We start from the raw sequence: 57671 nt of genomic DNA on the forward strand, positions 1-57671 counted from the left end.
CCCAGACTTCCCTCGACCATCGAGCGCACCGGCAACCCGGCCGGTCACTCCCACACGCCCTGACCCGCGTCCAAGATCATCGGGCTGGACCGGCCGGGCACCGAGACCTCGTCGGTGGATCAGGGCTTAGTGAAATAGGAGGGTCAAATGGCGGGTCGCCACAGTCATGCCGTCGGCGTCGACTTCGGGACGTCGACATCGCTCGTCGCCGAGCGCAAGGGCCGGCTGCCGGCGACCATCGTTCCGCTCGGCGTAGGTACGCAGTGGTTTCCCTCCATCGCCGGATACGACGATGAGGATCTCCTGGTCGGCGAGGACGCCGACGAGCTGCCGAGCGACCAGGTCATCCGCTCGGTGAAGCGAGCGATCACCCGGCACGAGGATGCCGTCGTCGTCGCCGGTGCATCGGGGCCGCAGCGGGTCGCCGCTGACGACGTCATTATCGCGATCCTCGCCGAGATCGGCCGGCGGGCCGAGGCGGCCGGACGACCGATCACCGGCGGCCACGATCTGCGGTTGGGATGCCCGGCGATGTGGGACGGTCAGCAGCGCAGCCGGCTGCTCTCGCTTGCCACGAAGGCCGGTCTCCCGGTGGACAGTTCGACGCTCATCGACGAGCCGATCGCTGCCGGCGTGGCATGGGTGACGCACCGGTTCATGCAGTACGGCGAACGCCCGAAAGGACGCCTGCTGGTCTTCGACATGGGCGGGGGCACGCTGGACATCGCGGTGCTCGACATCGTCGGCGGCGAGCAGCCCGAGATCTCCGTGCTGTCCGCACTCGGCGTCGACCAGGCGGGTGACGCACTGGACCGTGCTGTCGCAAACCAGCTCACCAGGATGTACGCAAAATGCGGGGTCAACGTCTGGGATCGCGCACCTGAAGAGTACGTGGACGCAGTGCTGCTGCGAGCTGCCAAGACTGCGAAAGAGCGCCTGACTCAAGTCGCTGAGCAGCAGATTCTCCTTCCGCGTCGCCCGATGGGAGACGTGCCCGTCCTCACGTACCACAAGGAGCAGTTGGAAGAGGCATTCAGACCCCAGATGGACCGCGCGCTTGCGATGATCTGGGCCGCGGTTCGGGCGGCCCGGCTCACCGAACGCGGCGGGCGGTCCCCGGAACAGCTACGAGCGATCAGTCCTGCCGAACTGGCCCAGGACGTCGACTACATCCTGCTAGCGGGCGGCATGAGCCGCATTCCGTACGTCGAGCGGCGAATCGGCCGAGCGTTTCCACGGGCGCAGGTGTTTGACAACGCCGGGGTGGCCGCCGATGAGGCGATCGTGGCAGGGCTCGCGGACACCGGCAGTTACGAACGGCTGAACCTGCACCGCCCTGGCTTCGACTTCGTGGTCGAGTGGGAGGAGCGTGGCGAACGCCGCCAGGAGGTGCTGTATGAGGCCTACACGCCGCTGTACACCGCACAGCAAGTCCTGAACGGTATGTTCGACCTCGGTTACGCTCGGCACGGCCGGGAGTTCCCGGGACCCTCGCAGGGCACTGGTGTCCTGCGTGTCCGGTCCATCTCCGGCGAATACCTGAGTCTCGCCTACGTCGACGGTCGCGGAATGGACGATCGCCGAGCGATGGACGGTATCACGCTCAAGTTTGGTTCGAGCAGGATGGCGTTCAAGCTCTACTGCGACGGGCGCGTGCATATCCGCGACGCGACCGGCTGGGACCTGCAGATGCGGGTGGAACGGTGGCCCGTCATCCGCGGCCGCGACCATGCCCAGCTTGTGCTGCGCAGTGTTGAAGGAGACAGCACGGTCGCGCCGACGGCCTGGTATCTCAGCAAGGACTGGGCGCCGCCGCACTCGCGATGACGACGGCGACAGAGGTGAGCGACAAGCTCAACTCCTTGCTACCAATCAGCCTGTCCCTCACGTCGCGCCGGTTCTCACGGAGCCGCCGCAGCCATCCGTCGTTCAACCGGATGATGCTGCGGCTGCGATGCTGCGCCTGCAGCTGTCCGATGAGCTCGATGGTCTTGCGGATCTGCAGATCCAGGGAGCTTTCCCGGGCCCGGATTCGGCCCTCCACCAGGGCCGCGTTCTCCTGAGCACGAAGCCGTTCGGTCTTTCGCCGCCGTGCGGAGAGCTCGTCCTTGGCAAGCCGCAGCAGGTGTTCCGTGTCGGTGGGTGCGAATGAGGGCCCGTCGCCGAGGTCGCCTTCGGCCAGAGATTGCAGTAACGCCTCACCGACTCCGGCAGACACCTGGCGGGTGTCGACGTCAATCGCCGTAGCCCACAGCTCGCACAGCGGACGCAGCCCCGTAGTGACCGCAAGGTCAAGACTGACGAGGTACCGTCGACCACTCGGCAGGCCCTTTACACAGACCGATCCGAATCGTGGGAGCGACAGCGTCTCCGCGTCCAGCACCTCCAACGCGATCCGCACCAGCGGGTGCCGCGCCGATACCAGCTCGACGTTGTACCTGCTCGCCACCTCGGGCTTGAAGGTGCAGTCCAGCGGGGTGCCGTCCTGCATGAGCGCGGCAAGCTTGGAACGGCTGTACCGACTGCCGTCGTCTGTCGACCGGTGCAGACGTAACTTCGTCGCCAGCCCAGGCGATCCGACGATCCGGAACACCCCGTTGGCATCCACGTCTTCCCGACGGCCCCCGACGCGAACGAGGAGTTCGTCGATCATCCTGCAGATCTCGGCGGGACCGATGAACCGCCCGTTGCCCGGTCCGTCCGCGGTCATGCCTTCAACGAGCAGGTCGTCGAGGCCGGAGAGATACGCCCGCGAGTTCTTCAGATCGTCGGCATCATGCCGGCGCTGCTCCAGTGCCACGACGATTCGATCGACTTCGTGCTGCCGTCCGGCGGCATCGAGCTTCGGGTCGAGCACCCGTTTTGAGATGTCGCCGATCTTGTCCCGCAGGATTGGTTCGAGCTCGCCGATCGAGTTCTGGAACACGCCGATGCGGTCGTAGAGGCGTTGGAAGATGTCTGTCTCGATGGTGCCGGGCACGTGCATGTTGTAGATGAAGATCTTCTCGTGCTGCTGCCCGAACCGGTCGAGGCGGCCGATGCGCTGTTCTACTCGCATCGGGTTCCAGGGAAGGTCGTAGTTGACCAGCACGTTACAGAACTCGAAGTCCAGGCCCTCGGAGCCGACTTCGCTCAGCAGCAGGATCTCGAACCGGCCCTCACGAAACTCGCGCATGATCTGCTCGCGATGCGGCAGCGGTACGCCACCGTCCATGACCGCAACGGTGAAGTGTTGCTTGAGCTGTTCAGCAAGGTAGGCGAGCGTGCCACGGAAGAAGGAGAAGATCATCATCTGTCGCAGGCCGGCCTGCCGGATACGTAGCAGTTCCTCCTGTAGCTTTTCGTACTTACTGTCGACCGGTATCGGCCTGCGCAGGATTTCAGAGTTTGGGATTTGGGTCGGTGTCTCGTCCGGTTCCTCGTCGAAGTCGTCGAACGACTCCGCGAACAGGTGTGGCTCGCGTCGTTGTATGAGCCGCTGCGACGCGGGAATGCAGCTGGCCGCCTGCCGCAGCGGCATCTGCATCACGAAGCCCGGGGGACTGCCGGACTCGAGCGCCCGGGCCATGCACCATGCCATCACGGCCTCGTAGTACCGCCGCTCGGCATCGGTCCACTCGACGTCAATGCTGCGCGCCTCCCGGGCCGCCTTCGCGTCCGGAACCTCAGCCTTTCGCGTCCTGGTCAGGACACCGCCAAGGACGTTCAGATCGGCCAGCAGTCGGCGCGCTCGGGCGATCTCGTCAGGCCGCAGCGGGCGTTCCACGTCAAGCAGATCACGAAGAATCGCAAAGTCTGGCCGGTCCGTCACCGATGCGCCGAACTCCAGACCGGCGAGGCGGTCCAGTTCCGCGACGAGCTTTCGTGGCGAGTGCCGTCCTTCCCGCAGCAATGATCTCGCCACACTGTTCAACAGTTCGTTGGGCCACAGTTGGGCGTCGAAGACGGCCTTGTCGCCGAAGTTGTCCGCATCGAGAAGATGCATCAGATTGAACAGGTCGTCTGTGCCGAGGTTCAGCGGCGTGGCTGACAGGAACACGAGGTAGTCGGCCAACGACGCGAGCAACCGGCCGAGTGCATGCGTCTTGCTCTCCCGGTTGCGCAGATAGTGCGCCTCGTCCACGATGATCAGGTCGAACCGGGGCTGAAGCTCCTCCAGAACCTCCAGTACGTCGGCAGTCCGCAACGACTCCAGGGACATCACCCCCCGGATCTCCGGTTCAGCGCCGTCTCGCAGTCGGTCGAGCAGTTCCGCGAGATCCCGCGGTTTGAGCGCCGGCAGGCTCCGGTCGAACCTCCGCTCCATTTCGGTCTTCCACTTAAGCGTCAACGCCGCCGGCGCCACCACAAGCACCCGCTCGAGCCGAGAGCGTTGCTCGAGCTCGCTCCAGATCAGTCCCGCCTCGATCGTCTTGCCGAGGCCGACCTCGTCGGCGATGAGGATCCGACCGGAGGACCCGGTCAACATCTTGAGCACCGGCTTGAACTGGTACGGCCGGAAGACCGTCTTGCTTGATGCGAACGAGTACAGGACATCAGTCAACGGATGGTGCAGCTTCGTCCAGGTGAGCGTCAGCGAGATGTCGGCAGCGTTCGCCGGCGGCTGCTGCAGCCAGAACGCGGGATCACGCGGGTCGCCGGCAACCGGGACCAGCGCTTCCTCGCTGTAGGAGCTGACGGTTCCCTGAATGTCGACCTCGTACTCGTATCCGCCCGGTACGGCGATCACACGTCTGATCCGACCAACCGAGTCAGTGCCTTTCGGGCGGACCACCGCGCCGGCGCTCAGGCCCGGCCTACCGGCGAACGGAGCAGCGTTGTCCCAACTGTCCTCATAGAAGATACGCGCGAAGCTAAGGTGACCGTCCTCGACGTAGCGTGACCGTCCGCCGTCGGGCGACCGCGGTTCGAGGCCGGCGGCGACGAGCACGATGTGCCATACCCCTCCCACCTCGAACGCATACGTGCCCTGATGCAGCAGGCGTCTGGCGATCCCGGACGGGGCGGCGGCACGCACGCTAGGGGCGATTTGCAGGACAGTGTCGCGCTCATGCTCCGGTACGTCGCCCATCACCAGGCACGACGCTGGCTGAAGTGGATTCAGCCAGCCCAGGTCACCGTGTGGCGGTTTGTAGCGGAGGTCATCGTCTGCCATGTCGTTCCCATCCCCAGCGGTCTGCCGAGCATATTGACGGCATCAGCAACAGCAGTACGGCCGATCGGCCACCTTGTTCCGGCCGCAGCCGCGCAAAGATTGGCAAACGAGTCGCTATTCACCCATCTCGTTCACAGGACCTCGCCGTAGCCCGTACTCAATGACATGCCGCATACCTGGCGCGCTCATTCGAATCGGGGCGCCTCGCCGATCCGCCGAGTTGCTTCGTGGCGTGTCGTCTCGCAGTGCGGCGAGGCTTCAAGCGGCCGTCGGCATCGAGACGGCCCCGCTCCGGACGCGCGCGTCGCGATCGTCATCTCGCGCGCCGTGGAACGGCTGACGGTGCAGTGCTTCACGCTGCGCGACCGCCGTCGGTGGGGTCTCGGTGCTGGCGGCCACAACGCCGAGAGCCACGGCGGTCTCCGTGACGAGGATGCTGCGCTGCCGATTGAGAGTTACCTCAGCTCTTGCCACCTTGTATCGGACCATCGTCGTCTACTACCGGGGGAACCGTGCCACCTGAGAAGTCGTTCATCGCCGACCCATGGCGCAATCTGAGGCGCTCGGGCGCATGGGTCGCCGTCACCGCCACCGTGATCTCCGCGGGGCCGTTGGCCTACAGCATCTATCGCAACGCGACCGGGCACGGCGACCACGCGCTTCTCGTGTGGACTATCGGCATCGCGCTCGCGCTCGCGGGCTCCTGCGTGCTCGCCTGGCGTATCTGGCGGACCGACGACCACACGACGCAATGGCAGCTCACCGCCTTGTGCTGGATCACCGTGATCGGCGTCGTCGCCAGCACCGGCATCGTCAACGGGTCGGGCCGATGACGGCCTTCCGCCGCGAGCCACGAGCCGGATGCCGCTCGTGGCAGATCAGGCACCGGACGGTGCCGGGCTCCTTGCGGTGGTAGCGGCGCAGGTCGACCGCCTCCGACAGCTCCACGTCTCGCCCCTCCGGATAGGTGGGCACGCCGGCCACGGTTCGCAGCGTCCAGCAACCGGCGCACCCCGCTACGGAACGCACGACCGCCAAGTGATCGTCGTGCGTTGATCCGAAGCCTCCCCGGTGCGGGGTGTGACGAGGGGTATGGTTTGAACCCCAAAACCGGCAGGCCGAGCCTGCTCGCCAGATCTCTGGCGGTGGGCCAGACGTCAGGCCCGCCTTCGAGCAGGTCGAGCGTCATCCGGCAGGCGTATCCGTTGAAGCGCACGGTCTCTGGCGCGGCAGCGTAGCCCGCTGTCAGGGTGTCGGCGGTGGCGGCCTGGTCGTGCCGGAGATGGTGGCCGCGGGCAACCTCGACAAGATGCCGTGCCCGGCGCGGCCGGGACGGGATTGCCGCGGCCGCGGTCCGCCGGGCCGCGCGCAGCGCCTCACCAGGCTGGCGCAGTTCGACGGCGACGGTGACGGCGTGGGCGTCCATGATGATCCGGGAGAACGAGGTTTACGGCTGGTAATGCGACTCCGGCAGCCGGTCGGCGACACGTCCGGCCTCATCGAGGTTAGCGCAGCGCGGTCAACGCCTCCCCGATCCTGGCCGCGGTGAACGCGGCCCCGAACTGCAGCGCGCCGTGCAGCGACGCCAGCCAGCCGGTTGAGCATCGGCAGCCGGGGCGGCAGGAGGCGGCCGTTCTCCACGGCCTTGACCCATTCGGCGGACCGGCCGATGGGCCCGGCGACCACCGCGCGGGAGTCACCGGACCGCTGCCGGTAGAACTTGATCTTCTCGCCGACGGTGAGATCCGGCTGCGCCTGCATGGTCCCCCCGGGAGTGGGCCGTATTGACACGCGACGTGACGACCGTATCTCCAGGCTGGGACGTCAGCACCAGCCGGTCGGCCAGGGGTAACCAAAGCCGCATGGCGCGAGGGCCGGCCGTCGGTGTCGTGCAATCAGCGCGAGTCCTGGCGCGGCCCTTCGAACTCGATGCCATCCTCGTCGAATCGCCGCGGGTCGGCTCCCAACTTGTTCGGCGCCTCCCACGTACCGTTCGCGGCCAGAGTCGCCGCGCGTACGTCGGCAAGGAAGGCATTGAGGCGCCGCCCGTTGCGTTCGGCGAGGAGCCGGTTGTCGATCCGGACGGGCTGCCGGCGCGTGTCCGGAGGATTCCACGGGAAGAAGATGTCCGTCCAAAGCCCGATGTCGACGATGATGCGGCGCGGGTCGGTGTCCTCCTCGACGTCGGCGTAGATCGTGATTGGCGGCGAGGTCTGGTCCGTCGGAATCTTGGCGCGATCGCTGAGGTCGTAGATGGACGAGAACCACTCTTCTTCGATGCGGTCGCCCGGCTGGTACCAGTCGTCGCCGACGACGAACGCGAGTCGGGTCGCGAGGGTGAGCCGCTCCCAGCCGGCGCCGAGGATGAACCCGGCCGGGAACACGTAGAACTCTGGCGGCAGGTCGGGGTGCGCGGCGGCGAAGTCGCCGATGTAGCCGTCCCGCGCCCGGTCGTACCCGATGTCGTCGAACCGCTCGACCCGCAGCACGCCATACCGCTCCCCAGCGGCGAACAACTGCTGCTCCCAGGCGTGCAGGACCGCCGCGTCGGCCGGGACCGCGAACGATGGGCTCCAGACGATCAGCGAGGAGGATTCGAGAATGTTCCAGTGATTGGCGTGCCGGTCAGGGGCAGGCGTCGGCGATGTCATGAAATTGGTCCTTTGTCCAGCGGTGCACGCCGGTGCGATTCACGATGATGAGTTCGTCGACAGCGGGCACGGCCGCCTGGGCATAGGGCGCTCAGGCTCTGCCGCTGGCGTGGGTGCCTGAAATAGGCGGCGAGTCCTGACGGTCGAGCACATGCCGGATGCTGGCCGGTTCTAATTAGATACAGCACTGCGACCTTCGCATATCCGGGCGGCGCCTGCTGCCGCACCCCTGTCTGCCCGTCGACGCCCCTTGGCCATTGAGTTGCTTGATCGCCACGTTCAGCTCGCCGCCGAGAAGGTCCGACGTGATCGACTTCAGCTGGTACGACCGTGGTTGGTGACGTCGAGGACCTCGGAGTCAAGTTTTCTCAGCAGGCTGGGGGCCAGGTACCCAGCCGTCGAGTCGGACGTGGACGTTCGGATCTTCGCGCAGCAGGTGCACGGCGAACTCGGTTTCACGCCGCTTGCCGAGGTTCGGCGGCAGCCCGACAGCCGGGTTCGGTGACAACGTCGGGTCGGCGTCGAGCGGGCCCGTCGCCTTGTGCGGCTGGTCGGCGAGTTCCTCGGGATTGTCGAGACGGCCCGAGGAGACGAGAGCCTGCAGCTATGGGATGAGCTGCGCGGTGACAACGTTCTCCAGCGCCGTTCCGATGAGCTGCCGTTCGTCGGAGGTGAGGGTGGTCCGGCCGCGGGTCATCAGGTCGGCGGCGTTGAGCATCAGCGCCTGTAGCGACGGGTCGAGCCCGCTGATGAGGGTCCGGGCTCGGTCCCGCGGGCCGAAGACCTTCCCGGCCGGCCGAAGCTTGACCAGTACCTGACTGCCGCCGGTATCGCGCTCGAATGGCGGCGCGACCGCTACACAACACCAACCAGACCGGGCAGTGACCTGTTCGCGAGCCGTACTCGCGGTACTCGAACTGGGCCGCTGTTGCCCGCCGGACCGGACGCCGTCTCAGAGGCTGACGCCCGGCTCGGCGCCGTGCTGGACCGCGGCGGCTTTCTGGCGGTGCTGGTGAACCCGCGGCCTTCGGCGGTGCCCGCAAGGCGCTGCTCGACCGGTTCGGGCTTACCGAACTGAACGTCACCGCCGTCCTGGTCGAGACGCCGCGCACCCTTGGCGTGTCGTGGGAGCTGGTGCTGGAGTCTGATGCTCGCGAAGCCGCCCACCCGGACCACCGCAACCTGGAGAGCGTCGTCCGGGCTGAGGTGGTGCCGCGCCTCACCGCCGCGCTCGCCACAGCCGCAGCTCGTCGCCCGACGACGCTCCGCAGTGGCTTAGCGTGGGTTATCGAGGTCCTCCCTGCAACGGGATTCGGGCGATGGGCTCATGCCACCGGTACTGGCTGCGCCCGGCGTCCTGGATCACATCGAGGAGCCAGACCGCGCCGACGGTCAACGGCGCGCGGTTTGGCCGTACCGCACGCCGCAGTTGACTCTGGACGACGCCAGAGTCTTCCGGGCCGGCCGCGTACGCCAGGCTTATGTGTGGGACGCCAGGGTCGTAGCGCAGCGCGTCGGCACCGAACACGCCGCGGATGGCGGTCCCGACCCGTTCGCTGAGCATCGCGAACGGCTCACCGGGCAGGTCCAGATCGAGATCCACAAGGATCCCGGCTGCGCTCGCGAGCTGTGGGCACCGAACCGGCGGTGGCAGTGAACGGCGCGAGCGGTCCGACCTGTTCGTGTAAGCCGGCGATCAGCGCCGCCCGCTGCGCCGCCGTCACGGCGGCCCCGGCGCGCCCGGTGATCACCTGCACCGTCGCGTGGAGCCAGGCGTCCGGCACCACGGACAGCGCCCGATGCCGCGCCATTACGGTGCGGCTCTGCTCCACCAACCGCCGGAACTCGGCGTCGATGCCGAGGTCTGGCAGCACGTACACATGCCAGCGCGTCGCTTCCGCCCACATGCGGTCGGTGGTGATGAACCGATCCACAGCTTCCCTCCATGAGACGGCATGGGCAGTTGGGGAATTAGGCGTCAGCGTAGATTTGCGAGCTGAACTCCTGACCCGCATTCTCACAGGCCCGTCGCTCCCGGCCCCCTCAGCCGGTTCCGAAGATCCGGGCCAGGACGGCGTCGTGTTCCTGGTAGATGGCAGTAGCGCGCTCAGGCAGGGAATCGGCTGGGTCGATCGTGACCGACGGGCTGATGGCCGCCGCAATGGTCGTCGCATCCATGGCCAGCAGTTCCGCGCGGTAGAGCTGCGCAACCGTTTCCGCGATCTGCACGCCGTAGCTGTCGATGTCGCCGGCGTATCGCAGCGGTACGCCACAGCGGTTGGCCAGTTGCAGGAGCACGTGGTCGACCGCCCGCAGTTGGCCGCTGGTACACGCCAGCGGGATCCGGCTCCCCCGGACGAGGGCGACTTCGATGACGGACGGGTTCTCTACGACGGTCAGCGGCACCGGAGCGAGGATCGGTGGCGTGGCGATGAGGTCGAGCAGAGTAAGCGCGACGGGCAGGGCGGAGGCACGTAGCCGCTGGTCGATCGGGCCATCGCCGATGGCGTCGACGTTGTACAGAAGCACAGTTGCGGATAGGCGGTCCGCGAGGATGCCGACGTCAGCGAGGAGTTCGCGAACCAGGTCGGGCCGAGCGGGCTCAGGCCGGTCGGTGAGTTCCGCGACAGCGGCGACGAAGCGTGTTCCGGTGGTGGTTCCGAGGTCGAAGAAGTGGGGATTGCCTGTCGTGTCATGGGCGAGCTTCGCCAATGGAATGGGCGGCTTTGCCGGTATCAGGGCTAGGGCATCGGCCAGTGCGTCGATGGTGCTGCGCGTCTCCGTGTCGTCGTCGCCGAGGCCGGCGGCGCGGAGGCGGGCGACGAGACGCGGAACTTGTGGAAGCCGTTGTGCCGCGTATTCCCAGAGCTTCTCGCGCCGGGCGAGAGCGACCCGGTTGGCGAGGCTTCGATTGACGATTTGTTGGCCGGTGGCGCGTTCGACGAGCTCAGGCAGCAACTGACCGTCGATGTGCAATACCCGCAGAAGTTCGCGTAGCGGCACGGTAGTCGTGGTAGCGGTGACGGTCACGGCGGACCTGTGGCGGCGGGCTGTGGTGGTGTCCAGCCAGGTTCGCAGCACCGAGATGCCGGTGCGGGACAGCTGAGCGACTCGCACCATGTTGATGGCTTCCGGAGGCTCGCCGGCACATAGGCGCCGGTGGACGGCTTGCCACAGTGGGGCGAGGTCGGGATCGTCGGCAAGACTGCGGACGTCGGTTGCCATGCGATCAACTGTCCTGCGGGTCGTCCGCGGCCGGCGAGAAGTCGAAGGTGAGCGGTTGTGGCTCTCCATGGCCGCGCCAGAGCCAGGGCACTGTGACTCGGCTTCGGCCCGTGGTAACGAGTTGGTGGACGACGACCTGCCGAACTTCACGTTTGATCATGGGTGTCATGGTCGGTGTGGTGGCGAGAACGTCGAAATTCCAGCCGCGCAGGAGGGCGAAGATCTGACGGAGGTTGGGCTCGTCGAAGGCGGCGTCGATCTCGTCGATGGACAGCAGGCGCGGGCCGTTGTAGCGCTGGTCGGAGTACATGGACCATGCGGCGGCCAGCAGCGGCAGCATCGTGGCGAGCCGGGATTCGCCGGTGCTGAGCGCTTTCAGCGGGTTGGATCGCGCGTTGACCGGCCGGAATACCTCTGAGCCGTCGGTGCTGAAGCTGCGGTGAGTGATGTTGATGTGCCATTCGTGCCAGGAGCGGTAGTCGAAGGTGTGGGCGACGCGGTCGGCCCACGCCTCGGTGGCTGCGTCGTCCATCCGCTTTCGGAGGACCTCGTACATCTGGTTGAACGTGTCGTCCGATGGTGGCGCGGTGAGCAGTTCGATCATGCGTTGGGCGTCAGGGTCTTGGCGAACGGTCCAGTCGACTTCGACGCCGACTCGTTCCACGCCGGTACGTACGCCGGCAAGCGTTGCGCGGATTTGCCGGACCAGCTCCTGGGCCAGTTCGCGGCGGTCTTGGATATCGCGGCGCAGCTCAGTGAACATCGACGTCTTCAGGGTTGCCTTGACGTCCTCTCGCAGGTCGGCTTCCAGCCGGCTGGTCGTGGCGCGCAGTGTGGCGACCGCCTGCAGCAGGTCCTCACCGACGGCGGCGTTGGTGGCAACGAGCGTGACCCGGCGCCAGTCGGTACCGTCCAGGGTCGCGATGTCGACCTGCTGACGGAATTTCATCAGCGCCTGGTTCGCTGTCCGTACGGTGCCTTCGAGGGTCTGCAGCGCCCGATCACGGGACTCGGTGAGCGCGCCGAGGCGGTCTCCAGAGGTTTCCTCGGCCAGGATGCGCCGTGACCAGGCGATGGCGGCGGTTACGTGGGCGGGGTGCCCATCCACGTCGGTGGGGAGGTCGTCGGGCACGGTGGCGAGTTTGTGGGTGACCAGCAGCCCGATGCGGCGTGCGCAGAGGTCGCGTTGCCGTTCGGCTTGCTGCCGTTGGGGTACGAGTGCGTCCAGGGTGGCTTTGGCCTGGGCGGCACGATTGCTGGCCTCCTCGCGATTGAGCAGTACCCGTTCGTCTTCCTCATGGTTGGCGGTGCGCTGCTGGTCGAGGGTGTTGCGGGTGGTTCGCAGGTGTTCGTAGTCGGCTCCGTGCAACTGGCGGATCTCGTCGACTTGGGCCTGTACCTTGGCGACGGCCAGCCGGGCTGTTTCAGCTTCGGCCTCACCCGTCGTGGCGTCGCCAAGAGCGGCTTCTGCGGCTTCGTCGGTGTTGTGCCACCGTAGCAGTAGGTCGATGGTTCGAGCCGCGGCATTCTGCCAGGACTGGACTTGCTGGCCGAGGGCCGCAACGGCGTCGCGCAGGGTGTACAGCGGATCGGCGGCAGTGGGCAGCATCATGCCGTCGGGCAATGTCGCTGCAGCGTTGAGCTCGCGCACTGCGCTGCGGACCTGGCCCGAGGCGTCCGCGTGACGGGCCGTGGCTTCCTGGACGGCAACCTCCGCATTGGCGAGGTCGTGTGTCGCCAGGTCTTCGTCATGTTGCGCCGTGCGCACCGGGCCGAGATCAGGGAAGTCTGCCCGTTCACCCTCGGCCTGCCGCTGCGCCGCCTCTGCCTGTTCCAGGTTTGCGGTGGCGACGGCGAGCTGCTCCATGGCTGTCGCGTGCTCAGCATCAGCCTGCTCACGGGCTGTCCGGCGCCCGACCGCAATCTCGGTCTTGTCGTTGGCCACCCTTTGTGCCTCGGCCAGCCGTGCTGCGGTAGCCGTTTCGGCCGCATCGATTTCGGCCAGCCGGCGCTGCAGGGCGAGCTGGGCAGCGGCGAGTTGCTCGGCGGTCTCCCGCTGCGCAACCCCGAACGCGAGGCGAAGTTCAATCACCCGCTCGCGGGCGCCGTACAGCCCAGCGGTAGCGGGGAATCGGTCGCGTTCCGCGCTGGCCGCCGCCAGATCCTGGTCGAGCACGGCGCGGACCCGCTGCGCTTCCCGCAGAGCGGCTTCAGCTTGGTCGAGGCTTGCTTGCAGGGCGGCGACGTGAGCCAGACGAGCGCGTTCCCGTGCGGTACGGCCGATGAAGCGGGCCTGGTAGTCGGGTGGGGCGAGTGCGGTGAGCGAGCCCACCTGCAGCCGGCCGCTCGCGATGTCGCTGTCCGGATCATCGACGGCGACCGCTCGCAGCAGAGTCGTGATTCGGTCGGCTGGCACGCTCGGATCGGCTTCGACGACGAGGAAGTCGGCCAGACACCGCCCGCTGGCAGGGACCTCCGCCGTGATCGTCACGTCGCCTGCCGTGACTGTGCCGTTCTGATTGACGAGTGCGTCGAGCAGCCCCGCGACGAGTAGAGCCCCTTCGAGCCTGTCGGCCTGCTGAGGCGTGACCTGTGGGGCGAAGTCCACCAGCGACCAGAACGGCGCCGCCCGGGAGTCGATGCGTGCCGGTCGCCACGGCGGGGCAGACGGTACCGGCGCCTCTCGCTGAGCCTCGGCAAGCTTCGCCGCCACGTCGCCGACAGATTGTTCGCTGTCCTTGACCAGCCGGTTGGCGTCGGTGATGCGTACCCGTAGATCGGCGGCCGCTGCGGCGTGGGCGCGTTCGACAGCCAACGCCACGACCGGCAGGTCGATGAGGTCGGGGTCGTCGGGCAGCGGTACCGCATCCGGGGAGAGGTGCACGAGTCCGGTGCGCCAGGCGGCCACCTCGCCGGCCCATTCCGTGGCGACCTCGGTAGCCGTGGCCGTGGCCGTGTGGAGCGCCCGCTGCGCCGCGGTGGTGATCTGGTGAGCCGCTGCGACTGCCTGGTCGTGGGTGGCGGCGGCGTCTGCACGCGCCGTTGCTGCGGCAGCCTGGTCCGCTTGGGCGGCTGTTTCGGCCTGCTTGAGCGCGTCGCCCGCCGCGATGGCTTCTGCTTCAGCCGCTTCCTGTGCAGCTGTCGCCCTTCGCAGGGCACCGCTGGCTGCCTGCTCGGCCGCTCCGGCCGCCGCGACTGCCTGCTGGTGCCCGCCGACATCGATACGTCGTGTGGTCGCCTGCGCGGCGACGGAGAGCCAACGGGCCAGCCGATCCAGGTCGGTGCGTTCGGTGTGGTCGACCAGGGTGGGAGGCAGTTCGGGCAGCTCGACACGGCCGCGCTCCCAGTGCGCCAGGCTGGCGCGAAGCTCGTGCTCGCGGCCCTGTCGGTCGGTGGCTGCCTGCGCGCAGCGACGTTCTCGACCGTCCTGTTCGTCTTCCGCCCGGCGCAGTTCAGCTGCCGCGGCCAGTTGCTGTTCTTGCGCACCCGAGTGCTGACGCAGGGCGTCGTCGACCCGCCGGATCTGCTGGCCTCGCAGGTCAGTCCATCCGCTTGGCGTGCTGGCCAGCTGCGAAGTGTTGAGCTGGCTCGTCTCTGTGTCGGGTCCGGCCTCCGCCAGCAGCGCCGTAGCTTGAAGTAGCCGATCGAGGACCGGGTCGGCGCCGATACGGGTTCCCGCGGCCTGCAGTTCCGTCGTAAGGCCGGAGAGATGGCGCTGGGCAGCTTGCGCATCCTGGGCCGCCTCGGTGTTCTGGCTCGTGGCCCGGTCAGCGTTTTGGCGCAGCTTGGCAGATCGGGCGGCTTCGCGCCGGTGTTGTTCTTCGAGGTCGGTCAGCCGTTGCTCCAGATGGGGCAAGTCGGCGCCGGCGTGGTTACGCAGTTCCGCGTCCGCGGCGGCGAGTCGTCCCTCGATCTTCGTGAGGGCTTCGCGGAGTTGTCGCCGGCGATTGTTGGCAGCCTCCACCGCCGAGGTGGCGGTGGCGAGATCGGTGTCGGCCTTGCGCGTCTTCCGGGTCTGATCGTCCAGCCGGGTGACCGCAGCGAGCAGACTCGCGGCTTCCGCCTGCGTCAGGGCCGTGACGTAGCGACGGTAGGCATGTTCAGCGCGGTCCAGCAGCCGTACCTCCTCGCGACCGCGGCTGAGCTGCTGCTCAAGGTCCGCGATGCGTTCCATGGCCTCCGCGATGACTGCCAGCCGTACCGGGTCGAGGGCCGGCAACGCCTCGGTCAGCACCCTGCGCATCTCATTCGGGGAGATGGCCTCCGCCGTTCGTACGCTGCGCAGGCTGCGCAGTACACCGAGCAGGGCATCGAACTGCACGTCATCCAGCGGTGCGAACAGGGCGGTGCGAACCTCGGACTTGTAGCCGTCCTCCTTGCCCACAGTCAGGTGGTGACCCGCCGCCCGGGCGAGCCGCTGCGAGTCGGTGAACAGCCGCCCACCGCTCGCGGCGAGTTGCGCCGCGAGGTCTTCTATGGACACCGGTTCCCGATCGGTCTGCAGCGACAGCTCGACACCGATTCGGGCTGGGACCACGAAGAATGCCCGGTGCAGGTCCCCGCCTGCCGAACGCAGCCACACTCCGGTCGTGAGGTACTCGACCGTGTCGTCGTCGGCGGCGCGGCGGCCATACTCCAACCACCACGCACCAGTGCGGTCCTCGCGTGGGTTGCGGTTGGTGTGCCGGTCGGCCAGGGTCCCGGCTGACTCACCGGACACCGACAGCGCCTTCGGCGCCCAGTCGGCATCCAACAGTAGGGTCACGAGCATTGAGGCGGTCAAGGACTTGCCCGAACCGTTGGGGCCTGCCAGGGCAAGCCACCCGTCGGCGAACAGCAGCGTCTCGTCAGCCCATGCCCATGAGTTGACCGCGCCTGCACGGGTCGGTTGCCACCGGCCCACCGCAGCGGGAAGGCCGACAGCGGAGAGGTCCGGCTCCCCGGTCGGTGCGGTCGCACCATGGGCCCGTGTGAGCTGGTGGGGCAGGACCGTCACGATGGCTCCTCGAGTTCGCCGGGCCCGGTCAGATCAAGAGTGTCGGCGACCCATGCGGGACTGCCTGAGTCCCGTTCAGCGGTTCGAGTCGGCGGCTCGCCGCGGCGCACCTGAATCCGCCACAAATGGATGCCCGGTGTCGGCCGCCAGCAGTTGGGTGCGTCCGCGCGGGTGAGCAGTCCTGCCGCGACCAAGTCTGCGGCTGCCGCTTGCGCGAGCACGGTCAGCTTGCCTGCATACGACGAGCCCCACCGAGGCAAATCCTCCCGTACCGCGGTGATCAGCGCCTCGATCTCGGCCAGCGGCAGTTCGGCTTCCGGCTGCGGCCGCCGGGTAAGCTCGGCAAGCAGCGCGAGGGCGGCCTGCCGGGCGGTACGCCGGCCCAGTGGGAAGTCCATGCTGGTGGCGCCGCTGCCTGGGTTGGTGACCTCCCACCAGTCGCGGCGCACGGTGGCAACCAGCCCTAGCTGCGACGCGACGGTGAGTGCCCGTTCCCGGCCCGACAAGGTCAGCAGGTATCCCACTGGTGCCGGGTCGTCGGTGGGATCGACGCCGGGGTCGTCGACCACTCGCCGCAACGCCGCCAGGCGGCGCCCGTCCACGCTGGCGCGGTGGTCCACTGCGGCGGCTTGAGTCGCGTCGGGAAGGGACGTGGCGGTCAACGCGGCGGCGTGCTCATGTGTGGGCCGGCCGCTGAGCCCGAGCAGGGTCGGCGACAGCGACGCGAACTTGGTCGCCAAGCTGTCGCGGTTGGCGGTGATGACACAATCCGCCGCGTCGTCGGCCAGGGCTCGGTCCAGATCGGTGTCGATCGCGATCTCGCCCTCGGCGACGAGCAGCTTCAGCGCATCGGACAAGTCCTGGCGGGCGGTCTGCGCCTGGCGTTTGCTGACTCCGTCGGTGGCCACGATCCGGAACGGGGGCAGCCGACCCTCTGCCGTCTCCGCGGCGCACACCTGCGCGATCGCCTGCACGAGCTCGCGCAGTGAGATGCGCGGGCGCCGCCACAGCTGTTCGCACACCAGCGCCACCAGCACCAGTACGCCGATTCCGGCCAGCGGGCCTGGCCGGTTGTCGCGCGTGACGAAAGGTCCACGATCGGCCGGCGGGTCATCGCGGCGTTTGTGCAGACGAATGACTCCAGCGACCTCATGTACCACGAGCGTCCAGCCGAGTTCGTCGCGGAAGAACGCGGCGAGCTCACGCTGGCCGCGCAGCAGCGTCCGATATCGGGCCGGGTCATCGATGACGCTGATCCGGCACACGGCGGTCAGGTGCCGGGCCGCCTCGGCTACCTCCGGGTCGAGGGTGCTGTTGCTCATGCCGCTGTCTCCCCAACGGTCACGGGATCATCCACGATGGTCTCGTCGGCCTGACCGGTTGGTGTCACGGTCACGCGGAGATCCGGTCCGGTCAACTTACCCTCGGCAAGCGCCACGGTCACCCGCACGCCGGGCTCACCCAGTCGCACCCGCACCACCACATCGGCACCTTCGGCCTGAGCGTGCCCGAAGCCGGCGGCCGCGTCGAAGTGTTCCAACGCGACCTCGATCGCCGCGAACAGGATTGCAGCTGCCGCGCTGTCCAAGCCATTGAAATGAGCCAAGGTGACTTCGCCATCGGTGCGCAGCAACGTCGCGAACCGGCGACGACGAGCGGCCGCTGCTGCGGCTTCGGCCATTGCCGTGGCGCGGGCTTCGCTAGTGTCGGGTACCTTGCGGGGCCGGCCCGACTGCTGTCCGGACCGCTCGTGTTCGCGCAGGGTCACCTCGACGTGGTGACGCGTGCGACCCGCAGCTGCGACGCTGGCGTACGAGACATCCTCGTGCATCGTGCTGACCATGGCGTGCCAGGATGGCCAACTGCCGAACGCCGCCGCATACACGCGCCGGGCGTCCTCGTCGCTGGCCTGCGCGTGCAGGCTGTACGCCAGCTCACGGAAGTCCGCGCTCAGGTCGCTGCCCCGCCGAAGCGCCGTGTAGCGGCGGTCGATGGCCACCAGGAGCGTGTGCACCGCACCGGTCGCCGACGCGATCAGCCGCTGTACCGAGCCGTCCGGCGCGAACCACGCCGCCAGGTCGCCCAGTCGGCGGACCCTTTCATCGATCCAGTGCTGCTGATCCCGGGCATCGACAAGCCCAGCGTGCATCGCCGCCGCCTCCACCAGCGGTCGGTGTCCGGCAAGCGCCAGATCAACCAGTGCTTCGTCGACGCGCCGCAGCGCCCGCCCGTACTCGCGGGGGAACTGCCGCAGCGCCTCGACCACCCGGTCCCTGTTGTCGCCGAACAACGCGTCGTCCGTCACGTCAGACTGCACCATCTGCGCCAAGGCCGCGTAGAAGTCGGCCGTCACGTGGTGCATCTCCTCGATGCGTGTCCCGACGTCGTTGAGGTCTCCGGGCAGCAGGCCCCGATCGTGGCTGAGGTGCTCGAGTAGCGCCCGGATGGTCCGCTCCACATTGTCGAGCAGACGGGTCGGCAACTGCAGCGCCCGATGCGCGTCCAGCACCGCCGAACGCACCGCCGCCACCACCACACGCCCAACCCGAGTGAGCGCCCATGCCTCCTGCCGGCGTACGACCGCGTCCAATCCCGCGCTGAGCGCGGCGTAATCACGAAACGGCTCGACCAACCGTGCCCTCGTCAACTGGTCGAGCGTGTCCCGAACCTCCAGATCGGTCAGCTTGTCGCGGTATCCCACTTCGCGTACCTGAGCCACGATGTCGGCCAGCGTGGACATCGGCGCCCGCGTCGACAACTCCTCCAACGCGGCGAGCAATGCGGTATTGCGCTCCCGAGCCAGGTCTTCGGGCTGTCCGAAGCACCTCCACACCACCGGGTCGATGTCCTGCCACCACAACCGAGGCTGGCTCGGCACCCGTCACCTCCACATCGGTTGCCTTCGAGGACGAGGATAAAGAGCAGGTACGACAATCCGACGTGCCCGAGTTGGATGTTGAGCGATATGCGCATCATGTCGGTTCTTGCGAGCGGCACCGTTCGGTTCGCCGCACCACCGAAGGTCGATGAACGCATTAGCGAGCCGCAGGGCGGGTTCGATCAGAGCATGTCTATCAATTGACTCTCAAGAATCACCGCCGGACAACGCCCGGCATGCGGACAGTCCGCCTGTCCGCATGCCGGCCCAGTGCTGCCCCAAACCTTGATAGCGCTACGCAGATGAACAGCGATTGCTACAGAGCCACTGGCCAGAGCGCGACGAGACGCAGCGGGCAAGCAGCATTGTGCACGTCGATGTTCGTTACTATGGTGGCGCACGAACTCTGACCGGCCGGCTACTCCGCCGGCGTGGACGGGAGGTTGCAATGGGACAGCGGCCCCGGCAGCTGACCCCGCACCTCTCTGGGTTGGACCGATTCGGTAGCGAGCTACGGTCTTGGCGCGTTCAGCGGGGTCTGTCGCAGGATGCTTTGGGTCGGGTGGTGCACGTCAGCGGCGACCTGATCGGCAAGATCGAGAAGGCGGTCCGCCGTCCCACCCGGATGTTGGTCGAGTCCTGCGATACCGCCCTCCAGGCGCAAGGCGCCCTGCTGGCTGCCCTGGCATCGGTCGACGAGTCCGTGGCGCCGGCGCAAGTGGACGTCGGCGAGCCGACGGACCCGCTGGCCGTGAGCGCCTCGCTGAGCGACGCCGTGCTCTCGTGGCGGCAGATGCTGGCGATGCTGACCGCCGACGCCGACAAGCTTGGGCTCGCCCGAGCGGAGCCGATCGTGCGGGGCCAGCTGCAGGTCATGGCTCGGCTGCGCACAGCCGGACTGAGCCGTCCGGCGCCCGACCTGATGGTGGTCGAGTCGTTGTGGGCAGAGTTTCTGAGCTGGATTCACGACAATACCCGTCCACTCGGCGGTGGCGCCCGATGGCTCGAACTCGCCGAGTGGCTCGCCGGCGGCGCTGGTGCGCTCCAAGTGGCGGGCTACCTGCTGATGCGGCGCAGTCAGCAGGCCATCGAGGGCGGCGACCCTGCTTCCGCGATCACCTTGGCCCGTCGGGCGCAGGCGCAATCGGCCTTGCCGCCAGGGACGCATGCTTTGAGCGTGATTCGCGAGGCCCAGGGTCTCGCCCACGCCGGTGACGAATCCGGCAGCCGTGGAAAGATCCAGCAGGCGTATCGTCTGGTCGGCAAGAGCGCCGTCTTCACGGACGATCTGAACCTGACCGGCCACTGCACCCTCGGCTACGTCGCTGCCCACGAGGCATATTGCAGGCTGGTGCTCGGCGATCCGGCCGGTGCCGCCGCCCAATACGAGCACGCCTTGGCGGCCCTGCCGATTGGTTCGGCCCTCGACGAAGGGCTGTGGCGCGGCTACCTCGCACAGGCATATGCCGCCACTGATCGGCTCGACCAGGCGGCCAGCCAAGCGTCCGACGCCCTTGCCGTCGCCCGCGCGACCGAATCGACCCGAACCATGCGTCCGCTCAACGATGTCGCGGTGGCCCTCCGCCGGTCGAAGAGCGACGCAACCGCCGAATTCCTAGCCACCTACCGCGCCGCCGTGCACGCACCGTGAAACCATGAGTGCCGTGGAATTGATCACTACTGCCACCAGCGTGGATGAGCGCCATCGAGCGGCCGCCGTCGCCGTGTTGCCGGTCGGCAGTTTCGAACAGCACGGTGAGCATCTCCCTCTCACTACAGACACTGTCGTCGCTTGCGCCATCGCCGCCGCCATCGCCGAGCGTTACCAACTCCTCCTGCTGCCGCCAGTGACTATCGCTTGCTCGCACGAGCATGCCGCATGGCCCGGCACGGTCAGCATCAGCGCCACCACGCTGAGCGCAGTCGTGCGCGACATCGCCGCTTCCCTCGAACGGTCCGGCATCCACCAGCTGGCGATCGTCAACGGCCATGGCGGCAACTATGTCCTGAGCAACATTGTCCAGGAGGCAAACGTCGGCGCACGGCGGATGACCTTGTATCCGACCCGAACGGAGTGGGATGCTGCCCGATCGGCGGCCAAGCTGACCAGCAGCGGTCACGACGATATGCATGCCGGAGAGCTCGAAGTGTCAATGCTGCTACACGTCGCCCCTCACCTTGTACGCGACGGTTTCGTGAGTGGTGACCATGCGGCGCCGGACCGCACCCATCTCCTGCTGCACGGCATGGCGGCCTACACAGCCAGTGGTGTGATCGGGTACCCGTCCGCCGGATCAGCAGCCAAGGGCGCTGCACTGATGGAATCGCTGACAGAGTCTTTCGCCGGCCATCTCGCCGAGCTCGGCAAAGTCGTGACCGGTGACGCGGGCGCGGACTGACCGGCACGGAAGGCCGGCGCGCGGCCGACGTGGGCGATGGTGCGTAGTTTCTCCGCGACTTCCATGGAAGGCAGGTGACCCGTAGTGGCCCGCAGGGACTTCTACCGTGATCCGGAGGCACCGAAGGCGAACAGCGTAGTGCCGTCGGTTGTCGCCGCTGTCCGCAACGCCGCGGGTGAGCTGTTGATGATCCATCGGACCGACAACGACAAGTGGGCGCTGCCGGGTGGCGGGCACGACATCGGGGAATCCATAGCGCAGACCGTCGTGCGGGAAGTCTTCGAAGAGACCGGGATCGTGGTTGAGGTCACCGGGATCGTCGGCGTCTACACCGACCCGTGCCACGTGATGGCCTACGACGATGGGGAGGTGCGGCAGCAGTTCTCGATCTGTTTCACCGCGGAGCCGGTCGGCGGTACGCCGACCCCGTCAAGCGAGTCCCGTGAGGTGCTCTGGGTCAGCCCCGAGAACCTCGGCGCGCTCGACATCCATCCGACGATGCGGCTGCGTATCGAGCATGCCTTGGCGGGCCTGCGGCAACCCCACATCGGTTAAGCGGAGCGATAGCACACCGGCCGTCCGCACATCCGGCCACGACAAGGCTCCTTGTCGATGCCTGCTCGCCGAGGAAGGCGGGCGCCGCGACCCTCGGACTAATGCCGTCCACTGCATGGGTGGCCGCGGTCTCAGGCCACGGGTCTGACCGGCGTGGCCGGTTCGTTACACCGGCGAGGGCGGGCCAATGTCCGTTAGCGATGGTCGATGCCGCTCGTGGCTTCGTTCCACGTGGCGTCGAACCACGACTGGGCGGATGCTACGAACTGGGTGGCGTGGGAGGCGACATCGCTATCGGCGATGTAGTGGAACAGCGGGATGCTGCCGCCCGTCGAGACAGTGTCGTCACGCCGCTCAGGGTCGCCCGGTCCGGCCTGCGGCCGGGCCGGGTTGAACCCGAACATCGCCTCCTGGCGATTCAGGATGTAGAGGTCGGACATCGGCGCAGTATTGAGCGCCTGGACTTGCACGGCCACCGACATCGCCGGCTCAAGGTCAGACAGCCGCCGTATCAACTCCACGCCGTGCCGCGTCGCGCCGTCGCTGGGCAGCATGGCCGCCGGCCGCGGCGCGGCGGTGTCGGTCGGCCTGGGCTCTGCAGGCAGCGCCAGCCGCATGGTGATGCTTTTCGGCCGGTGGTTACCACCATGGGCGGCATCGAGCACGTGAACGAGCGCATCGCGTAGCTTCTCGGCTGAGACGCCGGCAAAGTCGATGGTCACGTGCGGGCGAGTGAGGGCAGCCGCGATCGCCGGTTCTAGGATGTCTGGAGGTTGACGCCGTAGGCGAACGAATGAGCCACTGCCCTGGCGCGTGACGATGAGACGCTCGCTGCGCAGGACTTCGAGTGCCCGCTTGACCGTCTCCCGGGCCACACCGTAGTGGGTCGCGAGCTGCGGCTGTGACGGCAGCTGGACACCCGGCGCGAGCTCACCGGTCAGGATCGCCGCGCGCAAGACGTTGGCGATCTGCTGCGAGACGTGCTCCGAGCTGTCCGGATCCAGCGCTGTCAGAGGTATCGCGCCCTCAATGGTGGGTGCCATCCGTTCAATCGCCTGTTCTGCCTTGCCGTGTCGTTGCTCGCGGCGCGAGTTCGAAAGAGTGTTGCCCAGGGTGGTCGAGATAGAGCAGGCACAGCAACGGGTCGCCGAAACTGTCCACCGCCGTTGGCGCGAGCGCTGGACAGCCCGCCATGACGACGATCTCGGACGCCGATAGTGTCCATCGGACCCACCATTCGGCTTCTTTGCTCTGCTGCGCCATGGCCGCATGGGCGTCGAGGTGTCCCATTTCAAGGTGGCAGCACTGCTCCGCTGGGACTTCATGCGCTCCATGCGGCCGGTTCGTCAGCCATTCGGTCTCCTCGGCGGAGAGTTGCAGTCGCGCAAGGCACCTGCTCGGCACGTCGTTCCCCTGGTCCATGCGTAAAGTCCATCCGTGATCCGTCGCACTGTCAACAGCCATCGCGCCCGGCCAATCGTGGCGCGCAGGGGACGATACGACGACTTATCAAATGCGGTCTGGTGCGCCAGTCACCTGCCAGTTCAGGCCAGCGACACGGTGGCATCGTGGGCAGGAGTCGCCAATTGGTACAACCGTCTCGGGTCAGAGCTTCTCGAACGTCGCGTTCAACGGGCTTTCGATGTCGACGCGGCAGATTTTCCAGCCGCCGGCAAGGGCGCGTTCCGCGCTCACCTTCCATCGTTCTTCGGCCTTGTCGACGTGTATTCTGTACGGTTCCTCCTCGCCGGGATGGAACGCGGCTCGAAGTCGCATGACGACCGTCAGCGTTGCCGGGTCGTTCCTCATGTCGCTGTACCGCTCGATCGTGAAACCGAGGCTGAAATCGAGCTGATATTCCTTGTTCCATTGCCACCACCGCGCGAACGCCGCTCTGGGCTGCTCCGAGCAGAGCGTGTTGTCGAACGTTTTCTTGTCATATTCGCCCTGGTAGTCCGATGTGCATTCGGCTCGCACCACTCGCCCTCCCCCGTAGTGGTAATCCAGGTCTGACACGCATGACGCCGCGGTAAGGGCAGAGAACGCCTCCTCGGGGGTGGGCTGCCCCCGGAACCCGAACGCGTCGGTACGGTCCCATGCGATGTTCAGCACGCCCGCCGCATTGGCGGCAAGGACGATCGCGAGAGCGGCGAGGTAGACGATGGCCTGGCGGGCAGTGCGTTGACGGCGGTTGCGCCAGAACCACGCCGAGAGGACAGCCAACGGCAGGGTACCGAGTGTAAGCCACGGTATGTACCACAGCGGGAAGCGCAGCCAGTACCAGATGATCAGCGCGGCCCATCCCGCCAGCCAGGGGGCGAGGAGGACGGCGGAGAACGCCCACGAGGTCCGGCGGGTGGCCCAGATGCCGACGGCGAGCGTCCCAGCGGCCTGGAATGCCGCGACGCCCGCAAGGAGGGCGACCTGGTCGAGGTGGTTCTGGCCGAACAGGGCGAACAGGCCGAGGGCGCCGCCCAGGCACCCGGCACCGCAAGCGCCGAGCATGGCGACGAGCAGGGTGACGGCGGTCGCGGTAGTGCGGGCGGTCGCGGTGGGCTTCGCCGGCGCGGGCGGGTCGATCGGTCGGCCGTCGACCGTGACCGGTATCGGGACGTAGATCACGGTAGGGCCGCTGGGAGGTGCGGCCGGCGCGGGCGGCTGGTGCTGCTGCGGGATGGGCTGCCCGTCGGGCTTAGGCAGGACTTCTCCGCTCAGCGGCGGTGGTTGCGATGGTGGCTGGTGCTGCCCCTGATCGCTCATGATCCGGCCCCGACCTCCCTGCGTTTCGGATCGTGTTCTTGTCGATGCCGGCGTCGAGAGGCACCAACAACGCCCGCGGGCGTGACGGCAATGAGGCGGGCGTGGCCGCCTTTGGAACCGAAGCCACGGCGTATATCAATCCGGCTTGTCCACACGCTGTAACGCGCTTAGGTCCCGCCGGCCGACGACCTGCCCATCCCGATTAGCGTCGACATTGTACATAGCCAGTTGGCGATATTTCGGCCGGCTGGAGTTGAACCGGCGGCCCGGTGCCGCAAGGCGAGCGGGCGATCCGCCGGGATCACGGGCCTTCTCTGGCGTCACAGTGTCGGCAGTGGGCTCATCGGGTAGGGGCTGGCGGTCGGCGTGGCAGCGGGTCAGGTCACGAAAGTGCCGCCAAACTTCGGTGCCGCGGTCGCGGATTGCCGGCATGCCGCAGTCGGTGCCGTCGCAGCCCGCCTTGTCCAACAGCAGGATCAGCCCGGGTGCGGTGGTGATCCGGACGGCCAAGGCGGCCAGCACGGCGTCCTGATCGGCATGCGCCATCACGACGTGACTCACCGGGTCGTTGCCGCTGTGTTCCGAGCGGGCCACGAAGTGATCAAGACGTGGTGAGCGGACACGGCCGTGTCAGCGGCGGTGCAGTACGCGGCGACAGCGCGGGGAGTGAGCGGCGGGACGATGCCGGGGCGGGGCCAGACACGGACCTGAGCCCGAGCTCGGCCGTGATCGTCGGGCACGACGTGGACCGCGACGGCCGCGATGTCGGGGTGGGCACTGAGCTTGCGGCGTAGCGATGTGCCGCGACAGCGTTGGTTCGCCGGGGTGAGGTAGTGCTCGGCAGGTTCCAGTTTGCGGACGATGATGCGTCCGTCGGAGGTGAGGGCGCCGATATCGCCACTGGTCCGCCAGGCCAGTGCCGGTGGGCAGGGTTGGTCGGCGCGATGTGCGACGGTGGCACAGCCCGCGAGGCTGGCGGCCTCGATGAGCCCGGCAACGCCGGGTGGGATCGGCTGTCCGGTGGGATCGACGGTGCGGAGCCGGAGGCCGGGCAACGCCGTTAACGCGGTTGCGGAGCGGTCGACGGTGGCAGTGGCGCCGTCGAAGGCAGGGGCGTGGTACCAGGTGGTCATGGTGACGTCGGCGGCCGCGGCGAAGTCGGCGAGGTGGTCGGTGGTGGGTGGAGCGATGGTGGCGGGGACGACGACGCGGCGCAAGGCGCGGGTGGCGATGCCCAACCAGCCGGGCGATCGTTCGCGATGTTGGAGCAGCGCCTTGATTTGGCCAGGGGCGAGGACGGCCCAGTCTGCGTGGGTGTCGGCTGCGGTATGCAGCCAGCTGGCGGGGGTGAAGTCCGGTTCGAGGACGACGGTGCCGCCGGCGACCAGCTGTCGGATGGCGATTTCGAAGATGGCGGCGGCGTGTAGGGGTGCGGCGATGAGGGCGGTGCCGCCGGTGGTGAGGCCGATCGCGTCGCCGACGCGTGGGATAGTGGGTGGTTCGCCCCCGGCGAGCCAGATGTGCCGGATGCCGTACTCGGTGTGCAGATGCGCGCGCCAGGGCTGGCACCAATGCGCGACCGTCGTGGTCTGCGTGATCGCGTCGTCGACCGCCTTCGCCCGAAGGCCGAATGGGATAGGCAAGGGGATGCCGTCACAGAGCCACACCGCAAGGGCGTCGGCGATCGCCCCGACGGTGGGCATGGCCACGAGCGGCGCGATCGCGGTCGCGCCGACCCGACGGTCCGCGACACGCTGGTAGGCCATCCGCCACAGCTGCCCGAACGTGGTCGTGCGGTCGCGGTCGACCACTGCGATCCGAGTCGCGTCGGCGTCGGCGAGCTGTCGGAACCGATCCACAATCGCCTGCACAGTCGTCAAGCCCGCACTGCTGAGTAGGGTCGAGGCCGGGCTCATGGACGGCTCCAGCAGCACGGCGGCCGGTGCCGAGCCGCGCCGGAACAGCTTCCGGTAGTGCGCCCGGCGACGTCAGTAGATGCCGGTGGCACGTCAAAGAAGATCGGCCAGCTTCCTGGCGGCCTCACTCGGTCGCTTCCGGTTCGGAACATCGCGTCGTCCTCTGTAGATGTCGGCTGGGTTCGGATGCGCCGGGGTGGGCCGCCCGCGCCACGCAGAGCTGCGAGGTGAGCGCCGTGCGGGCGGCCCTGGTAGGGGCCACGCGGCCTCCCATCGATCCCGGGGGGATCGGCTGGGGAGGCGCCGTGTGCGTCATCGCAGCTCCATGCTCCTGCCACAGGAAGTGCCGATTCCTGAAGCGATGAACGGAAAACGCTGTTCCCTGCGAGCCCCACCGGATCGCAACACCATCCACAATCACCACTGGACGATGCGCCGTCGATACGCTGGATGCGGACAGCGACGATGTCCGCAACGGCTGTCCGTTCGGCAACAACCCGCCGTCGTGTAACAATCGGCATTCGTTCATATGCGGTCCGCGATGCCACAAACGTGGCGATTGAGATGGGTCAGACCCCGAAGCGGTTGGTTCCGGCGAGGTCCGTGCTGGACTACGCGGGCGCGCGGGTGCGAGCCATGCGTATCGCTCGCGGGCTGTCGCAGGCGGTGCTCGGCGCGCTCGTGTTCGCCCACCGGGATCTGGTGCGCAAGATAGAAACCGCTGAGCGGATTCCCTCGGGCGAATTCCTCGGCCGCTGTGATGAGGCGCTGGAGGCTCGCGGCGCGTTGGCCCTGCTCATACCGCTGGTGGAGCGTGAACGACTACTCCGCAGCGCACGCACCGATACCACCAGCCCCTCGGCCTTTCAAAGCGGTGCCACTGACCGGCCAGTCCTCGACTGGCTGCTCACCGAGTCCGCCGATCGGCAGCCGGCCACGGACGATGACACCGTTGTGGACGCGGCTGCGCGACTGGATCGGTTACGCAACCGGGGACCACGCCCATGGCGCAGGCACGGTTTATCCGGCGTAGCTGACGCGCTGCGCGGTCGGCTGGCCGGGCTTGCCGCGACCGCGCCGCAGATCGCGACCGGGATGTTGGAGCTGGCGGGGTACGAGGCCGTCGACCTTGGCGTGGACGGGCTGGCGCAGCGGCACTACCTGCACGCACTTGAGTTGATGACCCGAACCGGCAACCGCGTCTATGGCGGGTACCTGGTCGCGGTGAGCCTGGCGCACCTGGCGTTGCACTGCGGCGACGCTGAGCAGGCGTTGCGGTTAGCGACCGCCGGTCTGCGCGACACTGAGCGCCAGGCCACCCCGGCCGTGCGGGCGGCGTTTCGCACCGTGCAGGCCCGCGCCCATGCCCGCCGCCGCGACGAAGCCGCCTGCGCCCGCTGCGCTGCTGTACGCCGAAGCCGACCTCGCCCGTAGCCGCCCAGGCGAGGAACCCGGCTGGATCGGGTACTTCGGCGAGGCGGGCTTCGCCGACGAGAAGGCCCACTGCTTCTTCGACCTCGGTCTCTACGAGCCGACGCACCGCGAGACCATTACCGCCCTGGAACTGCTGCCAGCGGACCGGGCGCGCCGGATCAGCATCGACACCGCCCTGCAGGCCGCCGCCCTCGCACGCGCCGGCGAGTTCGACGAAGCCTGCACCGTCGCCCGGCAGGCCATCGATCATGGAGCCGGGGTGGCATCGTTCCGCACCGTACACCGCATTGTGCTCATGCTCGCCGAGCTGCAACCACACGCGGACCTGCCGCAGGTTCGCGATGTCATCGACTACGCCCACACCACGCTGACTCCGTTTACTACTCCGGCGTAGCCATCCCGTCCCGATTGAGCACCGCACGGTAGAGGGCAAGCTCGGCATCGAGGGCCTGCCGCTGCGCCACGTCTGACAGGTAGTGGCCGACCTCCTCGAACTTCAGCATCCCGGCAAGCAGACCGCGGCGCCGGAGCGCTTGAGCTAGCGCCCCGGCATCCCCAACCGGCGCAACGGAGTCGTCCGCAACAACTGCGGGTCCACGATCGCCGACCTGGCCACCGCCAGCACGAACGGACCGTCGTCGCACGCCGCTTTCAGCGCGGTGTAGCCGCCGGCGCTGGCACCCGAGATGAAGACCGCGTTGGCTCGCACCCGGCGGCCGACGATCAGGTGCAGTGCGGCTGCTCGGCAATCTTCCACGTCGAACCGGCCCCAGTTGCCGTCGAGGGCCTTGCGGAACGCTCGACCGTAGCCGGTACTGCCGCGATAGTCGACGTCCGTGACAGCGAATCCCCGGCTAGTGAAGAACTGCACCTCAGGGTCCAGCCGCAGCTCGTTGTGATACGTCGGCCCGGCATGCGGCCGCACAATCAACGGCGGCACGCCCTCCACAGTCGGCACGGGCGGATAGAACAACACTGTCAGCTGGCCGTCGACGGCATCGACCTGCATCACTTCAGGAATGGACACCGCCCGTTCTGGGAGCGGCTGGGCCGGGCGGCGGATTACCTCGACGGCGTCGGTGCCGTCCACGGCGACCAGCGCAACCTCCGGGACATGCGTCGAAGACGCGCCGATGAGCCCAACACGGTCACCACACACGACCAAATACGGCTTGATCGACGTGTACGGCAGGGCGACGGGCTTGGCCCTGCCATCCGGCTCGACGACGAGCAGCTGCTGGCACGGACCTACCTGCGTCGTGATCGCGACCCGCCCGCCCGGAAGCAGCACATAGTTGGCGTACCCGGACTCCTATGGCGCGGTCGCGCACTCCGCGGCCATCGGCGCCACCGCCTCTACGACCCCGTCACGCCACCGGTACAGATTCCACCAGCCCGACCGATCGGACATGAAGTACAGCGATCCGTCAGCCGCCCACGCGGGTTGGACCGCTGACTCGTTGGGCCTGCCCGCAACCCGCCGGGCATCCTCGATCCGACCACCCGTCGCGTAATCGGCGGCCCACACCTCGCACGAGTCCCAAGGCATCACCGTGGAGTTCCATCGCATCCATGCCAGCCGGCCCGCAGACCGCCGCGGCGAAGCCACAAACCCGTCAACAGATAGCAGCACGCGGGCGTCGGGACGACCCGGTCTGACAGCAACGAGGTCATCGCGTGCCTCGCTCTCACGTACGGCGAGCAAGTCACCGTCGTCCGGAGCAAGATCGCCGTACATATCGGTTGTCGAGATTGGGCGGCACCCCGACAAGCTGACCGGTCGAGGCATCCACCGCCACCACCTGGTCCGGCTCGAGAACCGTGTACGGCTGCCCACCGTAGGCGTGCAACGTACTGCCGATGCCGCCGGCGACGCCGTATGTGGCGAGGCGCCCGGCATCCCATCGCATGAGAACCGATCGGCCTGAAGATGGCCGAGACTCCAGCCACCACAACGTGGTGCCGTCACTGGTCAACCAATCAAAGCCGGCACCCGGGTCGGCGACATCGCGATCGCTCACGGCCTCTTGAACCAGCGGTCGAACTTTTCCGCGCACTCAACGATCACAGCACACCAGCCCTCGACTCACCCACGCGGCTGTACTCGACCAGGCGGTAGAGAGCAATCGGCGGCGGCGCCGAGAGCCAGCGCAAGTGCCTGGTGCGCCGGAATTTATCCACAGTGATGAACTGACACTTGTCAGTTACGCCACCCGTTGACACCCTGATCCGGGTCCGCGTCACGATCGATCGGGGGGCATATGAACGACGAGACACCATCGGGCCGGAGGCTCGACCACCTGCGGCCGACGCGCAGAGGACTCGCCAAGATCGTACTGCTATTCGACACCTTCCTGATGCTCATGCCGGCGATTCTCACGTTCTCCGTGGCGTCCAACCCCCGCAACCTCCCGCGTGATCCCGTGCTGTGGGTCGGATTGATCCTGGCGGCAGGTCCTGTCCTGGGCTCGTTCGTGACCGCCATCCTCCTGCTGCTCGCGCCGCGGGACGACGAGGAGCGGGAATGGAAACTCGCCGGATGGACCGGCGGGCTGTTTGGCCTCGGCGTGATCATCTTGATCGTTGCCGGGTCACTGAGCAGCGAATGAAAGGTGGGGCGCGATGACGTCCAGAGTGTCAGACGATCCGGCCACTGCCTCAACGTCGGCGGTCTTGGTGCGCGACTCACGAGCCCGGATCAGCGTCCCGGGTTACTTCCGTAATGATCACATTGTCGGCTTGCGAGGGTCTGGGAGGAGTCGATTCGGCAATCTCGGGCACGCGGCGACCCTCCATGCCAGGCCGGGCCTCGGGGCGCGACGTCCGGGACTCCGACGAAGTTCAGAACACGATGCCCGAATCTCCGAAGCGCCAAGGCGGCGCCGCAGACCGTCGTGCAGCACCCCAACGGCCGCCCTGCGCCAACGCCGCTGCCTGAAGGTCGGCGAGGAACGCGTTGAGCCGGCCACCGTTGCGCTCCGCGAGCGGACGGTTGTCCAGCACCTCGTCCGTGCCCGGCCAGTCCTCGGCCGCCGGGTTCAGCGGGAAGAAGATGTCGGTCATCAACGATACGGCGACAACGAACTGGCCCTCGCGGACGTCGGCGAACAGCTGGATCGGTGGTGCATTCCACCGCACCGGGACCTTCGCCCGCTCGCCGAGCTCCGACGTGCCGTCGAACCAATCTTCCTCGACCCGGGCGCTTGCTGCCCAGCGGGTCTGCGCCGGCGCGTAGGCGAGACGGGTCGAGTACCGCATCTGCCAGTAGCCACTCAGCACGTACCCGGCCGGATACTCGTCCAGCGGCCCGGGGCGGTCTGGGTGGGCGTCGGCGAAGTCGCCGATGTAGCCGTCGCGGTTGCGGTCGAAGCCGATCTCCGGCGAGGTGTCGACCCGCAGCATCTGGTGGCGTTCACCGCCGTCGAACAACGCCCGTTGCAGGCGCAGCAGTGGCTCCGGGCCACCGCTGACCGGTAGCGCCGCCCACCACTCGAACATCTCCGGATTGTCGTAGGCGTTCCAGTGGTTAGGCACCGGCCGGAGGTCAGGGGCAGGCGCCGGCGAGCTCATGCAGCTGCTCCGCAGTTCATCGCAGTTTCCCCGTTCCGGTTAACGACGCTGAGCTCGTCGTGCGCTGGCGTGCCGCCAGGCCACAGGACGTTGCCGGCGACCCCGGCGTACTTGCGTTGGTGCATGAGCCGCGCGAATCCAGCCCGGTCCAGGCCGTGCTCGAGCATTGTCGGTTCCAGTACAGCACGGCGACCCTCGCCTAGCCGGCCGGTTCCCGGTCGATCACCCCGGTCTGGCCGTTGAGGTCTGTTGCGTCGGGCGTTCTCCAAGTAATGCAGGCTTGAGCGGTCAGCGACCGACGCGACGAGTCAAGTGCAGGGCACACCGAAGCGGCCAGATGTGTTGCCCGGCGGTCAGGATGAGGACGAACGCGGCACTGCCGATGAGGACGAACGGGAGGCGGTTGGTGCTCACGGCGCCGCCGTGGTCCTCACACTGCCGGTGATGCGGGTCGATGTCATGCGATCGTGGGTGGGCAGACTTCTCCCCGGGAACCCGGTAATGATCAACTTGGGGCCAGCAGGCGCCCGGCGGTAAACACGCCGATGAGCGTCCACGGCCGGGCGTGTCGGGCGAACCGGCGCCGCCAGGCCAGTACCGCAGCGCTCAGTGCGGTCAACGCGTCGGCCAGTTCGGTGGGCTGGGGATCCAGGGCGGCGAGCAGGTCCGGGTCCAGCTGGGCAGCGATCTGCACGCCCCGCCGGCGCAGCCAGTCCAGATGCTGGCGGCTGCGGGCGGCGCGGAGCCAGCGGCGTACGGTGCCCGGTGCTCGCCCCAGCTGGGTGGCGATGCGCCGCCAGCCCTGCCTGTTGGCCTTGGCGACCAGCGCAGCGCCGATGACCTCGGCGGCGTCAGCCCGACGCGGCAGTAGCCAGCCGGGCAGCAGCACCTGGGTGCGCCGGCAGGCGGCGCAGCGGGCCCGGCGTGGACGTACCGCACGGGTCGAGCCGTCCAGCAGCCGTACCCGCCGTGCCGCCGCGTATGCCCATGGCCGCAGCCGGCCCCCGCAGCGCGGGCAGGCGAGCACACCGGCGGCCAGGTCGGCTCCGACCTGGTCCGGCTCCGCCACGACGATCACACGCTGCTCCCGCCACGAGGGTCAGCCTTGCCTACCACAGCGGCGAGTGCCCAGGGGTCAACTCGTGTTGGCCGCGGTCCCGCCGGACCGTCCACAAGAGACGTCCACGGCGCCTGTTCGGACCCGGCACCGTGAGCACCTGCCGCGCCAAGTCGATCAACACTCCGGCGGGCGTACGTCTCGGCCGTGCTCTTCATGCTCAAGGTGATGCTGCGGACGAACCCCAGACAGGGCCGTCCCTCATGCTCACCGTCAACGACGGAACCGGGCTTCTACATCCTCAACCTGAGCGCCGCCCAACACCAGATGCTTAAAGAGTCAGCGTCGATCGCCGGCACCGATCCTGGTGGCAGCCGCCCAGGACCGCCACCCGAGAGTTTCACAGATGCTTGACACTCGCGTCCCACCGCCGGGTCCGCGGTCGCCAGCACCGGACTGCCCGAACTTACGGCGGTCGCCCACGATGAGCGGGCATGGCTGATTCGGACACCAGCCGAGCTCCGGCACCAGATCGCCTCCTTGACCAGTTGAGCATTCAAGGTCTCCGTCATGTGAACCGCATTTGACGGCGTGCGACAACCGTCGATACGTTCAACGCCGTTCGAGGCCCGTCAAGCAGAACGGGAATCCGCAGTTCGCCCGGCGAGCTGGACACGTCGCCAACGGTCCGACCAGCCGGGTTCGTCTCGGCAACCGCCGTCACGTCTGCGGCGCCGCACCGGCCCAACGGTGGATAACGCGGGACGTGCTGTGCGAAGCGTCGAAGAACGCTGCAACGAACGCGGTGACGGTGTCGGTGTCGAACGGCTGGCAGGAGAAGATGTTGAGGAAGGCGGTGCGGCTGCGTTCGGCGAAGTGTGCAGTGATGCTTGAGGTGGTGATGAGCTGGACCAGGCTGTAGCCTGCGGCGTCGGGATCGTGCAGGGCGAACCGTTCGCACAGCGGCTCACCCCACGCGGTCATGCCCAGCTGCGCGACGAGCACGCTCGCGAAGCGACGAAGTACGTCCCCGTCGCTGATCATCTCAAGGTTGCAGCCGTGCAGGTCCAGGACCAGCTCTACGCCCCACGGTGTCACCGCGCCTGCCACATTCGCCGGGCCGCTGGCCGGGGGGGTGTTGGCTCGTGCGTGCCGGTTGGTGTCCATCAGGCCGCCTCCGCCGTGAGTGCGGCCGTCTCGTACGTCCAGTAGTGCTGCCCGTCGGAACGCTGGCCGCGGTAGCCGAACGGGCTGGTGTCGTCGATGTCGCGGGCGCGGGCGGCCCTGGCGAGTACCACATCGACGACGCGGGCCAGCCTGGCGTTGGCGTCGGCGAAGTCGAGGCCGATGATGCCGCCGTGCTCGGCGGCCTGGTGGTACATGCCGGTGATCAGCTGCACGAAGGTGCCTTGCGGCGCGTGATCGGCGACCACGACGAACCCGCAGTACCAGACACACCGTTCCGCGTAGGCGTGCGGCCATCGGGTCCGGAAATAGTCGGGCGAGACCGCCGGCCATGCGACGAGATCGTTAGTGAACGTCGCCAGGGCCACGCACCGGCCGCCGTCGGCGGCATCGAGGATGCGCCACTTCTCGATGCTGCTGTTCATGCAGATGTCGGCGAATACGGCATACGGCAGCAGATGCGTTTGGACGGCTTGGTCGGCCATCACGCCCATCCGCAGCGCGTACAGCCGCCACGCCTCCGCCAGGGCATCGCCGTTGAGCTGCAATGCAATGTCAGTCTTCAGCAAGGGGTACTCCCAGTCAGGTCCCACAGTGGGTCAGGTGTTGCACGGGCGAGCGTTGCGCGTGCTGCTAGTTCTGCGGCCAGCCGTCGGTGGCCTTCCGCAGGTCGTCGGAGAAGGACGGTCGGCGGCTTCCGCCGTCCTCCGGGTGCGGCCGGTGCTGCCGACCGGATACCGTGGCCCACCAGCACGCCTAGCAGCAATGCGGCCGTGCCCAGCGAGACCTGCGGTGGCCCCGAACCCGTCGTGCCACCGCACTCCGAACTCGGCGTCAACCCGCGAATGGACAGCCACCGCGACGTCGAAGGCGGCGGCCAAGGTCACCCCCACGACCCGTCGCAAGACGGCCCAGCGGACCAGGCCCGCACCGATCGCGATCACTGTGCGCCGTCCGGCCGAGTTCCCGGTCGGCGCCGCCGGCCCGGAGGGTGGATCGGCACCTGCATCGCCCGCAGCCAGCAAGTAAGGACCCGGCGGCTCATCTGCAACTCCTCGGCCACAGCCGTAAGAGGGTGCCCGGCCAGGTATCGCGCCGCTGCGACAGGTGCGCGCTCGTCGGTCGGCGGTGGCAGGAGGCCGTACCGGCTCAGGCTGTCCCGCACCGTCGATGGGGACACGCCAGCCAACCGGGCGATCCGATTCACGGACCGGATGATGGCGTACTGCTCGGCCAGCCAGTCTCGCGATAGGGACGCGCCTGCGTGCGGCCGCAGCGCAATGCGGGCGCGGTCCAGCCAGCGGTAGATCGTCATCCGGCCGACGCCGGCCTCCACGGCCAAGTCGCCGACCTCGGCCTGCTCATCGACGTACCGGCGACGCAGCCACGCATCGCGGGCTGGTCCCGGCCTTATCAAAGTCGTGTTGGACATAGGTGGCGGCCTCCCCATACTGCCTGCGGCGCCGGTCGTGCAAGCGGTTCGGACGACAGATGCATGCCCCGCCCCGGGATTGGGTGCCGTTCTCGGGGCGGGGGTCGAGTGGAGCCGAACGAACGCCCAGTACCGTGCGGTCGGGCGGTCCACAGGCCGGCAACGTGCAGCGAGGCGAAGACGCCAGGCGCCTTGCCGCGTCCCCCGTGCACGTACCGGATTCGGATTGATCGTGCCGATCGGCAATAGCATGCCGTGGATATGCGGGCACCTGCATTGACGATTTCTGCCAACACCATGACGATTTGTGCCAGGCCTTCCTCATCGCCACCAAACGGTGGTGGCCGCCTATACGCTGCAGTGGTTCTGTGCTCTGGCCGACGTGGCGCGGCGTTCTTCGTGTACGCACACCCACGCCCGGCCGACCTTGGTGACGGTGAGGGAGGACCCACAGTCATGCCACCGCGTCCCAAACACGCCGTGTTGGCCGGCGTGCGGCGGCGTTGGCCCAACAACCGGTCGACAAGCCCCGACTCCCACACCGTCAACACTTGCCCAGACGACGGGCCCGGGTGGATGGCGCGCAATCAGAACTCGGCCCGGGAACCGGCTGGAGACACCCGGGCCGCTCAATGCGGGGCGATCGATGCTTCAGGGCTCGCTCTGGCGCGCGATCCAGAGGCAGGGGGCACGGCATAGCCGGTGAGGGGCCGCTGTGGCGGCGCAGCCGCCGGACGCTACAGCCGTTCTTTACGCAGAAGAACACACACGAACTGGCGCCCACATCGCCACGACGGTCGCCGAAGCGATCGACCGGTTCGCCCAGCGGGCCGGCGATCAACGAGACGAACCGGATCACCCAGCTCGTGGTGCGACGTCCGTATGGTCATCGTCAAGTCCGAAGGGCAGACGGGGAGTTCGAAGTGGTGCGGAGCGTCCTGCGCAGGTTGGTCATTGCTGGTGTGGGCGCCCTGTGCCTGGTCGGTTGCTCGTCGTCACCGAAGCCGCCGGCAGAAAGTCCTGCCGCCCCAGTGCCTTCCCGATCCACCCCGTCCCCGTCTCCGTCGGTACCGGCCGGAAACCTGGCGTGGACGTTCCAAGCCGTGGACAACGCATGGATCGTCGCGACGCCGGACGGTTACGTACTTGCCGACGGGCATGAGGTCTTCAGTCTTGGCAACGACGGCCGGCAGCGGTGGCATCAGAGCTACGGCGACGGCGATGTTGTCCGCGTCGACGCCGCGGGGAGCACCGTGATCGTCTCGTGGAAGAACCCGCGGCGCGAGGAGTGGCCGGGTTCTTTGATCGTCAAGGCGTTCGACACTACGTCGGGTACCGCGCTGTGGAGCGATGACCAGCCCTCCTTCGTCTCGGTGCACGCGACCGCGGTCTACACCTCGGTGTGCCATGGCGGGCAGAACAATCGGATCGGCGACTGCCACCTCTCAGCGCGTGACCCACGGACCGGGCACACCCGGTGGACCATCGCCACGTACGCAAGTTCCATCGTCTTGGGGCCGGCGAACCCGCTGGACATGGGCAGCATCGCCGCACCACCGGTGCCCCCGTACCTGGTGATCGAGTCCTTTCCCACCGGGTACGCGAGCAAGACCTTCACCACCGTTGATCCGAGTTCCGGCCGCAATCTCGGCACCTCGATCAAGGCCATGGCGGCCACCCAGACCAGCCATTTCCTCATCGAATGGGATGACGACCGGAACCGTCCGGAGACGGGCTGCACGAGCACATTGGTGGTCTGGGGCCCGCACGGCGGAAACGCGACCTGGCGGAAGACCTTCACCAACGCCGTCCTTGCCGACGGGAAATGCCGCAACATCGACTACGAGGTCGCCGACGACGCACTGGCGCTGGCGGACAACTCGGGCGCGACGACGCTACTGGATCTCGCCACCGGAACGACGGACTGGACCGCCGGCGAGCCTGGCCCACCGATGCTGATCACGAACGACGTCCTGGTCATCTCGAACGCCGACGGCGGGGTGACCACCTACGACCGGAAGACGGGCAGTCCCCAATGGCGGACGATGGGGCCTGCACACCGCGACGCCCTGGTTGCTGATCTGAGTACTCGGGTACTCGACAAGTGGCTGGTGGTGTACGACCGCGGAGCGGGCGCCTACTGTTCTTCCGCGTGCCCGACGGTCAGCGTCCTCAACCTGGACTCGGGCTCGCTGTATCGCGCCCCGCAGGGCAGGCTGATCACCACGGCCGACGGGATCGTGATCACCGAGACCAAAAGCGTTAGGCGGCCCAACGGAACGGCGGACTATCACGCCTACGCGATCCATTAGGCGGCCGACCTCAACTCAAGGTGGCAATGCCCCAAGTTCGTTGGCAAAGGACACCTGTCCGTTGCAAGTCGGGTGCTGGGCAGAACCTCGTGGCCCACGGCGGCCAGCCTGGTGTTCTCTGGCGGGATGACCAGTGCGGGGCGCTCATACGGGTCGTGCTGATTGTGCGGCGTGGTTACGATGCCGGCGCCGCCGGGCCGGGTCCGGACCTGCGAGTCGTAGCCGTCGACGGTGGGCATGTACGGTGCCAGGTCCTGGTTGACGACGTCGAACGAGGTGGCGTTGACGATGTCGGTGCCCTCGAAGTCGGCGGCGATCTGCAGCAGGATGTCGGCGATCTTCTCCATCTCGTTGCGGCCCGCGATCGCCTCGTCGATGCGGTAGTCGAGGGCGGTCTGCCGCAAGTTTGGCGGAGACGTCGGGCAAGGTACCCAAGCGCCAGCGGGCACGGCACCGACGTGGCCAAGGAAGCGGCGGATCGCCCCGCAGGTGACGGCGTCCTCGTAGCGTTCGGTGCCGTAGGCGACCAGCGCCCGGGTCTCGACGCGCAACGTTGCCGGCTGGGTCATGACCACTCCCCGGATCGTGTGGGCACCGGCTCAGGCGGTGTGAATTCGGTGACGAACAGCGGCGAACCGAAGTACCTGGTGCGCACCTCGATGAACTGGCGGCGGTGGTCGGCCACGGCCGCCAGCAGCGCCGCCCGGATCTCGGCGGCGATCTCGTCGTCGGCCAGCAGGCGCAGCGTGCCGGGGCGGATCCACACGTCGATTTCGCCATTCGGTTCGCGGGCGACGGTGACCCTCTGGCCGGGGGAGCGGCCGGTGGCCCGGATGTCCTTGACAGATTCGTAGTAGCGGTCCAGGTGCGCCATCGAGATCCCCTACGCCGGCTCGGACATGGTCAGCGCCTTCTTCGCGGCCAACCGGCTCAGGTCATTCGCGTACGTGGTCGCGGCCTGCTCGTTGTCACGCAGGTTGATTGTCACGGACGCCGTACCCCACCGATCGTTCTTGGCCGCCCACACGGTGACAAATGTCTGCGTGCTGTTGGTCTGGGAGCACAGGCGGAACGCGTGGTAGCCCTGCGGGACCTCCACATGTTTGTCGGTGACCCCGCACTGCGCACTGGCCACGTCCTTACTACCGGCGTCCGGATCGAGCGCGACGACGGTGAACAGGTCGAGGGTGCCGGTGTACTTCTGGTCGGCGGTGACGAAGGCAATCGTGCACCTTGAGGTGGACTGGTGCTTGCCCTTCGCCCGGCCTTCGTCGGGATCGGTCACCGTCCAGGTGCCGCCCAGTTCGGTCTGCAGGCCGGGGGCCACATCCGTGCAGGTCGGCACCCAGGGCCGGTCGCGGAACGGGCCGAACCACCACACCAGGCCACCCGCGATCACGAGCGTGACCGCGGCGAGCCCGGCGATCAGCCGGGGGCGCGACCAGCTCACCAGCGATGTCCGTAGCGTCGTTCATCGGGGCGGTCCGACCGCTCGGCGGCACCCGCTTCGGCCTGCAGCGCCGCCAACGCCACCCGGGCGGCGGCACGTACCTGACCGGCGAGAGACTCGTCCGTGTGCCGGTGCAGATCCTGCAAATCGACCTGTACCTGACCGGCCTGGTCGGCACGCAGGCGCACGGACCGGTCAGGCGAGTAAACGTCCGCGTCCGGCTGCCAGTTCTCGTATGCCACGAATAACTCTTCCGGCAAGTGCATCGACCTCTTATGCAGTCAGCGCCCTCGACCCTGTCCCGGTTCATTTCCAGGATGAAGGCGAAGTGCCAGTCTAGGACAAGCGAGCAACGAGATTGATCCCATTGATCTCCGCCGAACAGTCCAGACACGCTCGACAGGCGCCGCCGCACCGTCCGCGCAGGCACCCCGCCGCCGGCCACCCGCACCTGGCGCGCGGCAACACCTCGCTGCCTACGCCCTAAGCTAAGCGTCGACCGCCAGCCCGTAGAACCAGCCCAGGCCAAAGCCGCCGACGGCCAGGGCCACGAGACCTGACGATACCCACGACCAGAGTTTCAGGCGCTCGGCCGGCGCGAAAAACGCGGTGTAGGCACCGACCAGGATCGCAAGCCCGGCCGCCGTGAACGTCACGACCACGACGGCCAGGACCACGCCCGTCCAGTCGTTGCGCACGCGACCCGATCCGTCGATTACCCATATGTGGTACAGGATGTTGGCCGACACGAGCGCGGCGGCAACGCCAGTGCCCCGGGGCACCCAGGTAGGCTTCACGTCGGCAAGGATAGCGAGGACCGACAATGTCCAATTGTCCACAGCGGACAATACCCGCGCCGGTGATACACGCGCAGGTCTACAGCGGCGGTGTCGGGGGAGTCGACGGTCGGGCCGCCAGTATGGCCGTCAGCGCTGCGTTCACCTGGCCGCGCCGACCGTCGTGGCCGCGGGTCGCCGCTGTGGCGTGCGCGGTGTACCGTGACCCGTCCGGCGCGATCATCGGCAGCAGCGAGACGGTGGCGCGCTTCCGGCTGGACCTCCCGCCTGGCAAGGCGGACTGCTCGATCACCGTCAACAAATGGCTGCCTGTCAATTTCGACGAGTCCCGAACCGAGGTCCTTCTCCGGTGCGGCTGACTGAGCGGGCCCCGCCCCCTCGATCGGCCGGCTGCTGGTGGCTTCGGGGCTCACTCGTCCTCGGCGCCCTGAGGGCTGGCTCACCTTCGTTCACAGCGCGATGCCGAACTCGTCGAACTGCCACAGCTCGGTTTGCGGTGACCCCAATGCTTCCCATCGACCGTGCGCGGCCAGCGTGGCAGCCCGAAGGTCGGAGAGGAAGGCGTTGAGGCGCCGGCCATTGCGCTCGGCCAGCAGCCGGTTGTCAATCGGCTCGATGCCAGGTCGGCGCTCACGGCGGTTGCGCGGAAAAAAGATGTCGGTCTTCGAGGAGACCTCGACGTAGAGGCGGCACGGGGAGGTGCGCTCATCGACGTCCGTGTAGATGTCGATCGGCGCGCCGGTGTCCTCCCCGGGAACCTTGGCGTAGAAGCTGAGGTCGCCGACGGAGGAGCACCACGATTCCTCGATGCGGTCGCCGGGCTGATGCCAGTCCTCGCCCACCACGTACGCGAGCCGGGTGGCGACCGTCAGCTGATTCCAGTGCTGCAGGATGAACCCGACCGGGTAGTCGGCGTACTGCGCCGGCCGGTCCGGGTGCGCGGCGGCGAAGTCGCCGATGAATCCGTCCCGCGCGCGGTCGTAGCCGATCTGGTCGGCCTGTTCGAACCGCAGGATGCCGTGCCGTTCGCCGGCGACGAACAGCGCCTGCTGCCACGCGTGTAGGACCTGGGCGTCGACGGGGACAGGAAACGACGCCCTCCAGTTGAACATGTCGGTCTCGTAGATGTTCCAGTTGTTGTGCAGGCGGCCTGCACCTGCCGGCAAGATCATGGAAGGCGCTCCTCGGGCTCGTGAATCTCGTTACTGTTCACGATCTCGCCAGTCGGGGAGGAGGCGCCATCCGATTTCGGCGTCGCCGCGCGCTGCGGCGCGAGCGGACCGTGTCGGTGTTCGCCTCCGGACCAGATCCACAGTAGGAATCTGGGGAGTCGCGCAGCGGCCACTGCGAGTGGACGTTTCCAACGCCCTCGGCCGCTGGCGGCTGGGGCGAGGACCGCCACCAAGGACCCATCGTGCGCTCTGGCACACGTAATCGGCCACGGGCTGCTCACTGGACGGATCAATGGCACCGGCTGTGAGCGATTCTGGAGCCCTACCAGGTGACAGCGCCCTGGCTGCTGACCTGCCCTCGCAACGCCGCGGCGATCGCGCCGCCTACAACCGTCTGCACCCCGGAGCGCTCGACATCCCCGCCGCCATGTCCGACCAGGAAAGCGGCCGGAGGCGAGTACCGGGCTCGTCGTGCACGACCCCAGCAGACTCGCGAGTTGCTGCCCATGCATGCTGGCATGGAATGTATGTGCAATCACCCAGTCAGTCAGCGAAGAGCTCGGCCAGCCGGTTGTTCTCAGCCGCCCACAGCGCCGCCTCGTAGGAGTCCGCGAACCAGATGTCGGTCTCCGGCGCCCCGGCCACCTCGGCGAAGCGCCCGATGTCGTCGGTATATATGCACATCGGCAGCAGATGCTGCCCGTCGCGTTGCCATCCGGCCAAGCGCAACGCCACCGCCGCGCCGTTGTCGTTGACGAAGCCCACCCACATGGTCCCGTGCCCCGCATAGAAATCCACGAGTGTTATGGTCGCAAACGATGACGCGCTGACGGGGGAGCATCGGTCCCGCGCGGCATGTCCCGGCGGCCGGGACGGATCAGCCGGCCGGCCTCGACCGCACCCCAACTGAGTGCAGCACGACCGGCGCGGCGCGTTCCTCCTCACCCGGCCGTACGTCGACAAGATCCCCGAGGCTTTAGCGCCTACGCGCGCACGGATTGCGGGTTGGCAGCTACTCGTTCGACCGTCCCGGCCGACGTGGCCCGGGCAGCAGTCGATGCCGACCATCTCGAACCTGCCGAGAGCACCGACAAAGGGGCATCAGCGCCCGCAGTGCTCCTTGGCCGCTACGACCAGCAGGGGCGGCGCTACCGTCGAGATCATCCCGGCCGCCGCTCAGCGCGCCACCCAGGCATCCTGGGACGGCACCAGCATCAGCGCCCGTTGAACGGCGGACTCGTCGCGCTAAAAGATGGTCCCGTTCTCGTCGAACTGCCATGACGGGGATCCCGGAGCATTCTCCGCCGTCCACTCGCGGTCCGCGTGCTGCGTCGGTTTTCGTCAGCGCGACTGTCCGGTCGCGGAACTCGAGGATGTCGACGTTCTGGCCGTGCCACGTAACGGTGTCGACGACGTTAGGCGTGATCCCCGAGGTGGCCTCGTCGAGGGACAGGGCGAGCATCTTCGGGGTAAGCGACAGCCCGGGGTTGACGGGCAGCGCAACGCCCTTCTTCGGCTGGACCCAGCGGCCGGCCAGCGTCGACATGTGGTTGGGGTCGCGGCGGGCCCACCAGGTGGCGTCGCCGTTCACCGCGGTGTGCAGGTTGCTGGTGCGAAGTTCGGCTCGGCCGCCGCCCGGGTCGGTGATGGTGCCGCTGCCGTACCCGTCGGCGGTGAACGTCAGGTCGGCGTCGACGGTCGCGCCGGTCTTGTCGGTGAACATCATCTCGAGGCGCGCGCCGCGCGCCTTCGCGACGGCGTCGATCGCGTTGTCGATGCGGTCTTCGACGCTCGGGCTGCGGCTGGTCGCGAGGATGCTGCCGCCGGCGACAGCGAGCACGACGGTCACCCCGGCGGCGACGGCCGCCATCAGCAGCCGGCGGCGTCGCGGTGGGGCACTACCGGAAGAGTCGGGGTGTCCAGTCGGTGGCGGGTCGACGGACGGCTGTGGGGCTGCGCTGCGGCGTCTGTCTGCGGCGGTGCGGTGGAGCGCGGCGATGGGGGCTCTGCCCATGGCGACGGTGCCGCGAACGGGTCGTCCATGTGGGAGGGCCGGGCCCAGGCCGACGGCTCGTCTGGCTCGTGGCCGGACGGCGCCGTGCTGTGGTCGTCGGCCGTCGTTCCCCCAGGGATCACCGAAGGTCCCCGATCCACTGTGGATCGGCATCGCCTGATCCTACGGGCAGGCGGCGTCGACCGGGGGCCCGACCCATACCCTCGAGCGCAGCAACCGATGGATCATGGCCTCCGCGGTGCGCGCTGTGAGAGGCGCGGCAGATCGGCTGCCGCCCATGGTCGTGAGGTGCTTGCTGCGCAGACTGTCTGGGATGACGTGGCGCGACGCGTTGTGGCCGCGGCGGGATTGGCCGTGGTGGGCGCAGTTGCCGCCGGGCATGCGTCTGTACGTGAACTCGCCCGTGCCGGGGATGAAAATCCAAGCGGTCAAGATGTACCGCGAGATCACCGGCGCGGACCTGACGATGGGCGTGCGCGAGGTGGAGGCGATGGCCGACGACGCGACGAGTGATGCCGACACCGTCACCGGCTTAGAGCAGCGATGGAGAAGTGCGTCGGGCCGGGCCGCCGGCGGCCCCGGGGCAGGTAGACCACGCACTGCACATCAGCTGAGTAGCGGGCGAACCCTGCTCGTGGGCCCGCACCCGGCGGCCTCCCCCGGTCGCATCCTGAGGTGCTGCGCCCGCAACTCGTCGGGTGGCTGCGGCACGGAGGCGGCCAGTACAGGGTAGGGGATCGGCGCGAGCGCACCGCCATTTGAACCGAAGGCGGTCAGGTCGAAGAGCCCTGTGGAGCGTCTGGTCTGCCTCACTGCGGGGGAACGAGTTGGACGTCGCCAGGGGTGCGGGGTTGGCGTTGCTCGGGTGGCAGGTGTCGGTCGCGCAGGATGGCGCCTTCGGGGACGACGGCACGGGAGATGCCGATGCCCTGACGGCAGTTGTCGCAATAGAAGGTTCCCCAGCCGATCATCTGGTCGAGGTCGCCTGTGTACACCAGGTGGAGCGCGTGATGGCCGCAGTTCGGGCAGGCCAGACCGCTCAGATCGCCGGGCGTCTCGTACGCCAATTCGTACAGTTCGTCCCAATCCGCGTATGTTGCCATGGCTATCGTCCTCTCGGCTCAGGCCGGATCGGCTGGTTGTCCCACCACTCCTGTTCGTGGGCGTATGCGCGATCCTCCCAAAGGTCCAGCTCGGCCTCGGTCCTCGGGAACGGCTTGCCGGCCTTGATGTCGTGCAAGTGGTACAGCTCGTGCACGAGCGTGCGGGCCAGGTCTTCCTCGCTGCGGAAGGCGGGCACGAACAGGCGGGTATTCCCGTTGGGGAACGTATTGCCCTGGCGCCCGCGGCACTTCACGTCCGCGAATTCGATCGTCAGCTCGGAGATGTCGATGCCGTACGTCTCGGCGATCTTGCGGACCGAGTCCATGTTGTACGGCTGCACGGGCCCTGCACCGCGCTTCGGGCTGGCCCGGTGTAGCGCGTCGTCGGCGACGTGCTCGCCGTCGCGCAGCTCGTGCAGCAGCGTCCGGAGCTCCCGGATGAGGTCACCGAGGCGGCGCAGGACCGGCATGAGGCGGCGGAGGCTCGCCAGGAGCGCCTTCAGGTACTTGCCGATCTTCGCCGCCCACGACGCCACGGTGGTGGTGACCTGTTCGACCACCAGCGGGGTGGCGAAGCCGGGCGAGGCGGCTTCTTCGGCCGCGTAGACGATCAGGCGGGAGACGCACGTCGCGATGAGGTCCCGGACGATCCGGTAGTTCCTGCGCCATCACCTGCTGCTGAAGGGCGACCAGCTTCGCCATGACCTCGTCGCGGTCTTTCCCGCGACCCTTGCGGCGGTCCGGTTTGCCGTCGCCGCGAATCCCGACGGTCAGTAGGCCCTGCCAGCCTTCCGCGTTTTCGAACATGCTGTACTCCGAGCCTGGCGCGAGTGCAGGTTTGTCGGACTTTCTTCTGGTTGCCAAGGGGTAACACTCCGGTTCAGTGCATGCGGAGGTCCGCGCCGTCGCGTGGCGCGTCAGGGTGTTGGGTGGTGCGCGGGCGGATGCCGGGCTGCCGTTACCGGCGTCCGGCTCGGGAGCCGTCGCGATTGGCACGTGAGGTGCGGAAAACGCCGCCAGCCGATGCTAGGAACGGCCTCTGCCGTGGTGGTCGTTGATTGAGGCGATCGCCATCTGCCACGACTCGTACGCACCGGCTACCGCGTGTTCCAGTGCGGCGCGTTGCGCGGCGCTGAAGGTGTCATCGGCCAGGACGCGGCCGATGGTGGTGATCAGCTGCGGATAGGGCGGTTCCTCGGGCGGGAGATTGAAGTCTTCGCGGGTGCCGTAGCCGAGTGCGATCGCCGCGTCCCGCGGATTGATGCCGAGGGCGCGGCAGATCGCGACGACATGCGTTGCGTACGGGCTGTCGACCGTGCCCCGCTCATAGCGCTTGTAGGCCGATTCGCTGACGCCGGACTGTTCCACGACGTAGGCCACTGTGTAGCCGCGTTCCGCGCGCGCTGCGCGGAACAGGGCAGCGAGCTGCTGCGCTGGACGCGCGTCGGTGGACATGGCGACACCATAACCGTCCAGCGGTGACGCCCCGACGCGGGAGACCGCCGGTTCGCATCGGGTCTGGTGCCGATCGGAACCTCGGCGCAATCTGAGGGTGTATGACGTTCGACGCGCTGCTTTCTGTGGTTCACATCTGAACCCTTGCACACTTCTGCGGCAAAGGCTAGTTGGCCAGAACACTTTTCGGTCCTGATCTGAACCCCTACGGTTCGGGGTCATGGATGACGCTTCGATACCCCCGGGTCCGCAGGCGCGCCGTCCGGTTTGGAACGACGAGGTGTTCCGAGCACGGACCAAGGAGCTCGGCGCGAAGACCGACCGCGAGCGGTGCGCCGTCGCCGGCATCTCGAAGGCGAGCCTGCGTCGGTGGAGGCTCGGATCGGTGAGCCCCTCGTTGGGGCGGCTGGGTCAGGTCGCCGGACGTCTCGGCGTCGGGATCAACGATCTGATCCGGGAGGCGGCGGCATGAACGGCGACGCGGAGGTCCGGCCGCTGCTGCGGACCGTCGCCGAGGCCGCGATCGAGTTGCGGGTCGGCAAGAACACGGTCAAGAAGATGATCAAATCGGGCGAGCTGAGCAGTATCACCATCGGCGTGAGCCGCCGGATCCCGGCCGATGAGGTCCGCGAGTACCTCAGGCGCAAGCTGCGACAGGCGGCGGTTGCCCGCGGCGAGGGCGACGATGAGGACCTGCCGGCGGCATGACTCGTCTGGTGCCCGTCTCTGCCGCAGACTGCTCCGCGGCGGGCCTCCGAGCTGCGTGCCGAGGACCGGCCCCACCGGCCGTGCGTGACTGGCGCATGCGGCCGGAACGCAGCTCGGAGGCGGCCCGTGTCGCCGCATGAGGGCCGCCGTCGGCCGGTTCCGCCGCGGGACGCGCAGACGCGCGTTCGCCGGCACCGGTTCGATCCGGATGATGCGGTGCCGGAGGACTTTTGGGGGCGGCGAACGTGTGTGGCATGCCAATGTGTCGGTGCCGCTGGCGACGCTCGCCACTTCGCTGATGACGAGGCACCGCCGCGCTACCCCGAGGTAGCCGACGAGGTGCGTGAACTCGAGCGTCGCCGATTCGGCGAACGCGACGACCTTTGACCTGCGCTTCGCGATCTCCGCGAGGTTGCAACATCCACGCCTGCGGATGCCCTTCGGGTGATCCGCTGCTGGATGCTGCCCGCTGAAGGGAAGCAGGAGGACCGCGATGGCGGAACCGGACGACGAATCGGTGACCCTGCGCCAATGGACTGATGTGGTACGCCGTGCACGGCTCGGGCGGACCACGAAGGCGGTCGCGCTGATGATGGCCACCTACGCCGACAACGACGGCAGCCGCGTGTTCCCCGGCATCTCCCGGCTCGCGGTGGACTGCGAACTGACCTACAACGTCGTACAGAGCGCGCTGCGGACGTTGCGCGCTGCCGGACTCATCGAAGTCGTGCGTAAAGCCTCCCGGCGTGGCCAGGCGGACGAGTACCGCCTCATCCTGGCCGCCAACATCCTCGACCGGGTCGAGGTGCTCACGCCGGCACAGGTCGCGACAGCGGCGGCGGACTTGGCGGGGCACCGGCGGGGCCGGTACCGTCCCGCGACCCCGGCGGCTCGCTCGGCGGACGAACTCAGACCGGACCTGCACCACACCGCACCGGGCGCAGGCGCTGACGGAGCAACGGATCTGCACACCAGCGCGCGAGGTGCAGGCCACTTCGACCGGCACCGGGCTGCACCCCACGGCGACGTGCCGACAGCGGCGGCTGCACCCCACGGCACGGTGCACCTGCACCCCACGGCGTCACCACCCACCACCCATGGACCACAACACCATCCACACCATCCCAACGACAGCGCGGTTCTTCCGGACGGTGCGGTGGTTGGCGACGTCGAGGCCGCCGCGCCGGGGCGGGCATCGGACGGCCGCTGCGCGCACGGCCTGGACGGTCCGACCGGGGTCCGATGTCCCGCGTGTCGGCGCAACCTGCCAGTGCAGCCTTCTGTCGACGGCGCGGCCGGACGACCGCACTTGCAGCTCGTGCGGTCGGCGTGATCGCGTGCCGCAGACGAAGCGATCTGGTGCGGACGGCGGTGCCGTCCGCCGGGTCGTCGCCCAGGTGATCGACGCCGACCGGGTCGGGCCGCGGGACGGTCTTAGGGTGAGAGGCGTTGGCCGTCGACGGATCGATGAGCAGGGAGCAGTACATGCGCGGGGTTGACGTGTTGCGGGCTCGGGTCGTTTCGAGCCGCTCACAACGGTATGTGGACGAAGCGATCTCCGCTTACGGCGCAGGCGCTTATCGGGCGGCGATCCTCTCCCTGTGGATTGCGGTGACCTCGGACCTGATCGACAAGATCCGGCTGCTGGCCGAGCAGGGTGAGCCGGCCGCGGTGGCCAGCGCAAAGGAGCTCGACACCGCAATCGCCAGCGCCGACAAGGTGGCCTTGCAGCGGTTCGAGAACGGACTGCTCGATGTCGCCCGCGACCGGCTGCATTTCATCGGTGCACGCGAGTACGACGAGCTGTCCCGGCTCAAAGTGGATCGGAACCTGTGCGCCCATCCGGCTTACGTTGGCGGCGACGACGAGTTGTTCAGCCCCGGCCCTGAACTGGTCCGGGCCCACCTGGCGGCCGCGGTCGACGGCCTGCTGGCGCACGGGCCCGTCACGGGGCGCAAGGCCATCGACAGATTCATCCGCGAGATCGAGGAGCCGTCGTTTCCGCGCGCGGATGACAAGCTCAGGGAGTATCTGAAGGACAGCTACCTGGATCGCGGCTCCCCGACACTGCGTACCAATCTGATGAAGGTGGTCTGCAAAACGACGCTGTCCGCCGACTTCGAGGAAGCCATCCGATGGCGCGCCACTCGCACCGCGATGGCCATGTTCGATCTGGCGCCGACGGAATTGGAGAACGCCGCCCGGCAGATCCTGAACGACCGGCAGGACGGCCTCGACGATCGGGGGCTGAAGCGACTGGTCTCCGGACTGTGCTACCTGCCGTTCACCTGGGATGCGCTGCGAGCGGGCGCCCGGAATCGCATCGAGCAGTTGCTCCGCGAGATGAGCATCACCGACATGCTCGATACTTATGAACTGTTCGGCCCCCTGCCCGCCGCGCCGGTCGACGGCATGGTGATCGACCGGCTCGCGGACGCGGCCACGGAGGTCGGAAACAGGCGGCGCCCGGTTGACCTTCATCGGCCCGAGCGTCGCCTGCTGCCCAAACTGGAGGAGTTGCTCGCGGAAGAACGGTCCTACATGTTCGCCGCCGGCGTCCTGACCTGGATCAACGCGATATCGGAGCTCGTGAGCGCCGATGACCTGGGCCGCATCCTCGAGATCGCGACGGGCAACACGCAGGTGTACACCTCGGTCCTCGCCAACCAGCAACTGACGGTCCTGCGTGAGGTCACCGCCGCCCTCCCCGGCGCCGACGTGCATTGGCAGGCCTACGACGCCCGGATCGAGGCCCTGTTCCCGAGCCACCCGGCGACGTAGCCGTACCCGCTAAATATCGATGGTGATTGGCAGGAGTGGCACGAAACTGTAACCAAAGCTGACAGAGAGCGCTCTCGCCGTGATCGCCAGATGCCACGTTCGTTGCTGTCGACGTCGACGCCAGCTCTGTCCAATGTGTTCCGTGACGGCCTCCTCCGGAGCGGTCGCTGCGGCACGGAGGTGTTCTGGTCCTGGTGTGCAAGGTTCTGGACCTACTGGCGCGGACGCCCGGTTCCGGGCTGTTTGGCGCCAAGCAACTTGCAGGAATCGAAGTTTGGCGAAATGTGTCTGGTTCGTGCCGCCGGGCACACGTCGCCGAGCGGGTGGGAGGCAGGGGTGTGAGGACTTGTCCGCTGGTCGCCCAACCGTGCAGGTGGCCGTCGGTCCGACCCGTCGTGACGGCAACGGAATGGTAACGATGATGGTGGATGTGCAGGTCGCGCCGAGGCGGACATTGATGCGGCGCTACGCCCCACTTCGTTCATCTTCGATCTTGACAGCTTCCGGGCGGCGTGGTTACGTGCCCGAGGTCTTGGTTGGTGCGCAGTTGATCACCGTCCGATGTGGAACTCAGCGCGCAGCCTGCAGCGGCCGCACGGTCGACCCGACGGGAGTTCCAGGCTGGGTTTTCGACGCTGAACTGCATCCGTCCGGGCCGGGAGCGGGAGAACTCGTGCGCCATTGGCGAGCACCTGCGGACCGGCGTCAGAACCACGGGGGAGGGGCGAAAGGATGGCGCAACACGCACGATCGACACACGGTGGCGGCAGACCGCCGGGCACGCTGGGTAAGCCGGGCGGTCTCGGCGTGCTGGTCGGCAACGGCTCGATATGCGGCCGCCAGGAGGCGGGATGAAGGCCGAACGCAGTGCGAGGGCCAAGCACGTCGGACGGCTGATCAGGGAGGCGCGCAAGCGCAAAGGCTGGTCGCAGACCAAGCTGAACCACCGCTTCCGCGAGCTGTGCGAGCACTTCGGGTTCGACCCGACGACGTACGAACACGTCAAGGTCAAGATCAGCCGGTGGGAGAACGGGAAACGCATTCCCGATCAGCGCAGCCGGCGGCTGCTCGCCCTTGCTCTCGGAGTGCGGCCCGAGTCCTTGGGTCTGCCGCTCGACCCGCTGGACGACTGGCCAACGTGAACGACCGGGACGGGCTCACGCCCTCGGGTCTGTGACCAGCAGTTGAAGGACCTCCAAGAGCAGTGCCGCGTAGGCGTGTAGCCCGCTCGGAACGTCTGTATCGAGCTCGACGGCATCGTCCGGCCGCGCGGCGACGGCCGACTGGCCGTCGTAGCAGCCGGCCACGCCGGATGCGCGGGCGTTGCTCGCGGCGGCTGTCACTCGCTGGCGGCTGCGCCGTACCCGCTCGGCCAATACGTCGTCCACGCGGCCGGACGGCAGGTCGACTGCCGGTAGCAGTCCGTCCGGATCGGCCAGTAGCACCGAGGGCAACACCGGCTTCACGGCCTCAACGCCGTGCAACGTGCCGGCCACCGCCGCCGCCAGCACGGTCGTGGCGAACGCGGCGTAGCTGGCCGCAGCGACCGTGTACGTGGCGAGGCACTGTTCCGCAAAGGTCAGGCGGGCGTCGGTGTGTTCGTCGGCGACGAGCCGGCGGAACAGCGTTGCCGGGTCTTCTTCCGGTGTTGCCTCGAGGGCGTCGGCGGCCTGTTCCTCGGCGAGTACTGCCTGCCCGAACAGCTGCGACGCGTTGTTGCAGGCGAGCCCCAGGTCGCGCAGCTGCGCCGCGACTGCGGACGGCAGCGCGTAGGCGAGGTCTTCCTCGATCACGCTGTGCGACTCGCTCATCCACGGGCCCCCTCCGGAGTTGTGCCGCTCGCAGCGCGGCACCCGTTCGACGCTCATATACGAATCGATCAGCAGTTCACTATCTAACGGCCGGTGGGTAGGTCGTCAATGCCTGCCGGAGTTCATTCATCCGATCTACCCGGCGGCGAAACTGGTTAACCCTGGCCAACTTACGCGCTGCCGCTGAAGCGACGATCCTCGGTGCGTGACCAGCGCATTGCGCCGGTTCGACATCCGCTCGCCACGGTGGCCGTCTGCATCCACGACGCCAGCACGTGAGCGGCTGCATCGTGCCGGCCGACCCTGCACACCCTCGTGGTGTGCGGGCGGCGCTGGTCGCAGGCACCGCGGTTGCGGCGATGACCCCTACCGGGCAGTGCCGACGACCTGATCAACACCGTAGCAGCCGCCGATTCGCGGTAGCTATCGCCCTTCGCCCGTCTCCACCACGTCCGGCCAGACGACCCGTCGTGCCGGTCTTCAGCATGCCGCCGGCCCGGTCCGGTGGCCGGGAGGGACTTTCTGCATGCGACGTACACCCCTCGCCGCCGCGGTCGCTGCGGCCGCGTCGGCAGCTGCCGTGTTCGCCCTCGCCCCGTCGGCGAGCGCCACCCCGGCGTTCCCGGGCGGCGGCAGCGGCGTCCCCGACAGCGCCCCGGTCATCATGACCCTTACCCTCGCCGCCGACCCGTCCGCTGTCTCCGCAGCAGCAGCCGCCGTATCGACCCCGGGTAGTCCCACCTTCGGCCGGCATCTGAACCGCAGCCAGGTCCGGGACCGGTACGGCGCCGACCCGAGCCAGGTCGCCCGCGTCACCCGCTGGGCGAGCAAGGCCGGGTTCCGCGTTGTCGGCCTCGACGACACCAGGTCCCGGCTGACCATCACCGGCAACGTCCGGCAGGCCCGGGCCGCGTTCGGGACCCAGCTGCACGACAGCTCCGTCGCCGGCGTCCGGGTCCGCACCACGGCCTCGGCCCCGCGCATCCCGGCCACGGTCCGCGGCGACGTCCGCGCGGTGTCCGGGCTGAGCCAGCAGGTGGCCCGGCCGCTCATCGCCCGCCCGGCCGCGGTCCCGAACGCCGACGGGCAGTACTGCTCGGCCTACTGGGCCCAGTACAACAAGGCGTCCGTGCCGCAGAAGTACCCGGCCGGCAAGCAATCCAACGTCCTGTGCGGCTACACCGGGCCGCAGCTGCGCGCCATGTACAGCCTCGGCAGCAGCGACCGCGGCCAGGGCCAGACGGTCGTCATCGTCGGCGCCTACACCAGCCCGACGGTGCTCGCCGACGCCAACGCCACGTTCGCCGAGAACGGCGTCCCAGCACTGCCGGCCGACCAGTTCGTCGTGAAGCAGTACAACCTGCCCGGCGGGGCCAGCGGCTGCGACCGCGACGCCTGGACCGCCGAGCAGGCCCTGGACGTGCAGACCGTGCACACCCTCGCCCCGGACGCGCGGATCGTCTACGTCGCCGCCCCGGACTGCACCCAGCTCGAGGAGGCCGTCGCCGCGGTCATCGCCGACCCGTCCGTCGACGCGACGGTCATCTCCGCGTCGTGGGGGATCGTCGGCGAGCCCAACGACAGCGCCTACCTGACTGCGACCAACACGATCCTCGCCCGCGCGGCCCTGCTCGGCATCGGCTTCTACGCCGGGTCCGGCGACTACGGCGACAACTCCAGCCTCGAAGGCGCCACCGGCCCGACCGCCATGTTCCCCGCGTCGTCGCCGTGGGCGACCGCGGTCGGCGGCACCTCCACCGGCCTGGGCGGCAGCAACCAGGTCGTCATGCAGACCGGCTGGGAGTCCGCGGCCAACGTGCTGTCCAGAGGCGCTTGGAAGCGGCTCAGCCCGCCGCTTGCGGGCGGCGCCGGCGGTGGCCCGTCCCACTTCTTCGACAAACCGTCGTGGCAGGCCAACCTGCCCGGCGCCAAGCGGACCGTTCCGGACGTGAGTGCGCTCGCCGACCCCTACACCGGCTTCTACGTCGGCTACACCGTCGGCGGGCAGTACCGGGCCGGGCCGATCGGCGGGACCAGCCTGGCCACGCCGATCATCGCCTCGCTCACCGCGGTCGCGCAGGCCCGCACCGGCGGCATCGCCGTCGTCGGCCTCGCCGCCCCCGTGCTGTACGCGAAGGCGGCCGCCGGGCGGCCGATCGTCACCGACGTCACCCACACGGCCGCCGGGATCTGGACGCCGGCCACCGCGGCCGGGCAGCCGTCCGGCGACTACCTGCTCGACCTCGACGCCGGCGTGCAAAGCCTCAAGACCGGCCCCGGGTACGACCCGGTCACCGGCCTCGGCGCACCCGGCCCGAGCTACCTGACCGACCTCGTGTCATGACCGAGCCCGCCACGCCGGCCCAGACCGGCGCCACCCACCGCCGGGCCCTGGCCGGCGTGGCGGGCGCCGTCGCGGTCGCCGCGATCATGCTCGCCGCCGCGACCTGCCGGGCCCACCCCGGCCGCATCGACGCCCCAGTCCCGGGCCCGTCGGCGACCGGGCCGGCCGCGCAGACCAGCGCCCCGGCCACGCCCACGGCACCGGCGAGCCCGTCGCAGTACCCGGCGGTCCCGGTCGTCCCGGCCGCCGTCCTGCACGACCTGCCCGCGGCGACCACCGACACCACCATCCCCGGCGCGCCCCTCGACACCGACCTGCAGGCGGGGACCGACGGCGCGGTCGTGCACAACCACAGCACCGTGGCCGTGTTCGACCGCCCGGGCGGCCGGCCGGTCGCCACCCTGCCGCCAGTCCAGGCCGGCAGCCCGACCTGGTTGCCGGTCATCGACCGGGAACCCGGCTGGTTCCGCGTCCTGCTGCCCAGCCGTCCCAACCACGCCACAGGCTGGCTTGGCGCCACCGGCCTCGGCGTGGCCCGCACGCCCTACCAGATCCGGGTCAGCATCCACGGCACCCGGCTGCAGCTGCACCGCGACGGCGCCCTGATCGGCCAATGGACCGTCGCGGTCGGCGCCCGGGCCACGCCGACCCCGACCGGGCGGACGTTCCTGCTCGCCTCGGTCGTCGACGACAGCCAGCGGATGTCGCCGCTGATCCTGCCGCTCGGCATCCACAGCCCCACCCTCACGACCTACCACGGCGGCCCGGCCACCACCGCGATCCACTCCTGGCCGAGCAGCGACGTCTACGGCAAACACGTCAGCAACGGCTGCATCCGCGTACCCCTCGACGCGCTGCACGCCCTGGCCACGGTCCCGCTGGGCACCCTCGTCCAGCTCGACCCCTGAACCCGACCGGAAACCAACTCCGGTTCCCGGCCGAGCACATCCATCCGGCTCCACAACCCACACGAAGGGATGAACCGAACGTGAAGCGTCTGCGCCTCGCAACGGTGGTCATCGTCGGTCTCAGCGCCGGCGGCGCCGGCCTGCTGCTCTACACCTCCACGGCCGGCGCCGCGGAAACCCACCGCGACGCCGCCTACGGCATCAGCGCCTCCGGCGCCGCACCGATCGGCGCCAAGCCCTCGGTGTCCAGCACCGACGGCACCACCAAGACCGCCAGCGGCGGCGCCAGCTCCTCCGACGGCACCATCACCCTCAGCTCCGCCACCGTCCGCGCCGGCGGTGGCAAAGCCTCCGCCGAGATCTCCGGCTTCTCCGCCTTCGGCCTCGTCACCGCGTCGCACGCCACCGCGACCTGCACCAACGGGCAGGCGTCCTCCAGCGTGAGCGGCACCCCGGCCGGCTCGGTCGGCCGCAACGCCAAGGTCACCTACGGCGTCAAGTCCACCAACAGCGACGGCTCCACCACCATCATCGCGATGCGCGTCACCGTCACCGCCGGCGCGGGCACCGAGGCGGCCATGATCAACGTCGCCGTCGCCACCTGCGGCGGCCCGACCGGCAGCCCCACCGTCAAGCCCACCACCGTCAAGCCCTCCACCTCGCCCACCGTCACCACGTCGCCGACCATCGGCACCTCACCGACGACGAGCTCGTCGCCCACGACGAGCGCGCCGACGACGGGCGCCCCGACGGCGAGCTCCACCCAGACCTCGCCCGGCGGTGGTGGCACCGGCACGGCCACCGCGGTGCCGCCGTCCCCCGCCACCACCAGGGCGCCCGTCACGGGCTGATCCACCGGCCGGTCCCGGCAACGGCGGGCCGGTGCGCATGTTCTGGATGCCGCCCTGACCGGCGGCGTCCAGAACGCTCCCGCTCGAGTACGCCTACCAGAGACCGGCTGCCGCTGGCGCCGACCGCGCCGGGCACCCCCCAACACGCACCAGAAGGAGCTCGTCATGAACCGTGCGGCGACTGCGCACCACGCTGCGCAGTACGTCGCCTGGCACCGCGACCAGGTCTTTAAGGGACAACCGCTAGCCGCCTGACCCGACCGCCAGTCCCGGCTTCGACCGTGGCCGGCAACCTGCAAGCGCTACCGTTGGCGAGCATGCCGCACGTCAACGAGGACCCGTTCCGCCCTGGGTCACGCCCGCTGGTGTCCACAGAGCCGGACATGCCGCCTGGGGTGCACGCAATGCTGAGGGTCCACGGGATCGCTTGCAATGATGCCGGGCTCGCGGTCCTCGAAGCCGAGTCACAGTTCGCCCGAGCCGCGGACGCGCTCGACCGGCACTCGGCCGACGCCAATCCGGCCACCGTCACCGGCTGGGTCAACGACGAGCTGCACGCAGCGCACCTCGAACACCTCGAACGGCTCATCGCGATCTACGCCCGCACCGCGGCACAGTACGCGACGCTCGCGGTCGAAATCGCCAGCGCCGTCGCCGACGGACGGCCGCACCCCGGCCAGGCGGAACTTGCACCGTTGCCGTCCGACGTCCTGTCACTGGCCGAGCTGCATGTCCCGCGGCTGCAGATTCCACCATCGGCTGTCCGCAGGCGGTGGTTGCACCGGCTGCCGGACATCAACGCCGAGCTGTCCACCGCGCACGAACACGCGCTTACGGCGATGCGCCACGCCGAGAGCACTCCGGTCGCCTTCAACGACCTTCGCCAGCACAGCGAATACAGCGCCCCCTACCTCTTGGAGGCCGACGTTCCAGCAACGTTGCACGAGTATGCCTCGCAGTGCGCTCTGGCCGTGTCGATCATGTATGCATCCGGGGAGTGAGCCGGCGGCCGTTGGGTACCACGCGGGCGGGAATGCATGGCCGACAAGATCCGTCCAGCCAGTCCTCGCCGTGCTCTACTACCTGGTCAAGGTCGGTGGTGAGCCGGTCCTCGTCCGAGGCGGTCAATCAAGGGTCAGGTGGTGCGTTCGATGCATGACCATCGACGACCGGCTCCCGGGACGCAGGGGTGGGTGAACCAGGAGCAGCAGGCTTGGTGAGCCGTCGACCCATGGGATGGGGTCGGGAGTAGCATGTCGTTGCCCGTGCATGGCCATGCCGATTTCGTTGGAGCTAGTCCGGAATACGCACCAGGTGAACACACCCTCCGCAGGTCGCTGGTCGACCGTTGACGAGCTGGCGTTGGTTGCTCGTCAGTCCGTTCGCCGTTTCGAACTGATCAGCTGCCTCGATGCGCTGTACGACGTTTCTTGGCGGTCAGCACGGCAGCTTCCGAGCCTCGCGTTCCTGATCGGGCAGGCCCTCGCCGGGGAGCCGGTCGGGGAGCGTCCGGCTGGACCCGACAAGGTTGCCGACTGGCTGCAGGCCATCCGGCGTCGAGTGCCGCTCGTTGACGAGTATCAGCAGGCGGAACGGCTTGACCCGGATCTTCGCGTGCACGTGTTCTGGGACGACCGAATGTGGCCGCTACATCCGGGCCTCCTCCAGGACCCGGAGCAGGTTGTTGAGCAGTTACGCCGTTACGCCGTTGCGGCTGACCCTGTGCTTGTGCCGGTGCTCGGGTTCGGCATCGCCGATGTGATGACGATCGGTCTGCGCGCCATAGCGATGCAGGCAGCGTTCCGAACAGGCCGGCGCGGCGGGATGTCGAGCGCCGAGGACAGCGAGCGGGCCCAGCCGACCTCTGGGTCGTTGATCGAGTTCTGCCGCGAGGTCGATGCCGAAGGGTTGCCGTCCTGGCTGCAATTCCCAGGCGATCTGCAGGTCGATGACCGGCTCCGGGCCGCGGTTGCCTGGTGCACCCGGGACGCCGCCGAGGTCTCACGCAGTACGTGGCTGCTGGACGGCGCGTTGCTCGTCCAGGCTCTGGACGCCGTGCTGCCCGTCCCGGCGGTATTGGTGCTTGACGCGCTCGCGACGATCGGCACGCAGCTGCTGAGTCTTGCGGGCAAGAGGAGCCCGGCCACGGCGTCGAGCCTGCTGGATGAGGCTGAGCGGGCGTTCGCGGTGAGTGTGCGCGGCCTGGGCACCCACTTTGTCGGCCCGGTGCAGTGTGCCCGATCGGGCAGGCTGACCGGAGCGATGTTTCCCGCCAGTCGGCGACTCGTTGCCGTCCAGGTCGCCGTCGGTACGAACGAGCGGGAGACCGCTCGAGAGGCCGACCGGGCACGACGCCGGCTCGCCGCGGTCAAAGTTGGCCACGCCCTGACAATGGACATCGGCGCCTCGAACGCCGAGCGGCTGGCGACCCTGATGGGTCCCCACGGCCCGCTCAGGCCCGGAGAAGCAGCGACGACGGCGCTGATTGCCGGCAGCACGGTGATTCGCCGGGTAGTCATCGTCGACGGGCCGTGGAACGCTCCGGACAAGGTCCGGCCCGGCACGGTCTTCGTGACGCTGGATGCCTGGCGGCAGATCGCCGCCAGCGTCGGCGGCGATCACGAGGAGTTCTGGGCATTTCTCGACGAGCTCGCGGAGCTGCCCGGCTTGCGGATGATCGAAGGCGCCACGCCCCTGACGCTGTGGGACACGTTCCAGCGCCAAGGCGTCCTGTTCAACGCCGCGATGAGCC

General features: G+C 68.3%; 54 protein-coding genes and 1 pseudogene (1 of these 55 running past the window's edge). 21 read left to right on the top strand and 34 right to left on the bottom strand.

Annotated elements, in window-relative coordinates:
* Positions 1–147 precede the first annotated feature (147 nt).
* On the top strand, positions 148–1827 hold the full coding sequence (locus tag ABD901_RS42585; RefSeq protein WP_345136597.1) for an Hsp70 family protein: 1680 nt from the start codon (positions 148–150) through the stop codon (positions 1825–1827).
* Here the strand turns inward: ABD901_RS42585 and ABD901_RS42590 are convergent.
* Positions 1793–5155, bottom strand: a complete 3363-nt coding sequence (locus ABD901_RS42590; protein WP_345136599.1) for a DEAD/DEAH box helicase — start codon at positions 5153–5155, stop codon at positions 1793–1795. The genes ABD901_RS42585 and ABD901_RS42590 overlap by 35 nt on opposite strands.
* Positions 5156–5667: 512 nt before the next feature.
* On the opposite strand from ABD901_RS42590, the gene ABD901_RS42595 reads away from it, so the two are divergent.
* A complete protein-coding gene (locus tag ABD901_RS42595) occupies positions 5668–5988 on the top strand; it encodes a hypothetical protein (protein ID WP_345136808.1) in 321 nt (106 codons plus the stop codon).
* On the opposite strand, the gene ABD901_RS42600 is transcribed toward ABD901_RS42595, so the two are convergent.
* The 9 genes and pseudogenes from ABD901_RS42600 to ABD901_RS42640 form a co-directional block, all read right to left on the bottom strand.
* Positions 5969–6130 carry a hypothetical protein gene (locus tag ABD901_RS42600; RefSeq protein WP_345136810.1) on the bottom strand — a complete coding sequence of 54 codons (162 nt, stop codon included), beginning with the start codon at positions 6128–6130 and terminating at the stop codon, positions 5969–5971. The two genes, ABD901_RS42595 and ABD901_RS42600, sit on opposite strands and share 20 nt — an antisense overlap.
* 139 nt (positions 6131–6269) lie before the next feature.
* Positions 6270–6744: pseudogene (locus ABD901_RS42605) on the bottom strand (XRE family transcriptional regulator); the annotation flags it as partial.
* Positions 6745–7050: 306 nt separating this feature from the next.
* Positions 7051–7806, bottom strand: a complete 756-nt coding sequence (locus ABD901_RS42610; RefSeq protein ID WP_345136600.1) for a hypothetical protein — start codon at positions 7804–7806, stop codon at positions 7051–7053.
* Between the two features lie 1285 nt (positions 7807–9091).
* Positions 9092–9409, bottom strand: coding sequence for a hypothetical protein (locus tag ABD901_RS42615; RefSeq protein ID WP_345136601.1), 318 nt, complete (start codon positions 9407–9409; stop codon positions 9092–9094).
* A complete protein-coding gene (locus tag ABD901_RS42620; RefSeq protein ID WP_345136603.1) occupies positions 9381–9740 on the bottom strand; it encodes a hypothetical protein in 360 nt (119 codons plus the stop codon). Before ABD901_RS42620 ends, ABD901_RS42615 begins: the two co-directional genes overlap by 29 nt.
* A 109-nt stretch (positions 9741–9849) precedes the next feature.
* Entirely contained in the window at positions 9850–11031 is a 1182-nt protein-coding gene (locus ABD901_RS42625) for a TIGR02679 domain-containing protein (protein ID WP_345136605.1), read from the bottom strand.
* Between the two features lie 4 nt (positions 11032–11035).
* Positions 11036–16027 (bottom strand): SbcC/MukB-like Walker B domain-containing protein, encoded by a 4992-nt coding sequence (locus ABD901_RS42630; protein ID WP_345136607.1) that lies wholly within the window; start codon positions 16025–16027, stop codon positions 11036–11038.
* On the bottom strand, positions 16024–17292 hold the full coding sequence (locus ABD901_RS42635; RefSeq protein WP_345136609.1) for a DUF2398 family protein: 1269 nt from the start codon (positions 17290–17292) through the stop codon (positions 16024–16026). The genes ABD901_RS42630 and ABD901_RS42635 overlap by 4 nt, the downstream gene beginning before the upstream one ends.
* 53 nt (positions 17293–17345) lie before the next feature.
* On the bottom strand, positions 17346–18905 hold the full coding sequence (locus tag ABD901_RS42640) for a DUF2397 family protein (protein ID WP_345136611.1): 1560 nt from the start codon (positions 18903–18905) through the stop codon (positions 17346–17348).
* A gap of 448 nt (positions 18906–19353) precedes the next feature.
* On the opposite strand from ABD901_RS42640, the gene ABD901_RS42645 reads away from it, so the two are divergent.
* From ABD901_RS42645 to ABD901_RS42655, 3 genes are all read left to right on the top strand, one after another.
* Positions 19354–20556, top strand: coding sequence for a helix-turn-helix transcriptional regulator (locus ABD901_RS42645; RefSeq protein WP_345136613.1), 1203 nt, complete (start codon positions 19354–19356; stop codon positions 20554–20556).
* A 13-nt stretch (positions 20557–20569) separates the two neighbouring features.
* Positions 20570–21304: a creatininase family protein gene (locus ABD901_RS42650; RefSeq protein WP_345136804.1), complete on the top strand. Its 735-nt coding sequence runs from the start codon at positions 20570–20572 to the stop codon at positions 21302–21304.
* A gap of 84 nt (positions 21305–21388) precedes the next feature.
* The gene (locus tag ABD901_RS42655) at positions 21389–21859 is read left to right on the top strand and encodes an NUDIX hydrolase (protein WP_345136615.1); all 471 of its coding nucleotides are present in this window, start codon (positions 21389–21391) and stop codon (positions 21857–21859) included.
* A 194-nt stretch (positions 21860–22053) separates the two neighbouring features.
* Here ABD901_RS42655 and ABD901_RS42660 read toward each other — a convergent pair whose 3' ends face one another.
* The 5 genes from ABD901_RS42660 to ABD901_RS42680 all read right to left on the bottom strand — a co-directional run bounded on the left by ABD901_RS42660 (position 22054) and on the right by ABD901_RS42680 (position 26535).
* Positions 22054–22902: a GntR family transcriptional regulator gene (locus ABD901_RS42660; protein ID WP_345136617.1), complete on the bottom strand. Its 849-nt coding sequence runs from the start codon at positions 22900–22902 to the stop codon at positions 22054–22056.
* A gap of 4 nt (positions 22903–22906) precedes the next feature.
* Entirely contained in the window at positions 22907–23281 is a 375-nt protein-coding gene (locus ABD901_RS42665; protein WP_345136619.1) for a hypothetical protein, read from the bottom strand.
* 183 nt (positions 23282–23464) lie between these two features.
* Positions 23465–24481: a hypothetical protein gene (locus tag ABD901_RS42670; protein ID WP_345136621.1), complete on the bottom strand. Its 1017-nt coding sequence runs from the start codon at positions 24479–24481 to the stop codon at positions 23465–23467.
* A gap of 273 nt (positions 24482–24754) precedes the next feature.
* On the bottom strand, positions 24755–25213 hold the full coding sequence (locus ABD901_RS42675; RefSeq protein ID WP_345136623.1) for a hypothetical protein: 459 nt from the start codon (positions 25211–25213) through the stop codon (positions 24755–24757).
* Positions 25177–26535 (bottom strand): class I adenylate-forming enzyme family protein, encoded by a 1359-nt coding sequence (locus tag ABD901_RS42680; RefSeq protein ID WP_345136625.1) that lies wholly within the window; start codon positions 26533–26535, stop codon positions 25177–25179. Before ABD901_RS42680 ends, ABD901_RS42675 begins: the two co-directional genes overlap by 37 nt.
* 552 nt (positions 26536–27087) lie before the next feature.
* On the opposite strand from ABD901_RS42680, the gene ABD901_RS42685 reads away from it, so the two are divergent.
* The gene (locus ABD901_RS42685) at positions 27088–27969 is read left to right on the top strand and encodes a helix-turn-helix domain-containing protein (RefSeq protein ID WP_345136627.1); all 882 of its coding nucleotides are present in this window, start codon (positions 27088–27090) and stop codon (positions 27967–27969) included.
* Positions 27899–28363, top strand: a complete 465-nt coding sequence (locus tag ABD901_RS42690; RefSeq protein WP_345136629.1) for an NsdA family TPR-like regulatory protein — start codon at positions 27899–27901, stop codon at positions 28361–28363. Before ABD901_RS42685 ends, ABD901_RS42690 begins: the two co-directional genes overlap by 71 nt.
* Here the strand turns inward: ABD901_RS42690 and ABD901_RS42695 are convergent.
* Both ABD901_RS42695 and ABD901_RS42700 read right to left on the bottom strand, forming a co-directional pair.
* A complete protein-coding gene (locus ABD901_RS42695) occupies positions 28350–28472 on the bottom strand; it encodes a hypothetical protein (protein WP_345136631.1) in 123 nt (40 codons plus the stop codon). The two genes, ABD901_RS42690 and ABD901_RS42695, sit on opposite strands and share 14 nt — an antisense overlap.
* A gap of 35 nt (positions 28473–28507) precedes the next feature.
* Positions 28508–29260 carry a prolyl oligopeptidase family serine peptidase gene (locus ABD901_RS42700; RefSeq protein WP_345136633.1) on the bottom strand — a complete coding sequence of 251 codons (753 nt, stop codon included), beginning with the start codon at positions 29258–29260 and terminating at the stop codon, positions 28508–28510.
* Between the two features lie 970 nt (positions 29261–30230).
* On the opposite strand from ABD901_RS42700, the gene ABD901_RS42705 reads away from it, so the two are divergent.
* On the top strand, positions 30231–30578 hold the full coding sequence (locus ABD901_RS42705; RefSeq protein ID WP_345136635.1) for a hypothetical protein: 348 nt from the start codon (positions 30231–30233) through the stop codon (positions 30576–30578).
* Between the two features lie 232 nt (positions 30579–30810).
* On the opposite strand, the gene ABD901_RS42710 is transcribed toward ABD901_RS42705, so the two are convergent.
* From ABD901_RS42710 to ABD901_RS42730, 5 genes are all read right to left on the bottom strand, one after another.
* Entirely contained in the window at positions 30811–31503 is a 693-nt protein-coding gene (locus ABD901_RS42710; protein WP_345136637.1) for a hypothetical protein, read from the bottom strand.
* A gap of 541 nt (positions 31504–32044) precedes the next feature.
* Positions 32045–32617 (bottom strand): DUF6431 domain-containing protein, encoded by a 573-nt coding sequence (locus ABD901_RS42715; protein WP_345136639.1) that lies wholly within the window; start codon positions 32615–32617, stop codon positions 32045–32047.
* Positions 32618–33316: 699 nt separating this feature from the next.
* Entirely contained in the window at positions 33317–33763 is a 447-nt protein-coding gene (locus tag ABD901_RS42720) for an S-adenosylmethionine decarboxylase family protein (RefSeq protein WP_345136641.1), read from the bottom strand.
* A complete protein-coding gene (locus tag ABD901_RS42725; RefSeq protein WP_345136643.1) occupies positions 33763–34350 on the bottom strand; it encodes a hypothetical protein in 588 nt (195 codons plus the stop codon). The genes ABD901_RS42720 and ABD901_RS42725 overlap by 1 nt, the downstream gene beginning before the upstream one ends.
* Before the next feature lie 371 nt (positions 34351–34721).
* Positions 34722–35123, bottom strand: a complete 402-nt coding sequence (locus ABD901_RS42730; RefSeq protein ID WP_345136646.1) for a hypothetical protein — start codon at positions 35121–35123, stop codon at positions 34722–34724.
* A 722-nt stretch (positions 35124–35845) separates the two neighbouring features.
* Here ABD901_RS42730 and ABD901_RS42735 point away from each other — a divergent pair.
* A complete protein-coding gene (locus ABD901_RS42735; protein ID WP_345136806.1) occupies positions 35846–37525 on the top strand; it encodes an outer membrane protein assembly factor BamB family protein in 1680 nt (559 codons plus the stop codon).
* Here ABD901_RS42735 and ABD901_RS42740 read toward each other — a convergent pair.
* From ABD901_RS42740 to ABD901_RS42760, 5 genes are all read right to left on the bottom strand, one after another.
* Entirely contained in the window at positions 37522–38100 is a 579-nt protein-coding gene (locus ABD901_RS42740; protein WP_345136648.1) for a hypothetical protein, read from the bottom strand. The two genes, ABD901_RS42735 and ABD901_RS42740, sit on opposite strands and share 4 nt — an antisense overlap.
* Positions 38091–38399 (bottom strand): hypothetical protein, encoded by a 309-nt coding sequence (locus tag ABD901_RS42745; RefSeq protein WP_345136649.1) that lies wholly within the window; start codon positions 38397–38399, stop codon positions 38091–38093. Before ABD901_RS42745 ends, ABD901_RS42740 begins: the two co-directional genes overlap by 10 nt.
* 9 nt (positions 38400–38408) lie before the next feature.
* The gene (locus ABD901_RS42750; RefSeq protein ID WP_345136651.1) at positions 38409–38975 is read right to left on the bottom strand and encodes a hypothetical protein; all 567 of its coding nucleotides are present in this window, start codon (positions 38973–38975) and stop codon (positions 38409–38411) included.
* Positions 38972–39217, bottom strand: a complete 246-nt coding sequence (locus ABD901_RS42755; protein WP_345136653.1) for a hypothetical protein — start codon at positions 39215–39217, stop codon at positions 38972–38974. Before ABD901_RS42755 ends, ABD901_RS42750 begins: the two co-directional genes overlap by 4 nt.
* 246 nt (positions 39218–39463) lie before the next feature.
* Entirely contained in the window at positions 39464–39799 is a 336-nt protein-coding gene (locus tag ABD901_RS42760) for a hypothetical protein (protein WP_345136654.1), read from the bottom strand.
* A 167-nt stretch (positions 39800–39966) separates the two neighbouring features.
* On the opposite strand from ABD901_RS42760, the gene ABD901_RS42765 reads away from it, so the two are divergent.
* Complete coding sequence (locus ABD901_RS42765) at positions 39967–40131, top strand: hypothetical protein (RefSeq protein ID WP_345136656.1); 165 nt, start codon at positions 39967–39969, stop codon at positions 40129–40131.
* Positions 40132–40221: 90 nt separating this feature from the next.
* Here the strand turns inward: ABD901_RS42765 and ABD901_RS42770 are convergent, their stop codons facing one another.
* The 3 genes from ABD901_RS42770 to ABD901_RS42780 form a co-directional block, all read right to left on the bottom strand.
* Positions 40222–40944, bottom strand: a complete 723-nt coding sequence (locus ABD901_RS42770; protein WP_345136658.1) for a hypothetical protein — start codon at positions 40942–40944, stop codon at positions 40222–40224.
* 543 nt (positions 40945–41487) lie between these two features.
* A complete protein-coding gene (locus ABD901_RS42775) occupies positions 41488–41742 on the bottom strand; it encodes a hypothetical protein (protein WP_345136660.1) in 255 nt (84 codons plus the stop codon).
* A 214-nt stretch (positions 41743–41956) separates the two neighbouring features.
* The gene (locus ABD901_RS42780) at positions 41957–42784 is read right to left on the bottom strand and encodes a hypothetical protein (protein ID WP_345136662.1); all 828 of its coding nucleotides are present in this window, start codon (positions 42782–42784) and stop codon (positions 41957–41959) included.
* A gap of 487 nt (positions 42785–43271) precedes the next feature.
* Between ABD901_RS42780 and ABD901_RS42785 the strand changes: the two genes are divergently transcribed.
* On the top strand, positions 43272–43691 hold the full coding sequence (locus ABD901_RS42785) for a hypothetical protein (protein WP_345136664.1): 420 nt from the start codon (positions 43272–43274) through the stop codon (positions 43689–43691).
* 76 nt (positions 43692–43767) lie between these two features.
* Here ABD901_RS42785 and ABD901_RS42790 read toward each other — a convergent pair whose 3' ends face one another.
* The 3 genes from ABD901_RS42790 to ABD901_RS42800 all read right to left on the bottom strand — a co-directional run bounded on the left by ABD901_RS42790 (position 43768) and on the right by ABD901_RS42800 (position 45516).
* Positions 43768–44061: a hypothetical protein gene (locus ABD901_RS42790; protein WP_345136666.1), complete on the bottom strand. Its 294-nt coding sequence runs from the start codon at positions 44059–44061 to the stop codon at positions 43768–43770.
* A gap of 2 nt (positions 44062–44063) precedes the next feature.
* Entirely contained in the window at positions 44064–44621 is a 558-nt protein-coding gene (locus tag ABD901_RS42795) for a hypothetical protein (RefSeq protein WP_345136669.1), read from the bottom strand.
* Between the two features lie 466 nt (positions 44622–45087).
* A complete protein-coding gene (locus ABD901_RS42800) occupies positions 45088–45516 on the bottom strand; it encodes a helix-turn-helix domain-containing protein (protein WP_345136670.1) in 429 nt (142 codons plus the stop codon).
* Positions 45517–45736: 220 nt separating this feature from the next.
* Here ABD901_RS42800 and ABD901_RS42805 point away from each other — a divergent pair, with 220 nt between their 5' ends.
* The 5 genes from ABD901_RS42805 to ABD901_RS42825 all read left to right on the top strand — a co-directional run bounded on the left by ABD901_RS42805 (position 45737) and on the right by ABD901_RS42825 (position 50147).
* Complete coding sequence (locus tag ABD901_RS42805; RefSeq protein ID WP_345136672.1) at positions 45737–45988, top strand: hypothetical protein; 252 nt, start codon at positions 45737–45739, stop codon at positions 45986–45988.
* A complete protein-coding gene (locus tag ABD901_RS42810; RefSeq protein WP_345136673.1) occupies positions 45985–46224 on the top strand; it encodes a helix-turn-helix domain-containing protein in 240 nt (79 codons plus the stop codon). The genes ABD901_RS42805 and ABD901_RS42810 overlap by 4 nt, the downstream gene beginning before the upstream one ends.
* Positions 46225–46717: 493 nt before the next feature.
* A complete protein-coding gene (locus tag ABD901_RS42815; RefSeq protein ID WP_345136675.1) occupies positions 46718–47557 on the top strand; it encodes a helix-turn-helix domain-containing protein in 840 nt (279 codons plus the stop codon).
* 152 nt (positions 47558–47709) lie between these two features.
* On the top strand, positions 47710–49005 hold the full coding sequence (locus ABD901_RS42820; protein ID WP_345136677.1) for a hypothetical protein: 1296 nt from the start codon (positions 47710–47712) through the stop codon (positions 49003–49005).
* 851 nt (positions 49006–49856) lie between these two features.
* A complete protein-coding gene (locus tag ABD901_RS42825; protein WP_345136679.1) occupies positions 49857–50147 on the top strand; it encodes a helix-turn-helix domain-containing protein in 291 nt (96 codons plus the stop codon).
* A 15-nt stretch (positions 50148–50162) separates the two neighbouring features.
* Here ABD901_RS42825 and ABD901_RS42830 read toward each other — a convergent pair whose 3' ends face one another.
* The gene (locus ABD901_RS42830) at positions 50163–50873 is read right to left on the bottom strand and encodes a hypothetical protein (protein WP_345136680.1); all 711 of its coding nucleotides are present in this window, start codon (positions 50871–50873) and stop codon (positions 50163–50165) included.
* A gap of 469 nt (positions 50874–51342) precedes the next feature.
* Here ABD901_RS42830 and ABD901_RS42835 point away from each other — a divergent pair, with 469 nt between their 5' ends.
* The 5 genes from ABD901_RS42835 to ABD901_RS42855 form a co-directional block, all read left to right on the top strand.
* Positions 51343–53160 carry a S53 family peptidase gene (locus tag ABD901_RS42835; RefSeq protein WP_345136683.1) on the top strand — a complete coding sequence of 606 codons (1818 nt, stop codon included), beginning with the start codon at positions 51343–51345 and terminating at the stop codon, positions 53158–53160.
* Positions 53157–54068: a L,D-transpeptidase gene (locus ABD901_RS42840; RefSeq protein ID WP_345136689.1), complete on the top strand. Its 912-nt coding sequence runs from the start codon at positions 53157–53159 to the stop codon at positions 54066–54068. The genes ABD901_RS42835 and ABD901_RS42840 overlap by 4 nt, the downstream gene beginning before the upstream one ends.
* Positions 54069–54148: 80 nt before the next feature.
* Positions 54149–54919 carry a hypothetical protein gene (locus ABD901_RS42845; RefSeq protein ID WP_345136690.1) on the top strand — a complete coding sequence of 257 codons (771 nt, stop codon included), beginning with the start codon at positions 54149–54151 and terminating at the stop codon, positions 54917–54919.
* 281 nt (positions 54920–55200) lie between these two features.
* On the top strand, positions 55201–55920 hold the full coding sequence (locus ABD901_RS42850) for a hypothetical protein (RefSeq protein WP_345136692.1): 720 nt from the start codon (positions 55201–55203) through the stop codon (positions 55918–55920).
* A gap of 268 nt (positions 55921–56188) precedes the next feature.
* Positions 56189–57671: the 5' portion of a hypothetical protein gene (locus tag ABD901_RS42855; protein WP_345136694.1), read on the top strand. Its footprint extends 2420 nt past the window's final position; only the first 1483 of its 3903 coding nucleotides appear in the window; it begins with the start codon at positions 56189–56191; the stop codon falls past the right edge of the window.

Origin of the sequence: Dactylosporangium darangshiense (assembly GCF_039537565.1) — a bacterium.
GTDB lineage: Bacteria > Actinomycetota > Actinomycetes > Mycobacteriales > Micromonosporaceae > Dactylosporangium > Dactylosporangium darangshiense.

Coding starts and splice junctions, on each gene's coding strand:
- ABD901_RS42585 (WP_345136597.1), top strand. CDS start 148: ATGGCGGGTCGCCACAGTCATGCCGTCGGCGTCGACTTCGGGACGTCG.
- ABD901_RS42665 (WP_345136619.1), bottom strand. CDS start 23,281: ATGGACCAGGGGAACGACGTGCCGAGCAGGTGCCTTGCGCGACTGCAA.
- ABD901_RS42690 (WP_345136629.1), top strand. CDS start 27,899: ATGCCCGCCGCCGCGACGAAGCCGCCTGCGCCCGCTGCGCTGCTGTAC.
- ABD901_RS42680 (WP_345136625.1), bottom strand. CDS start 26,535: ATGAGCCCGGCCTCGACCCTACTCAGCAGTGCGGGCTTGACGACTGTG.
- ABD901_RS42705 (WP_345136635.1), top strand. CDS start 30,231: ATGAACGACGAGACACCATCGGGCCGGAGGCTCGACCACCTGCGGCCG.
- ABD901_RS42835 (WP_345136683.1), top strand. CDS start 51,343: ATGCGACGTACACCCCTCGCCGCCGCGGTCGCTGCGGCCGCGTCGGCA.
- ABD901_RS42660 (WP_345136617.1), bottom strand. CDS start 22,902: ATGGCACCCACCATTGAGGGCGCGATACCTCTGACAGCGCTGGATCCG.
- ABD901_RS42735 (WP_345136806.1), top strand. CDS start 35,846: ATGCGGGGCGATCGATGCTTCAGGGCTCGCTCTGGCGCGCGATCCAGA.
- ABD901_RS42805 (WP_345136672.1), top strand. CDS start 45,737: ATGGATGACGCTTCGATACCCCCGGGTCCGCAGGCGCGCCGTCCGGTT.
- ABD901_RS42810 (WP_345136673.1), top strand. CDS start 45,985: ATGAACGGCGACGCGGAGGTCCGGCCGCTGCTGCGGACCGTCGCCGAG.
- ABD901_RS42830 (WP_345136680.1), bottom strand. CDS start 50,873: ATGAGCGTCGAACGGGTGCCGCGCTGCGAGCGGCACAACTCCGGAGGG.
- ABD901_RS42790 (WP_345136666.1), bottom strand. CDS start 44,061: ATGGCAACATACGCGGATTGGGACGAACTGTACGAATTGGCGTACGAG.
- ABD901_RS42745 (WP_345136649.1), bottom strand. CDS start 38,399: ATGGCGCACCTGGACCGCTACTACGAATCTGTCAAGGACATCCGGGCC.
- ABD901_RS42645 (WP_345136613.1), top strand. CDS start 19,354: ATGGGACAGCGGCCCCGGCAGCTGACCCCGCACCTCTCTGGGTTGGAC.
- ABD901_RS42815 (WP_345136675.1), top strand. CDS start 46,718: ATGGCGGAACCGGACGACGAATCGGTGACCCTGCGCCAATGGACTGAT.
- ABD901_RS42825 (WP_345136679.1), top strand. CDS start 49,857: ATGAAGGCCGAACGCAGTGCGAGGGCCAAGCACGTCGGACGGCTGATC.
- ABD901_RS42785 (WP_345136664.1), top strand. CDS start 43,272: ATGACGTGGCGCGACGCGTTGTGGCCGCGGCGGGATTGGCCGTGGTGG.
- ABD901_RS42840 (WP_345136689.1), top strand. CDS start 53,157: ATGACCGAGCCCGCCACGCCGGCCCAGACCGGCGCCACCCACCGCCGG.
- ABD901_RS42695 (WP_345136631.1), bottom strand. CDS start 28,472: ATGCTGAAGTTCGAGGAGGTCGGCCACTACCTGTCAGACGTGGCGCAG.
- ABD901_RS42625 (WP_345136605.1), bottom strand. CDS start 11,031: ATGGCAACCGACGTCCGCAGTCTTGCCGACGATCCCGACCTCGCCCCA.
- ABD901_RS42820 (WP_345136677.1), top strand. CDS start 47,710: ATGCGCGGGGTTGACGTGTTGCGGGCTCGGGTCGTTTCGAGCCGCTCA.
- ABD901_RS42800 (WP_345136670.1), bottom strand. CDS start 45,516: ATGTCCACCGACGCGCGTCCAGCGCAGCAGCTCGCTGCCCTGTTCCGC.
- ABD901_RS42770 (WP_345136658.1), bottom strand. CDS start 40,944: ATGATCTTGCCGGCAGGTGCAGGCCGCCTGCACAACAACTGGAACATC.
- ABD901_RS42590 (WP_345136599.1), bottom strand. CDS start 5,155: ATGGCAGACGATGACCTCCGCTACAAACCGCCACACGGTGACCTGGGC.
- ABD901_RS42720 (WP_345136641.1), bottom strand. CDS start 33,763: ATGGACACCAACCGGCACGCACGAGCCAACACCCCCCCGGCCAGCGGC.
- ABD901_RS42610 (WP_345136600.1), bottom strand. CDS start 7,806: ATGACATCGCCGACGCCTGCCCCTGACCGGCACGCCAATCACTGGAAC.